The 57,671-nt window shown below is 61.0% G+C and carries 38 protein-coding genes and 2 riboswitches; of the genes, 20 read left to right on the top strand and 18 right to left on the bottom strand.

Features of this window, described 5'->3' with window-relative positions; genetic code table 11:
• The first annotated feature begins 36 nt into the window (after positions 1-36).
• From KGA88_RS15345 to KGA88_RS15325, 5 genes are all read left to right on the top strand, one after another.
• The gene (locus KGA88_RS15345) at positions 37-1,428 is read left to right on the top strand and encodes a GntP family permease (RefSeq protein WP_110662402.1); all 1,392 of its coding nucleotides are present in this window, start codon (positions 37-39) and stop codon (positions 1,426-1,428) included.
• A gap of 7 nt (positions 1,429-1,435) precedes the next feature.
• Positions 1,436-2,209, top strand: a complete 774-nt coding sequence (locus tag KGA88_RS15340; protein ID WP_110662403.1) for a 3-hydroxybutyrate dehydrogenase — start codon at positions 1,436-1,438, stop codon at positions 2,207-2,209.
• Between the two features lie 55 nt (positions 2,210-2,264).
• The gene (locus tag KGA88_RS15335) at positions 2,265-4,220 is read left to right on the top strand and encodes an acetoacetate--CoA ligase (RefSeq protein WP_223592276.1); all 1,956 of its coding nucleotides are present in this window, start codon (positions 2,265-2,267) and stop codon (positions 4,218-4,220) included.
• A gap of 189 nt (positions 4,221-4,409) precedes the next feature.
• On the top strand, positions 4,410-6,947 hold the full coding sequence (locus KGA88_RS15330) for a PAS domain-containing sensor histidine kinase (protein ID WP_223592275.1): 2,538 nt from the start codon (positions 4,410-4,412) through the stop codon (positions 6,945-6,947).
• A gap of 54 nt (positions 6,948-7,001) precedes the next feature.
• A complete protein-coding gene (locus KGA88_RS15325) occupies positions 7,002-7,277 on the top strand; it encodes a peptidylprolyl isomerase (RefSeq protein ID WP_007898282.1) in 276 nt (91 codons plus the stop codon).
• 159 nt (positions 7,278-7,436) lie between these two features.
• On the opposite strand, the gene KGA88_RS15320 is transcribed toward KGA88_RS15325, so the two are convergent.
• The 8 genes from KGA88_RS15320 to KGA88_RS15285 all read right to left on the bottom strand — a co-directional run bounded on the left by KGA88_RS15320 (position 7,437) and on the right by KGA88_RS15285 (position 14,127).
• Positions 7,437-8,372 carry a sugar kinase gene (locus KGA88_RS15320; protein WP_223592274.1) on the bottom strand — a complete coding sequence of 312 codons (936 nt, stop codon included), beginning with the start codon at positions 8,370-8,372 and terminating at the stop codon, positions 7,437-7,439.
• Between the two features lie 129 nt (positions 8,373-8,501).
• Entirely contained in the window at positions 8,502-9,719 is a 1,218-nt protein-coding gene (locus KGA88_RS15315; RefSeq protein ID WP_223592272.1) for an amino acid deaminase, read from the bottom strand.
• A 39-nt stretch (positions 9,720-9,758) separates the two neighbouring features.
• Entirely contained in the window at positions 9,759-10,523 is a 765-nt protein-coding gene (locus tag KGA88_RS15310) for an IclR family transcriptional regulator (RefSeq protein ID WP_110657589.1), read from the bottom strand.
• A 159-nt stretch (positions 10,524-10,682) separates the two neighbouring features.
• A complete protein-coding gene (locus tag KGA88_RS15305) occupies positions 10,683-11,072 on the bottom strand; it encodes a RidA family protein (RefSeq protein ID WP_034147161.1) in 390 nt (129 codons plus the stop codon).
• Between the two features lie 30 nt (positions 11,073-11,102).
• Positions 11,103-11,897 carry an amino acid ABC transporter ATP-binding protein gene (locus KGA88_RS15300; protein WP_110657568.1) on the bottom strand — a complete coding sequence of 265 codons (795 nt, stop codon included), beginning with the start codon at positions 11,895-11,897 and terminating at the stop codon, positions 11,103-11,105.
• Complete coding sequence (locus KGA88_RS15295; protein WP_110657570.1) at positions 11,894-12,556, bottom strand: amino acid ABC transporter permease; 663 nt, start codon at positions 12,554-12,556, stop codon at positions 11,894-11,896. Before KGA88_RS15295 ends, KGA88_RS15300 begins: the two co-directional genes overlap by 4 nt.
• Before the next feature lie 8 nt (positions 12,557-12,564).
• Positions 12,565-13,227, bottom strand: coding sequence for an amino acid ABC transporter permease (locus tag KGA88_RS15290; protein ID WP_033063194.1), 663 nt, complete (start codon positions 13,225-13,227; stop codon positions 12,565-12,567).
• Positions 13,228-13,278: 51 nt separating this feature from the next.
• Positions 13,279-14,127 (bottom strand): transporter substrate-binding domain-containing protein, encoded by an 849-nt coding sequence (locus tag KGA88_RS15285; protein WP_223592270.1) that lies wholly within the window; start codon positions 14,125-14,127, stop codon positions 13,279-13,281.
• Positions 14,128-14,497: 370 nt separating this feature from the next.
• On the opposite strand from KGA88_RS15285, the gene wecB reads away from it, so the two are divergent.
• From wecB to KGA88_RS15260, 5 genes are read left to right on the top strand one after another with little or no spacing between them, the layout of a single operon-like run.
• A complete protein-coding gene (wecB, locus tag KGA88_RS15280) occupies positions 14,498-15,652 on the top strand; it encodes a non-hydrolyzing UDP-N-acetylglucosamine 2-epimerase (RefSeq protein WP_110657574.1) in 1,155 nt (384 codons plus the stop codon).
• Positions 15,649-17,823: a cyclic di-3',5'-guanylate-activated glycosyltransferase NrfB gene (gene nrfB, locus KGA88_RS15275; RefSeq protein ID WP_110657576.1), complete on the top strand. Its 2,175-nt coding sequence runs from the start codon at positions 15,649-15,651 to the stop codon at positions 17,821-17,823. Before wecB ends, nrfB begins: the two co-directional genes overlap by 4 nt.
• Complete coding sequence (locus KGA88_RS15270) at positions 17,820-20,984, top strand: NfrA family protein (RefSeq protein WP_223592268.1); 3,165 nt, start codon at positions 17,820-17,822, stop codon at positions 20,982-20,984. Before nrfB ends, KGA88_RS15270 begins: the two co-directional genes overlap by 4 nt.
• Entirely contained in the window at positions 20,984-21,862 is an 879-nt protein-coding gene (locus tag KGA88_RS15265) for a DUF4434 family protein (RefSeq protein WP_223592266.1), read from the top strand. The genes KGA88_RS15270 and KGA88_RS15265 overlap by 1 nt, the downstream gene beginning before the upstream one ends.
• Positions 21,846-22,928: a GGDEF domain-containing protein gene (locus tag KGA88_RS15260; protein ID WP_223592264.1), complete on the top strand. Its 1,083-nt coding sequence runs from the start codon at positions 21,846-21,848 to the stop codon at positions 22,926-22,928. The genes KGA88_RS15265 and KGA88_RS15260 overlap by 17 nt, the downstream gene beginning before the upstream one ends.
• Positions 22,929-23,000: 72 nt before the next feature.
• Here KGA88_RS15260 and KGA88_RS15255 read toward each other — a convergent pair whose 3' ends face one another.
• On the bottom strand, positions 23,001-23,405 hold the full coding sequence (locus tag KGA88_RS15255) for a MerR family transcriptional regulator (protein WP_110657583.1): 405 nt from the start codon (positions 23,403-23,405) through the stop codon (positions 23,001-23,003).
• Positions 23,406-23,481: 76 nt separating this feature from the next.
• Between KGA88_RS15255 and KGA88_RS15250 the strand changes: the two genes are divergently transcribed.
• Positions 23,482-24,705: an NADH:flavin oxidoreductase/NADH oxidase family protein gene (locus KGA88_RS15250; protein WP_223592262.1), complete on the top strand. Its 1,224-nt coding sequence runs from the start codon at positions 23,482-23,484 to the stop codon at positions 24,703-24,705.
• A 120-nt stretch (positions 24,706-24,825) separates the two neighbouring features.
• On the opposite strand, the gene KGA88_RS15245 is transcribed toward KGA88_RS15250, so the two are convergent.
• The 4 genes from KGA88_RS15245 to cobW form a co-directional block, all read right to left on the bottom strand.
• On the bottom strand, positions 24,826-25,371 hold the full coding sequence (locus tag KGA88_RS15245) for a vWA domain-containing protein (protein WP_317851670.1): 546 nt from the start codon (positions 25,369-25,371) through the stop codon (positions 24,826-24,828).
• A gap of 119 nt (positions 25,372-25,490) precedes the next feature.
• A complete protein-coding gene (locus tag KGA88_RS15240) occupies positions 25,491-26,546 on the bottom strand; it encodes an AAA family ATPase (protein WP_263296140.1) in 1,056 nt (351 codons plus the stop codon).
• 14 nt (positions 26,547-26,560) lie between these two features.
• Positions 26,561-30,445, bottom strand: a complete 3,885-nt coding sequence (gene cobN, locus KGA88_RS15235) for a cobaltochelatase subunit CobN (protein WP_223592260.1) — start codon at positions 30,443-30,445, stop codon at positions 26,561-26,563.
• A 3-nt stretch (positions 30,446-30,448) separates the two neighbouring features.
• Positions 30,449-31,516, bottom strand: a complete 1,068-nt coding sequence (cobW, locus tag KGA88_RS15230; protein ID WP_317851669.1) for a cobalamin biosynthesis protein CobW — start codon at positions 31,514-31,516, stop codon at positions 30,449-30,451.
• Positions 31,517-31,617: 101 nt separating this feature from the next.
• Positions 31,618-31,831: riboswitch (cobalamin riboswitch) on the bottom strand.
• A gap of 222 nt (positions 31,832-32,053) precedes the next feature.
• Positions 32,054-32,280, top strand: a riboswitch (cobalamin riboswitch).
• A 120-nt stretch (positions 32,281-32,400) separates the two neighbouring features.
• On the opposite strand from cobW, the gene KGA88_RS15225 reads away from it, so the two are divergent.
• From KGA88_RS15225 to cobM, 4 genes are all read left to right on the top strand, one after another.
• A complete protein-coding gene (locus KGA88_RS15225; RefSeq protein ID WP_110663347.1) occupies positions 32,401-32,592 on the top strand; it encodes a CbtB domain-containing protein in 192 nt (63 codons plus the stop codon).
• A gap of 11 nt (positions 32,593-32,603) precedes the next feature.
• On the top strand, positions 32,604-33,311 hold the full coding sequence (locus tag KGA88_RS15220; protein WP_110663348.1) for a CbtA family protein: 708 nt from the start codon (positions 32,604-32,606) through the stop codon (positions 33,309-33,311).
• Positions 33,308-33,721 (top strand): cobalamin biosynthesis protein, encoded by a 414-nt coding sequence (locus tag KGA88_RS15215; RefSeq protein WP_223592248.1) that lies wholly within the window; start codon positions 33,308-33,310, stop codon positions 33,719-33,721. Before KGA88_RS15220 ends, KGA88_RS15215 begins: the two co-directional genes overlap by 4 nt.
• A gap of 83 nt (positions 33,722-33,804) precedes the next feature.
• The gene (gene cobM, locus KGA88_RS15210; RefSeq protein WP_110663179.1) at positions 33,805-34,551 is read left to right on the top strand and encodes a precorrin-4 C(11)-methyltransferase; all 747 of its coding nucleotides are present in this window, start codon (positions 33,805-33,807) and stop codon (positions 34,549-34,551) included.
• Between the two features lie 193 nt (positions 34,552-34,744).
• Here the strand turns inward: cobM and nfuA are convergent, their stop codons facing one another.
• Entirely contained in the window at positions 34,745-35,329 is a 585-nt protein-coding gene (gene nfuA / locus KGA88_RS15205) for a Fe-S biogenesis protein NfuA (protein WP_007912592.1), read from the bottom strand.
• Positions 35,330-35,562: 233 nt separating this feature from the next.
• The gene (locus KGA88_RS15200) at positions 35,563-37,872 is read right to left on the bottom strand and encodes a fatty acid cis/trans isomerase (protein ID WP_110659099.1); all 2,310 of its coding nucleotides are present in this window, start codon (positions 37,870-37,872) and stop codon (positions 35,563-35,565) included.
• A 156-nt stretch (positions 37,873-38,028) separates the two neighbouring features.
• Between KGA88_RS15200 and metH the strand changes: the two genes are divergently transcribed.
• Complete coding sequence (gene metH / locus KGA88_RS15195; protein WP_223592246.1) at positions 38,029-41,739, top strand: methionine synthase; 3,711 nt, start codon at positions 38,029-38,031, stop codon at positions 41,737-41,739.
• Positions 41,740-41,859: 120 nt separating this feature from the next.
• Here metH and KGA88_RS15190 read toward each other — a convergent pair whose 3' ends face one another.
• The gene (locus tag KGA88_RS15190; protein ID WP_223592244.1) at positions 41,860-48,462 is read right to left on the bottom strand and encodes an NEL-type E3 ubiquitin ligase domain-containing protein; all 6,603 of its coding nucleotides are present in this window, start codon (positions 48,460-48,462) and stop codon (positions 41,860-41,862) included.
• Between the two features lie 166 nt (positions 48,463-48,628).
• Between KGA88_RS15190 and KGA88_RS15185 the strand changes: the two genes are divergently transcribed.
• Positions 48,629-48,847 carry a DUF2970 domain-containing protein gene (locus KGA88_RS15185; protein WP_103393137.1) on the top strand — a complete coding sequence of 73 codons (219 nt, stop codon included), beginning with the start codon at positions 48,629-48,631 and terminating at the stop codon, positions 48,845-48,847.
• A gap of 6 nt (positions 48,848-48,853) precedes the next feature.
• Here the strand turns inward: KGA88_RS15185 and KGA88_RS15180 are convergent, their stop codons facing one another.
• Positions 48,854-49,939, bottom strand: coding sequence for an ABC transporter substrate-binding protein (locus tag KGA88_RS15180; protein ID WP_110659106.1), 1,086 nt, complete (start codon positions 49,937-49,939; stop codon positions 48,854-48,856).
• 524 nt (positions 49,940-50,463) lie between these two features.
• Here KGA88_RS15180 and KGA88_RS15175 point away from each other — a divergent pair.
• Positions 50,464-52,122, top strand: a complete 1,659-nt coding sequence (locus KGA88_RS15175) for a nitrite/sulfite reductase (protein ID WP_223592242.1) — start codon at positions 50,464-50,466, stop codon at positions 52,120-52,122.
• On the top strand, positions 52,106-52,600 hold the full coding sequence (locus tag KGA88_RS15170) for a DUF934 domain-containing protein (RefSeq protein WP_110659110.1): 495 nt from the start codon (positions 52,106-52,108) through the stop codon (positions 52,598-52,600). The genes KGA88_RS15175 and KGA88_RS15170 overlap by 17 nt, the downstream gene beginning before the upstream one ends.
• Before the next feature lie 52 nt (positions 52,601-52,652).
• Here KGA88_RS15170 and KGA88_RS15165 read toward each other — a convergent pair whose 3' ends face one another.
• Complete coding sequence (locus KGA88_RS15165; protein WP_223592240.1) at positions 52,653-56,540, bottom strand: dermonecrotic toxin domain-containing protein; 3,888 nt, start codon at positions 56,538-56,540, stop codon at positions 52,653-52,655.
• Between the two features lie 288 nt (positions 56,541-56,828).
• On the opposite strand from KGA88_RS15165, the gene KGA88_RS15160 reads away from it, so the two are divergent.
• Complete coding sequence (locus tag KGA88_RS15160; RefSeq protein WP_223592238.1) at positions 56,829-57,416, top strand: hypothetical protein; 588 nt, start codon at positions 56,829-56,831, stop codon at positions 57,414-57,416.
• The last annotated feature ends 255 nt before the right edge of the window (positions 57,417-57,671 follow it).

The raw sequence follows: 57,671 nt of genomic DNA, 5'->3' as shown, positions 1-57,671 counted from the left end.
TTCACCCAACAAAAATAACAACCCAGGAGACACACCATGAGTGTGATCATTGCCTTGGCAGCCCTCGCGCTGCTGATGCTGGCTGCCTACCGTGGCTACAGCGTTATCCTTTTTGCCCCGATTGCCGCCCTCGGCGCGGTCCTGCTCACCGACCCCTCTGCCGTCGCCCCCGCTTTCACCGGGGTGTTCATGGAAAAAATGGTCGGCTTCATCAAGCTGTATTTCCCGGTATTCCTGCTTGGCGCGGTGTTCGGCAAGTTGATCGAACTGTCCGGTTTCTCCCGTTCCATCGTCGCGGCGGCGATTGGCCTGCTCGGCACCCGCCAGGCAATGCTGGTGATCGTGCTGGTCTGTGCCCTGCTAACCTACGGCGGCGTGTCGCTATTCGTGGTGGTGTTCGCGGTCTATCCGTTTGCCGCCGAAATGTTCCGCCAGAGCAACATCCCCAAGCGCCTGATCCCGGCGACCATTGCCCTGGGCGCGTTCTCGTTCACCATGGACGCCCTGCCCGGCACGCCGCAAATCCAGAACATCATCCCCAGCACCTTCTTCAACACCACCGCCTGGGCGGCGCCGTGGCTGGGGGTGATCGGCACGATCTTCGTGTTCTGTGCCGGCATGCTGTTTCTCCAGCGCCAGCGCAACAAGGCACAGCGCGCCGGTGAAGGTTATGGCACTGACCTGCGCAACGAACCGGAAACCGCCGCCGATCTCAAGCTGCCCAACCCGTGGCTGGCGCTGTCGCCACTGTTGGCGGTGGGCATCATGAACCTGCTGTTCACCCATTGGATTCCGCAGGTGTATGGCAAGACCCACAGCCTCGCGCTGCCGGGCATGGCCACGCCGGTGACCACCGAAATCGCCAAGCTCACGGCGATCTGGGCAGTACAGGCAGCCTTGCTGGTCGGCATCCTCATGGTGCTGGTGTTTGGCTTCCAGGCGATTCGCAGCAAACTCGCCGAAGGCAGCAAAAGCGCGGTCAGCGGTGCGTTGCTGGCGGCGATGAACACCGCCTCGGAATACGGTTTCGGCGCGGTGATCGCGTCCTTGCCGGGCTTTCTGGTGTTGGCCGACTGGCTCAAGAGCATTCCCAATCCACTGGTCAACGAAGCGATTACCGTGACCCTGCTGGCCGGCATCACCGGTTCTGCTTCGGGCGGCATGAGCATCGCGCTGGCGGCGATGTCCGAACAGTTCATCAGCGCTGCGCACGCAGCGAACATTCCGCTGGAAGTGCTGCACCGGGTCGCCGCGATGGCCAGCGGCGGCATGGACACCCTGCCGCACAACGGCGCGGTGATTACCCTGCTGGCGGTGACCGGGCTGACCCACCGCGAAGCCTATAAAGACATTTTCTGTATTACGCTGATCAAGACCCTGGCGGTTTTCGTGGTGATCGGCACTTTCTACGCCACTGGCATTGTGTGAGGTATTCATGACGACTCTTTCGGGCAAGACCGCACTGGTCACCGGTTCCACCAGCGGCATCGGCCTGGGGATCGCCCTCAGCCTGGCCAAGGCGGGAGCCAACCTGATCCTCAATGGCTTTGGCGATGCGTCCAAAGTCATCGCCGACGTGGAGCAGTTCGGCGGCAAGGTCGGCCATCACCCGGCCGATGTCAGCGATCCGGCGCAGATTGCCGACATGATCGCCTACGCCGAGCGCGAGTTCGGCGGCGTCGACATCCTGGTCAACAACGCCGGCATTCAACACGTGGCAGCGGTGGATGAGTTCCCGGTGGAGCGCTGGGATTCGATCATCGCGATCAACCTGTCGTCGGTGTTCCACAGCACCCGCTTGAGCCTGCCGGGCATGCGCGCCAAGGGTTGGGGCCGGGTGATCAACATTGCCTCGGTGCACGGCCTGGTGGGCTCGGTGGGCAAGTCAGCCTATGTCGCCGCCAAGCACGGGGTGATCGGCTTGACCAAAGTGGTCGCGCTGGAAACCGCGACCACCCAGGTCACCTGCAACGCGATCTGCCCGGGCTGGGTATTGACGCCACTGGTGCAAAAACAGATCGATGATCGTGCCGCCAGCGGGGTTGATCCGCAGCAGGCGCAGCATGATTTACTCGCTGAAAAGCAGCCGTCCCTGGAGTTCGTGACACCGCCGCAACTGGGTGAACTGGTGCTGTTTTTGTGCAGCGAAGCTGGCAGCCAGGTGCGTGGCGCGGCGTGGAATGTTGATGGTGGTTGGCTGGCGCAGTAATTGCCATTTGCTCCACATCAGCCTGTGTGAAGGTATAAAAAAGAAGAGGCAAACCATGTCCGACATCCTCTGGCAACCCGACGCCAAGCGTATTGGCAAGACCCGCATGGAGGCCTTCCGGCGCTTCATCAATCAGCGTCACCACCTCAAGATCGACGACTACCCGGCCCTGCACCAGTGGTCCATCGATCAGCGCACGGATTTCTGGCAGGCCATTGTCGATTTTTTCGACATCCGCTTCCATGAACAACCCGACGCCGTGCTGCTCGAAGGCCCGCAGATGCCCAGCGCCCAGTGGTTCCCCGGCGCAACGCTGAACTTTGCCGAACACCTGCTGCAGCGCCGCGATGATGCCATCGCCGTGGTCGCCGTTGGCGAAAACGGTCAGCGTGAACATTTGACCTGGGGCGAACTCGCCGAACATGTCGCCGGCTTTCAAAACGGTCTGGTAGCGGCCGGTGTCGGGGTTGGCGACCGGGTCGCCGCGTGCATGCCCAACACCTGGCAAACCCTGGTGGCCATGCTCGCCACCACCAGCCTTGGCGCCATCTGGTCCTGTTCTTCGCCGGACTTCGGCACCCAGGGGGTGGTTGACCGTTTCGGCCAGATCGAACCGAAAGTGCTGGTGACCTGCGCCGGTTACCGCTATGCCGGCAAAGAGATCGACCAGACCACCAAGGTCAACGAGATCCTCCAGCGCCTGCCTTCGCTGCAACAGCTGATCGTCGTGCCTTACGCACGCCCACAGGCGCACATCGAACACTTCCACACCCAGGCCAACGTGACGCTTTGGGACGATTTCTACGAACCGGGCGGCGAACCGGATTTCGTCCCGGTGCCCTTCGCCCATCCGCTGTACATCCTCTATTCCAGCGGCACCACCGGCGTGCCCAAATGCATCATCCACAGCACTGGCGGCGTGTTGCTGCAACACGTCAAGGAACACGGCCTGCATGGCGATCTCGGCCCCGGTGAGCGGTTGTTCTACTACACCACCTGCGGCTGGATGATGTGGAACTGGCTGGTGTCGGCGCTGGCGACAGGCAGCTCCGTGGTGCTGTACGACGGCTCGCCGTTCCACCCCGACCCGCAACGCTTGATCGACCTGATCGACGACGAAGGCATCAACGTCTTCGGTACCAGCCCGAAATACCTCGCGACCCTGGAAAGCAGCGGCATCAAGCCGCGTGACAGCCATGACCTGGGCAGCCTCAAGACCTTGCTGTGCACCGGCTCGGCGCTGTCGCCGCAGAGTTACGACTTTGTCTATCGCGACTTCAAGGCTGACGTGTGCCTGGCCTCGATGTCCGGCGGCACCGACATCGTCTCGTGCTTCGTCAACGGCAACCCGATGTCGCAGGTCAGGCGTGGCGAAATCATGGGCAAGAGCCTGGGCATGGCCGTCGAAGTGTGGAACGACGAAGGCCAACCGGTGATCGGCGAAAAAGGTGAGCTGGTCTGCACCCGCCATTTCCCGGCGATGCCCGTGGGTCTGTGGAACGATGCCGATGGTGAAAAGCTGCGCCAATCCTATTTCAGCCTGTTCCCCGGTGTCTGGGCTCAGGGCGACTACGCGGAACAATTGCGCCATGGCGCGATGATGATCCACGGCCGCTCGGATGCCGTGCTCAACCCCGGCGGCGTGCGCATCGGCACGGCGGAAATCTATCGCCAGGTGGAAAAAATTCCACAGGTGCTCGACAGCGTGGCCATCGGTCAGCAGTGGCAGGACGACGTGCGAGTGGTGCTGTTCGTCCGCCTGCGCGACGGGCTCGAACTGGACGAGGCGCTGCAACAGCAGATCCGCCAGACCATTCGCGCCAACACCACGCCGCGTCATGTTCCGGCGAAAATTGTTGCAGTGACCGACATTCCCCGGACCATCAGCGGCAAGGTCGTCGAGCTGGCGGTACGCAATGTGGTGCATGGGCAGCCGGTGAAGAACACCGATGCGCTGGCCAATCCCGAGGCGCTGGAGCAGTACCAAAACAGGCCCGAACTGCAGTCCTGAAGCAGCGCAAAAACCTGTGGGGCTTGCTCGCGAAGAGGGCGTCTCTGTGGACATCTTCGTTGACTGACCTGACGCTTTCGCGAGCAAGCCCGCTCCCACAGTAACCGCTCAAGCCTTCGAATCAACCTGTGCCTTTCACCTGTGCAAGAATAGATGCCAGCCAAATCGACTCAGGCCCAGGACTCCTTGATGAACGCGACACCCACCGCCAGCGAAGCCCAGGCCTTGATCGCCCGAATCGACTGGGCAAGCAGCCCGCTGGGCGCGGCCAGCACTTGGCCACAGAGCCTGCGAACCGCCGTGGACATCGTGATTCACTCACCGATGCCGATGTTGCTGCTGTGGGGTCCGCAACTGACGCAGATCTACAACGATGGCTTCGCCCTGCTCGCCGGAAGCAAACATCCGCACGCTTTCGGACAACCGACACACCTGATCTGGCCGGAGTTGAAAGACTTTACCGACCCGATCTACAGCGCCGTCTTGCAAGGCCAGGTGCGGACCTACAGCGAGCAGCGCTTTACCCTGCAACGTGAAGGCCGCGATTCCGACTTCTGGCTCGACTTGACCTACAGCCCGATCCGCGACGAAAGTGCCGAAGTGGCCGGGATCCTGGTTACCGCCATCGAAACCAACGAGCGCCGGCGCATCGCCCTCGAACTCGAACAGCGCTCGGCGGCCAGCCTCAAGGCCCAGCGTGAAACCGAGGAGCGCCTGCAACTGGCCCTCGCCGCCACCGATGCGGTCGGCACCTGGGACTGGGACATCAGCGAGGACCGTTTCATCGCCGATGCGCATTTTGCCCAACTGCACGGCATCGACCCGGCCATGGCCAGCCAGTTGCCGATCAGCGAGTACCTGCACGGCGTACACCCCGAAGACCGCGCCCTGATCGCCCGCAGCATCAAACACTGCATCACCCATGGCAGCGAATACGCCGAGGAATATCGCCTGCTGCAAACTGATGGCCAGATGCGCTGGGTGTTTGCCCGCGGCCGCTGCTACAAGGACCACCACGGCCGGCCGATGCGTTTCCTCGGTGCCGCCCTGGACCTCACCGAGCGCAAACACACCGAACAGGCCCTGCGCCAGAGCCAGACCGAACTGCAACTGGTCATCAACGCCATGCCGATCCTGATCAGCTACGTCGACCGCGAAGAACGTTTTCGCCTGAACAATGCGGCGTACCTCGACTGGTACGGGCTGACACCGCAAGAGCTTTACGGGCGAACCATTCTTGAAGTGCTTGGCGAAGAAGCCTATGCGTTGCGCGCGCCGTACATCACCGAGGCGCTGTCCGGCCGGCCCTGCTGTTTCAGCATCAGCACGCCCCATCGCGACGGCAGCATCCGTCAGGCCCTTATGAACTACCTGCCACGCCACGGTCCAGACGGTGCGGTGAACGGTTTCTACATCTTCGTGATCGACGAAACCGAACGCAAAAAGACCGAAGAAGCCCTGCGCAACCTCAACGAAACCCTTGAGGAACGGGTTGCCGCGCGCACCCGCCAATTGGCCGAGGCCAACGAGCGTTTGCAAAACGAGATGTTCGAGCGTGAGCGTGCCGAGGACGCCTTGCGCCATGCGCAGAAAATGGAGGCAGTCGGCCAACTTACCGGCGGCATCGCCCATGACTTCAACAACATGCTCACCGGCATCATTGGCAGCCTCGACCTGATGCAACGCTACATCGCCGACGGTCGCGCCAACGAGATCAGCCGATTCACCGAGGCAGCAGTGTCCTCGGCCAACCGCGCCGCCGCCCTCACCCATCGCTTGCTGGCGTTCTCCCGGCGCCAATCGCTCAACCGCAAGCCGCTGAACCCCAACGACTTGATTCACTCGCTCGAAGACCTGTTCAGTCGCACCAAGGGCGACCACATCGCACTCAAACTGCAACTGGCCGAGAACATCTGGCGGGTCAGCACCGACCTCAGTCAGCTGGAAAACGCCTTGCTCAACCTGGTGATCAACGCCCGGGACGCCATGCCCGATGGCGGCGAGCTGCAGATCGAAACGGCCAACGTCTACCTCGACGGCAACGACATCACGACCCTGGAACCGGTCAAGGCCGGCGACTACGTGATGATTTCGGTGAGTGACAACGGCACCGGCATGACCCCTTCTGTGCTGGCTAAGGCATTCGATCCGTTCTTCACCACCAAGCCCATCGGCCAGGGCACCGGTCTGGGCTTGTCGATGATTTACGGATTTGCCCAGCAATCGGGGGGCCACGTCAGCTTGTTCAGCTTGCCTGGACGGGGCACCAGCGTGCGTTTGTACCTGCCGCGCCTGCATTCGACCGAGCCGGACAACGTCCTGTCACCCATCGTCGGTGAGGCACCGGCGGCGATTGCCGGTGAAACCGTGATGCTGGTCGAGGACGATGCCGCGGTGCGCATGCTGGTAATGGACCTGCTCAAGGAACTGGGTTACCGCGCCCATGAAGCCGAAGACGCCAAGGGCGCCCTGCCGGTGCTGGAGTCGGACCTGAGGGTGGACCTGCTGGTGACCGACGTGGGGCTGCCGGGCATGAACGGTCGACAACTGGCGGAAATCGCCCGCCAGCATCGTCCGGAACTGAAAGTACTGTTCATGACCGGTTATGCGCAAATCGCCGCCGAGCGCCAGGGTTTCCTTGAAGAAGGCATGGACATGGTGGCTAAACCGTTTTCCATCGACCTGCTGGCCAACAAGATTCGCACGATGATCAGTCAACCGAACTGAGTTGAGGCATAATCGCGCGCCTCGTTGTCACTACCGTTGCAAGGTAACTGCCCCATGAAAGCTCAAGCCCGCCATATTCTGGTGAAAACCTCGGAAGAAGCCGAGCAGCTCAAACAACGCATCGCCAAGGGCGAAGCGTTCGATGTGCTGGCCAAGAAGTACTCGACCTGCCCCTCGGGCAAGCGCGGCGGCGACCTCGGCGAAGTACGTCCGGGGCAGATGGTTGGCGTGATCGATGCGGTGATCTTCAAGAAACCACTGCGGGTGGTGCATGGGCCGATCAAGAGCAAATTCGGTTATCACCTGGTGCAGGTGTTTTACCGGGATTGAGGGTTTGATCAGACCCCTGTGGCGAGGGGGCTTGCCCCCGTTGGGCTGCGCAGCAGTCGTAAAATCGCTGCACTCGGTATGTCAGACAAACCTGGTCGGCAGGTTTTGGGGCTGCTTCGCAGCCCAACGGGGGCAAGCCCCCTCGCCACAGGATTCGCGTTAATCCCTGGGGATCAGCGCCCCCGGCACCTGAATCACCCGGCTCGCCAACCGATGCCCGGCCTCGGCAGCTTCTTCGGGGCTGCCACCCTTGAGCCGCGAAGCCAGGTACGCCGCACTGAACGAATCCCCCGCCGCCGTGGTGTCCACCACCCGCTCAACCTTCTGCGCCGGCACTTCGAACGACTCGCCAGCACATCGAATCAGGCACGCTTGTGCGCCGCGCTTGAGCACCACTTCCGGCGTACCGATCTGCTCATACGCGGCAAACACTGCCTCACAGTCGGCAAAACCAAACAACGCCTGTTCGTCATCCACCGTCAGCAACGCCATGTCGACATGCGGCAGTACGCTGCGATACGCCGCCCGGGCGTCCTCGACCGATGCCCACAGCCGTGGCCGGTAGTTGTTGTCGAACACAATCCGCGCATCGCGCTGGCGGGCTTCGATCAGGGTCTCCAGCAGTTTTTCCCGGCCTTGCACGCCGAGTACCGCCAGGGTGATGCCGCTGAAGTACAGCACATCGTAATCCGGCAGCGCCGCGAGGATCGGCGCCGCGGCTGGCGTAGTGAAGCAATCGCGTACCGCCGCTTCATTACGCCAGTACAGAAAGCGCCGCTCGCCGGCCGCGTCCGTCTGGATGCAATACAAACCCGGCAGGCGTCCGGGCAGGCGCTGGACCATGCCGAGCCCGATGTTTTCCGCGGCCCAACCCTGGCACATGGCGTCGCTGAAACTGTCATCGCCCAGGGCGGTGACGTAGTCCACGGCGCCGTCCTCGCCCAGTTCCCGGGACAGGTACACCGCCGTGTTCAAGGTGTCGCCACCGAAGCTCTGTTGCAGGCTGCCGTCGGCGCGATGCTGCAACTCGATCATGCATTCGCCGATCAGGGCGATGCGCGGGGTGTCGGGGCCGAGGGTGTTGATGGTGTTCATACGCGGGTTTCTCTTTTTGTCTGGTAGGGCCTCTTCGCGAGCAAGCCCGCTCCCACATTGGATCTTCGGTGTACACAAAACCCTGTGGGAGCGGGCTTGCTCGCGAAGGGAGCGCCTCGGTCTGAAGTCTTAAAAACAGGTTTCCATGGTCTCGATGACGTTCAGTTGCTCATCCACCAGACAGCCGACACGCCACTTGTCGAACGTCAGGCACGGGTGCGACGTGCCGAACGAAATGATGTCGCCCACCCGCAGGTCAACCCCCGGCGCCACGGTCATGAACGCATGCTGGTCCATGACCGCGGTCACCTTGCACGCACTTACATCTTCGCCGCTGGCCGGTACCACGCCCGCCTTGTAGCGCAGCAACGGCACCGGCAGACCGGCGTCGTAGGCCACGTCGCGCTTGCCCAGGGCAATCACCGCAAACCCCGGCTCCGGCAACGACTGCACGTGCGCCCACACTTCCAGCGCCGGACGCAGGCCTTCGTGCAGGTCGCTGCGACGGTCGAGTACGCAGCACTGCGCTTCCTTGTAGATACCATGGTCGTGGGCCACGTAGCTGCCGGGACGCAGCACGCTGAGGAAACGTCCAGCAGCGTTCTGGGCTTCGAAGGACTCGGCAATCAGGTCATACCAGGCCGAACCCGACGCAGTGATGATCGGCTTGGCAATGGCGAACGCGCCGCTGTCCTGCAATTGCACCGCCAGGCGCACCAGCGACGCGGCGAAATCGCGGATACCGGTCACGGCGTGATCGCCATGGATCACGCCTTCGTAGCCTTCGATGCCGGTCAGGGCCAGCGCCGGTTGTGCGGCGATGGCCTTGGCCAGGTCGAGCACTTCCTGCTCGCTGCGGCAACCGCAACGCCCACCGACCACGCCGTATTCGATCATCACGTTCAGGCGCACGCCACGGGAAGCGAAATAGGCGCCGAGGTCGGCGACGTTGTCCGGGTGATCGACCATGCAATAGAAGTCGAACGTCGGGTCGGCCAACAGGTCGGCAATCAGCGCCATGTTCGGTGTGCCGACCAACTGGTTGGCCATCAGCACCCGGCGCACGCCATGGGCGTAGGCCGCACGGGTTTGCGTGGCGCTGGCCAGGGTGATGCCCCAGGCACCGGCGTCCAGTTGGCGACGGAACAACGCCGGGGTCATGCTGGTCTTGCCATGGGGCGCCAATTCGGCGCCGCTGTCACTGACAAAGGCCTGCATCCAACGGATGTTGTGCTCCAGCGCTTCACGGTGCAGCACCAGCGCCGGCAGGCTGACGTCACGCACCAGGCTGGCGCCGGTCGGGGCTGCGCCTTTATCCACGTTGGCAGTGTTGGAAACAGAAGACATGGTCGAACTCCTCGTTCACGCGGCCGCAGGCAGCCGCTGTTATTCGTTGATGCGACGGGCCAGGCTGTTGGCGCTTTCGATCAGCACCCGTCGGTAGTCGTTGTAGTTTTTCTTCGCATCGGCGCGCGGGGCGACGATGCACAGGGTCGCGATGGCCACGCCACCGGGGTCTTTGACCGGCGCGGCGAAGCAATGGGTAAAGGTGTCGGCGACGCTATCGAAAGAAAAGAAACCATCGATTCCGGCCTGACGGATTTCCTTGAGGAACTGCTCCAGAGGCAAGCGTTCGCCATCGGGCAGGATGAAGTCGTCGTGGTCGATCAGGTCGACGATTTCCTGGTCGCTCAGGTGCGCCAGCAACAGGCGGCCGGAGGCGGTCCAGGGGATGGGCGCGTTTTCGCCGATGTCCGAGGAAATGCGGAAATGCCGCTCACCCTCCTTCATCAGGGCGACGGTGTATTTGCGCCCGTTGAGCAGGCACATCTGCGCGGTTTCATGGGTCTGGCTGACGATTTCCTGCAGGGCATGATCGGCCTCGCGGGTCAGGTCGAAATGGCGCAAGTGGGCCTGGCCGAGAAAGTACAACTGACGACCGAGGTAGACGTGACCGTCCGTGCCCACCGGCTCCAGGATCCGCCGTTCCAGCAGCGAGGCCACCAGTTCGTAGACCGTGGATTTGGGGCTGCCGATGCCGTTGGCGATGTCGTTCGGGCGCAGGGGCTGGCCGATCTCCTTGAGGAAATCGAGGATATCGAACGCCCGGTCCAGGCCGCGTGCCCGGCGCTTGATGGTGTCTTCGGTCATTTCAGTGGTTCCCATTCATGGTTCCCATTCATAATGCCGGGAGTTTACCGAGAGAGCGGTGGCGACTGTCAGGCCGCCTTCGCGAGCAAGCCCGCTCCCACAGAGAAACGCATTCCAAATGTGGGAGCGGGCTTGCTCGCGAAGAATTCACCGCGGATCTCAAGCCTTTTTCTTGTACGCAATGCAGTCGATCTCGACCTTGCAGTCGACCATCATGTTCGCCTGCACACAGGCCCGCGCCGGGGCGTGTTCAGGTTTGAAGTACTCGGAGAAGACCTTGTTGAAACTGGTGAAATCCCGCGGGTCCTCCAGCCACACGCCGGCACGCACCACATCTTCCAGGCCGTAACCGGCCTCTTGCAGAATCGCGATCAGGTTCTTCATGGTCTGGTGGGTCTGTTCGACAATGCCGCCAGTAATGATCTCGCCATCCACCGCCGGCACCTGCCCGGAAACGTGCAGCCAGCCATCGGCTTCAACGGCGCGAGCGAAAGGGCGAGGCGTGCCGCCTGCAGCGGCGCTGCCGGTGCCGTAACGAGTAATGCTCATGAGTGTTTCTCCTGATTGAAAATTGAAGGATCAAAAACGCGTGTTCTTGAGAAATTCCGCCAGTCGCGGCGATTGCGGGCGCTCGAACAGTTCCTTGGGAGGCCCCTGCTCTTCGATGCGCCCCTGATTCATGAAGACGATCTTGTCCGAAACCTCGAAGGCAAAGCGCATTTCGTGGGTCACCAGCAGCATCGTCATGCCGTCTTCGGCCAGGCCCTTGATCACGTTCAACACTTCACCCACCAGTTCCGGGTCCAGCGCCGAAGTCACTTCATCGAACAGCATCAGGCTCGGGTTCATCGCAATCGCCCGGGCAATCGCCACGCGCTGCTGCTGGCCGCCGGACAACTGACCGGGAAAGTGATCGCGCCGTTCCAGCAGGCCGACGCGCTCCAGCCATTTTTCGGCCAGGGCCACCGCCTCGTCCTTGTGCAGCTTCTTGACCTTGAGCAGGCCCAGGGTGACGTTCTGCAACGCGGTCAGGTGCGGGAACAGGTTGAACTGCTGGAACGCCATGCCGGTCATGGCGCGATGGCGGGCGATGACCTTTTCCGGGTGGCGAATGCGCTTGCCGTTGACCTCGTCGTAACCGATGGATTCGCCGTCGAGCAGGATCTGCCCGCCCTGGAACTCTTCGAGCATGTTCACGCAGCGCAGCAATGTGGTCTTGCCCGAGCCGCTGGAGCCGATCAACGTCACCACGTTGCCCCGTTGCATGGTCAGGTCGACACCCTTGAGCACTTCGAGCTGGTCGTAACGCTTGTGCAGGCCGCGAATGTCCAGCAACGGTTGGCCGTCTTGTGCATTGGTTTGAGTCTGAGTCATGGCAAAGCCACCCGCTTTTCAATGTGCCGGCCGAGTAACTCGATGCCGTAGTTGATGACGAAGAACAGGAAACCGGCGAACAGGTAAAACTCCAGGGTCATGAAGGTCCGGGCGATGATCTGCTGGGTACTGAGCAGCAATTCCGCCACGCCGATCACCGACAACAGGGTCGAGGCCTTGACGATCTCGGTGGACGAGTTGACCCAGGTCGGCAGGATCTGCCGCAACGCCTGGGGCAACAGCACATAACCCAGGGCCTGGTAGAACGTCAGGCCGATGGCCTTGCTCGCTTCCATCTGCCCGTGCGGCAATGCCTGCAGGGCACCGCGCACGATCTCGGCGACGTGGGAGCCGCAGAACAGCGTCAAACCCAGCGCGCCGGCCTGGAACGCACTGATCTGCCAGCCAAGCGCCGGGGCCATGTAGAAGCACGCCAGCACCAGCACGAATACCGGCGTGCCGCGAATCACATCGACATAAAAACGAAACGGCGCACGCATCCAGAACTTGCCATAAGTCAACACCAGTCCGGTGACCACGCCAAGCAGCGTACCGAGCAAAATCGCCAACACCGACACCTGGACGCTGGTCAGAAAGCCTTGCCACAGCACTTCCCGCGCCACCCACAACTCATGCAACCAACTGGGAGATTCGTACATGGGGCCTCCTATCGGCGAATCGCCAGACGCTGTTCGAGGTAACGCAGCATCATGGCAATGAGGTAACAGGCCGCGACATACAACGCAGTGGTCACCAGCCAGGTTTCAATCACCCGGTAACTCTCGACATTGATCTTGCGCGCGTAGTAGGTCAGCTCCGGCACCGCAATCGCGGCCGCCAGCGAGGTGTCCTTGAACAGCGAAATGAAGTTGTTCGACAGCGCCGGCAAGACATTGCGCAGCATCACCGGCACGGTGACGTAGGCCTTGACCTGCCACTCGCCCAGACCAATGGCCAGGCCGGCTTCACGCTGGCCCTTGGGAATGCTCAGCAAACCGCCGCGGAACACTTCGGTCAGGTAAGCCCCGGCGTACAGCGACAGGGTGATGATGAACGAAGGAATCTTGTCCAGACGGATCCCCAGGCTCGGCAACGCAAAGTAGATCAACAGGATCAACACCAGGATCGGCGTGTTACGAATCACCGTGACATACACCGACGCCAGCACCCGCAATGCGCGATGCCTGGACAGCAAGGCAAACGCCATCATCAGGCCGATCACGCAGCCGATGGCGATCGACACCAGGGCCAGTTCAAGGCCCAGGCCGAGCCCCGCCAGCAAGGTGTCGAAATCGCGCCACACGGCGGCAAAGTTCAACTGATAGTTCATGGTCAGCAGTACCTTGAGCGGGGCGCTTAGGGGCGCCCCACTCTCACGGGATCATTTGAATTCGACGGGGAAACCGATGGCCGGGCTTGGCAGGTCTACGCCGAACCACTGCTTGAACGACGCCGCGTAAGTCGGGAACTCCACGCCGGTCATGGCTTCATGCAGGGTGGTGTTGACGAAGTTCAGCCAGTCCTGATCGCCGCGCTTGACCGCGCAGGCATAGGTCTGTGGGCTCCAGGCGTAGGCCGGGCTGCGATAACGGCCAGGGTTCTGCACCATCAGGTATTTCACCGAAGACTGGTCGGTGGCTGCCGCGTCGGCGCGGCCGGAGTTCACGGCCTGGTACATCAGGTCCACGCTGTCGTACTGGTCGACCTTGGCCTTGGGCAGCGCCTGGTGCACCAGCTCTTCGGCATAGACGTTTTGCAGCACCGCCACGGTGAGACTGTCACCGGCGGCTTTCATGTCATCAATTTCCTTGTACTTGCTGTTCGCTGGCAACAACAGGCCAACACCTTCGCGGTAGTACGGCAGGGTAAACGCCACTTGCTGCGCGCGGCTGGCGGTCACGGTGATGAACTGGCAACTGATGTCGACCTTGTCGGTCAGCAGGTTCGGAATCCGCGCATCGGACGACTGCACCACGTACTCAACCTTGGTCGGGTCGTTGAACAACCCCTTGGCGATCATGTGCCCGATATCGATATCAAAGCCCTGCAACTTGCCGTCCGCGCCCTGGAAGTGCCACGGCGCGTTGGTGCTGCCGGTGCCCACAATCAGTTTGCCGCGGGCCAGAACGCTGTCGAGCTTGCTGTCCGCCGCCTGGGCCACGCCCATGGCAGCGGCTGAAGCTGCGAAAAGAAAAACACACGCTTTGAACAAGGATGGTCGGCGATGCATGGCAAGCACTCCAGGGTGATGTTTATTCCGCTATACCGGAACCAGGTATGTAACAACGGAATAGACAGCAGAAAGTGTGCCACAGGATGTGAGGGGAATGTGAGGAGGATTGAAATTTGTTTTGAATCAGAGGGATGCGTGCAGACAGAAAAAAGCGTTACCAAACGCACGGGCAGGCAGACGCTACCGTTGGCTACAAGAGGCGGGTATGTGGTTCACAACCGGGCGCCCATTGCCCCATTCCAGGCAGAACCTGCGAGCCAGTGCAGTTCATTGGACAACCCCCCATCCGACTGCTTTATTCAATGTTCAAGTGATAACCGGTCTTAACAGCCGCGTCGCTTCGGCGTGCGCAGTCCCAGGAGGGTTCATGTCATTCAAAGTCATGATGGTTTTCGGCACACGTCCGGAGGCCATCAAGATGGCGCCGCTGGCTCGGGTCCTGCGTAACTGGCCCGGTATTGATCTGAACATCTGCTCCACCGGCCAGCACCGGGAAATGCTCAAGCAAGTGCTCGACTCTTTCGAATTGGTGGTCGACGAAGACTTGCAGGTGATGACCCAGGGCCAGACGCTCAATGGCCTCTCCGAACAATTGCTGGCGCATCTCGACAAAGCCTACGAGCGAGTGCAGCCGGACATCGTGCTGGTGCACGGCGACACCACCACCAGTTTCATTGCCGCCCTCGCCGCCTTCAATCGCCAGATACCCATCGGCCATGTCGAGGCCGGCTTGCGTACCGGCAATTTGCGCGCACCCTGGCCGGAGGAAGCCAACCGGCACCTGACCGGCGTTATCGCCGACCTGCATTTCGCTCCGACCACCAAGAGCGAAGACAACCTGCTGCGCGAAGGTGTGCCCAAGGCCAATATCGAAGTGACCGGCAATACCGTGATCGACGCCCTGGTATGGATGCGCGACCACCAACAGGCGAGCCAGTGGCACCCGGCCAGTGACTCGCCACTTGCCGTGCTCGACGACAGCCGGCGCATGGTGCTGATCACCGGGCACCGGCGGGAAAATTTCGGCGGTGGCTTCCGCAATATCTGCCTGGCGTTGGCCACCCTCGCCCAGCGCTATCCCGACGTGCAGTTCGTCTACCCGGTGCACCTCAACCCACAGGTGCAAAACGCGGTGTACAGCGTGCTGTCGGACAAGCCCAACATCTATCTGGTGGCACCGCAGGACTACCAGCATTTCGTCTGGCTGATGGGGCGTGCGTACTTCATCCTCAGCGATTCCGGCGGCATCCAGGAGGAAGCCCCGGCCATCGGCAAACCGCTGCTGGTGCTGCGCGATGTCACGGAGCGGCCATCGGTGCTCGAAGGCGGAACGGTGCTGCTGGTGGGCACCGACACCGACCGGATCGTCAAGGAGTCCTGCCTGTTGCTCGATGACCAGGCCACGTTCCAGCGCATGAGCCGTATCCATAGCCCGTACGGCGACGGCCACGCCAGCGAACGGATCGCCAATCGTCTCGGCGTCTGGCTCAAACATCGCGCGGCCTCGGGAAAAGCCGTATGAGCCTGGAGCTGGTCGATTTTTTTGCCTACGTGCTGTTCGGACTCAAATACCTCGCGATTATCCTCGCCCTGCTGATGTTCATTCTCGGGCTCGATGACCTGTTCATCGACCTGGTGTACTGGACCCGCAAACTGATCCGGCGCTGGCGGATCTATGAAAAATTCGAGCGCGCCGATGAAGAGCGGCTGTACACCATCGGCGAAAAACCCCTGGCGATCATGGTGCCGGCGTGGAACGAAGTCGGCGTGGTCGGTGAAATGGCGCGCCTGGCCGCCTCGACCATCGATTACGAGAACTACCAGATTTTCGTCGGCACCTACCCCAACGACGCCGAGACCCAGGCCGACGTCGATGCCGTTTGCCTGCACTATCCCAACGTGCACAAGGTGGTATGCGCCCGCCCCGGCCCGACCAGCAAGGCCGACTGCCTGAACAACGTGATCGACGCCATCCTGCGTTTTGAAAGCGATGCAAAGATCCAGTTCGCCGGCTTCATCCTGCACGATGCCGAGGACGTGATTTCGCCCATGGAGTTGCGCCTGTTCAACTACCTGCTGCCGGCCAAGGACCTGATCCAGATTCCGGTCTACCCCTACGCGCCGGAATGGAAAGGCTTCACCGCCGGGCACTACGTCGACGAATTCGCCGAGAACCACGGCAAGGACGTCATCGTGCGCGAAGCGCTGACCGGGCAAGTGCCCAGCGCCGGCGTCGGCACCTGCTTCAGCCGCAAGGCGATCAGTGCCCTGCTCGAGGACGGTGACGGTATCGCCTTCGACGTGCAGAGCCTGACCGAAGACTACGACATCGGTTTTCGCCTCAAGCAAAAAGGCATGAAGTGCATCTTCGCCCGCTATTCGGTGACCGATCCGAAATTGGCGCTGGAGCAGCCCTGGGTGTTCGGCATGAACCGCGCTTTCTCCCAGGTGATCTGCGTGCGCGAGCACTTTCCCCGGGACTTGCAGCACGCGATCCGGCAGAAGTCGCGCTGGATCGTCGGCATCGTGTTCCAGGGCACCAAGAACCTCGGCTGGAGCCCCAAGGGCCTGCTCAATTATTTCCTGTGGCGCGACCGTCGCGGCTTGATTGCGTACCTGTTGAGTTTCCTCGTCAATCTACTGTTCGTGGTGCTGTTGGCCATGTGGCTGGTGACGGTGATTTCACCGAACGCCTGGCGTTATCCGTCGATCCTTGCCGGCAGTTCGCTGCTGACGACCTTGCTCTGGCTCAATGGCCTGATGCTGCTCAATCGGTTGTTCCAGCGCGGCTGGTTCGTCACCCGCTATTACGGTCTGGTCGAAGGGCTGCTGTCCGCCCCGCGAATGATGTGGAGCAACTTCGTCAACTTCTTCGCCAACCTGCGCGCGCTGCGTCAGGTCATGGAGATGGGCGACTCACGCCGCGTGGCCTGGGACAAGACCACCCACGAATTCCCCGCCTTGACCCAGGCCCAGCGCACCCCGCTCGGGCATCGACTGGTGGAAAAAGGTTTGCTGAGCGAAGAGCAGCTGGAAGCGGCGGTGACCAACCCTGTGCGTCGGCGCCTGGGTCGTGAACTGCTGCTGCGCGGGCACATCGACACCACGCAGCTTGTGCAAGAGCTGGCAGAACAACTGGACCTGGAGTGGGCACCGCTGAATCCGTTCAAACTCGACCAGCACCTGATCGCTGCAGTACCCCGCAAGATTGCCACGCACTACGGTGTGCTGCCGGTTGCCGAGGAAGGCGACACCCTGGTGCTGGCGTCCGAAGGCCCGGTGAGCCAGGTGTCCCTCGGCGCCATCAGCCGTCAACTGAAGCGCCCGGTGCGTTGCCGCCTTGCGCCACAAGGCCGGGTGACGCTGGGGATCCGTTACTGGTACGCCAGCCCTCGTCAAAGCGAAGAAGTCCATCGGATGCTCGAGGTGCTTGAGCAACATCAGGACGACGAAGACCTGATCGAGCGCGTCAGCCACCACCAGGTGCTGCTGGGCAATCTGTTGCAAGTACGCGGCATGGTGCCGCCAACCCTGTTCAATCAGGCGTTGATCGATTTCGATGCGGAAAAAATGTCACTGGGCGAACACTTGATAGAACGCGGCATGATCACTCGGGAAGTCCTCGAACAAGCCCTGGCCGATCAGGCCAGCGAACAACAGGCGGCTTACCGCATTGCCCGGGAGGTCGCATGACAGCCGGCCACCGCTACACCCTTTTACTGGGCAGCCTGCTGCTGAGCCTGAGTTCGGCCACTGCTGTGCACGCCGAACCGCTGACCGAGTTCGAGCAGTTTCGCAGTTATCCCTACATGGACCGCAGCTACCGTGAGGCGAAAAAAGGCAACTGGGGCGAAGTCGAAAAGTTGATGCGTCATCTGCTGAGCAAGGTGCCGAACAACGATGAAGCGCGGGCGCTGCTGGTGCAATCACTGGCCAGGCAACGACGCTACAAGGAAGCCGTGCAGGCGTTGCCCGACAATTCGGCCAACAGCGACGCGCTGCTCAACCTGCGCCTGACCTGGATCGAACAGGACCCGCCCGGCAGCGACCAGGTGGAACAGTGGATCGCCACCAGTAACCTCAATCAGCGCATCCGTTTGTGGCAGGCCTACAGCCTGAGCCTGGCCAAATTCGGCGGCGCGGCGCGTGCCCATGACTGGCTGGCGCACCTGGCGCCCAAGGGCGATGAACGCATCCTGCACCTGGCCCGGGCCAACTGGTCCGAGCAGTTGCACGACTGGAACGGCACCATCGAGCAATTGGCTCCGCTTGCCGCGAAGAACCAGCTCGACGCGCAAGGCTGGGAACGATTGGCCAACGCCTACGTGCAACGCCTCGACGAGCAACCCTTGCAGCAATTGCTACTAACAGCGCCCAGTCCGCAGGCCGCGCGCAAGGCTCGCCTGGCTATGATCGACCGGGCGATCGCCATGGGTAACACCCAGCAGGCGCAACGCTGGATGCAATCGCTGCCGCCCGCCGACCTTGCCGATCCGACGCAACGCCAGCGTCTGTGGGAACTGGCGCGGCAAACCGGTGACAGCGCCACGGTGCAACGCTTGAGCGCCGAGTTGCAGCGGCCGTGCCTGGAGACCGCCGACTGGCTGTCGCGCCGTGATCCGCAAGCGGCGCTGACCCAGTTGAAAGGTTGTCAGCCCGAAGAAAATCCGCAAACGTGGCTGGTCCTCGCCCAGCGCCTGCAAGCCACCGACCTGCTACAAGAGACCCGTCTGCCAGAGCCTTGGGACACGCGACGTCGCGAACAGTTGCTCGACGTCTGGCAGGGTGAAGGCCGCAGCGACAAAATCATGGCCTACCTCGCCAGCCAGCCGCAGACCGCCGACGTGGTCAAGCGTCGCGCTGAACTGCTCCAGGCATCGGATCACGATACCGAAGCGGCGGCATTCTGGGAGCGGCATTACCAGCAGACCGGCAACCTCAACTCGCTTAATCAGGCGACCTACCTGGCGCTGAAAGCCGGCCAGCGGGAACATGCGCAACAGTTGCTCGAGAACGCCTACGACCGCCACGGCGGCAAGCTGCCGACGCCCCTGCTGCAAAGGTTGGCGGGGTTGTATGCCGCATCGACACCGACCGCGGCACAACAGCAACGCATCGCTTCACTGCTCAACCGCGTCGATCCCGCCACCCGCGGACAATTGCTGGCGCAATTGGCGGAAAACGGCCAGTGCGGCGCGGTTCAACAGGCGATTGGCGATCATCCGCAAGCAGCGGGTGATTACCGCGCCCTCGGTCGCTGTGCAATGCCCGAGCGTCCCGGCGAAGCGGTGGTGTACTACCAGACCGCCGAAAAAATGGGTGACCAGAACACTCGCCTGCCACTCGCCTACGCCCTGGAAGCGTCCGGAGACTCGGCCGGTGCCCTGGCCATCTGGCGCAGCATTCCGGACGCCGAACTCAGCGACAATGCCCGCCTCACTGCCAGCCGCGGCGCCCTGAACATCGGCGACACGCAAACGGCCGAACGCTACTGGCAACTGAGCCGCACCCGTGGTGCCAATGAGTGGACGTTGGGCGCGGCGATTGCCGATGCCCGGGGCGATCACGCGCTCGCACTGCAACGCCAGCGTTCCGCCCTGCAGCTGGTACCGGATGCCGAGCATTACTATGCGGCTTCGGTCACGGCGCAAAAGGCCGGCGAGCTGCAACAAAGTACCGAATGGCTGGCCGAGGCCGTGCGTCGCGATCCGGCCAACCCCCGTTATCGCGCCGACTACGGCGTGCGCTTGGCCGGTGCCGAGACCAAGGCTGAACGTGCCCGCGCCATCCCGTACCTGCAACGCGCCATCCAGGACTTCCCGGAAGACTATCGCCTCGGCGAAACCCTGGCCTGGCGGTATGACGAGGTCGAGGACAGCGCCTCGGCGCGCAAGGAACTGGAACGCGTGATCGACCTGGAACAAAACCCGGTCGCGGCCGACGACGAGGACGGCAGCATGGAAGCCCGGCGCTATCGCCAGCGGCGCGCCCATGAATCCCTGTCCCGGCGCGATACCCTGACCTTCGCCAGTACCTGGTCGCCGGCAGGGGTTTCGACCAACGACTTCGTGCGGCCCGACGAAAGCACCGGTACTCGACGGCGCACGACCTCGCAGAACGTGCAACTGGCCATGTGGGACCATGCGCTCGGCGAAGAACCGAGCCGCGCTGGCAGTTCGCTGTCGGCCTACGGACGGGTGCTGCTCGGCGGCCAGAGTCGCTCCAGTTATGCAGAGTCCGTCGCCACCGGCGTAGGCCTGCGCTACAAGCCCTGGGGTACGGCCAACATCAACTTCTACGGCGAGGTCTACAAGCAAAGCCAGTTCAATGATCAGGACAACCACGGCTTGAGCCTGGGCCAGATGCTGATCCCCGACAAGGTCAACGATCAGGCCGAGGATCACCGAGAGGATGGGCACACCACCACGGACTACCTTCTGCGCGCTACGGCGTCGTTCCTCGATCAGGACCGCTATCGCAACGACTGGCGCGTCGACGAAAGCGATTGGGAAGAACGTTTTCTCTATCTCGACGCGGCATGGTGGACCAAGGCCGGCGACCATCAATGGTTGTCGCGTTTCCAGCAAGGGCACACCTGGAAACTGCCGTTCAACAGCGCACAAACGCTCATGCCGTACGGCTTTCTCGAGTATGCCAGCCAGGACCCGAGCAACGACTGGCGCCAGGACCTGCGCACCGGCCTGGGCCTGCGCTGGCAATGGTGGTTCAACGACAATGTCTACAACGCCTATCGCGCGCACCTGACGGTCCGCACCGAGTATCAGCAATCATTGGGCGGCAATCTGTATGAAGGCGCCAATGGCGTGCTGCTGGGCGTGGAGTTGAATTTCTGATGAGCCGACTATTACTGGCCTTGTGCGTGCTGCTGGGCGGCGTGACGGCCCATGCCGACGAGCGGATTTTCTATCAGCCACTCAATGCCGATGCCAACCTGAGCCAGGCGCAATGGCTGCGCATCTGGCAGGACACCGCCCGCCAGGGCGCGCACACGGTGATCGTGCAATGGACGGCCTACGGCGACTCCGACTTCGGCGGCGCCAATGGCTGGCTCGCCGGCAGCCTCAAACTCGCCAGGGCCCAAGGCCTGAATCTGGTACTGGGGCTGCGCATGGACCCGGCCTATTACCAGCGCATCAATGAACTGGACAGCGCCGGGCTGGCAACCTACTGGCAGACGCAACTGGGGCAGTCGCTGGCCCGCCAGCAGACACTGCGCAAAGAGTGGAAACTCCCGGTCAGCGGCTGGTACCTGCCCATGGAGCTGGATGACCTGCACTTTCTGCCGCTGGATCGCCGGCAAACGCTGCAACGCCAGCTCAAGGACTTTTCCGCCAGGCTCGACGCGCCGCTGCACATCAGCGTGTTCAACGTCGGCAAACTTGCGCCACAGGTCAATGGCCAGTGGCTGGGCGAATTGGCCAACGCCGGGATCCAGGTGTGGTGGCAGGACGGCGCCGGCACCGGGCGCTTGCCACTGCTGGTTCGCAACGGCTATGCCGATGCACTGCCCTGCCCCATCGGTATCGTCAGGGAAGCGTTCCGGCAAACCAGCACGGCCGGGCAACCCTTCCGTGCCGAACCGATGCCCCCGCAAACCGCATCGCCGGGTTGCCACCCGACGTCGGTTTTCTCCCTGCGCTACCGACCCTGGGGTAAGGTGATTCTCGACAACCAGCACAGCAGCAAGGTCGGCGATGTACAAAACCATTGAAGATGAAGTGCTGAAGAAATCGGCGCCGGCCAAGCTCAAGGCCGAATTTCTCCAGCATGAATTTGATCGGCTACGCACCTTTTGCGTACTGATCTACATCGCCAGCATTGCCGTCTGGATTGCCTACGACCTGATCCTCAGTTTCATCGGCGGACAGCCATTCACCTGGCGTTCGCTGGTGTTTGTCGGTGTTTTTTCGATTCTCGTCATCATCCTGCACTTGATCCGCGATGCCCGGCATTTCCAGAAGCTGAACCTGCTGTTTGTATTCGCCATGGCTCTCGGCACGCGACTGCTGACCAACGGCCTGTCCGGCGATCACCAACCCGCCTGGCTGTTGCTGGCGGCGTCGACCACCCTGTTCACCGCCTCGGTACTGCCGCTGAGTCGCTGGTCATTCTTTGCCGCGCAGATCATCACCTGGTCGTTCCTCAACCCCTTCTACAACACGGGTATCGAAAACATGGAGCTGAGGGGGGTGATGGCCATCAGTTACTCGGCGTTCATCTGCGGCCTGACCCTCTACAGCTTCCTGACGTTGCGCAAGGCCAAGCTCTACAACTTCATCATGTCCAAGCTGTTGCTGGACCAGGCCTACATCGACACCCTCACGGAAATCCCCAATCGCCGCTCGTTCATGACCCGCGCCAACCAGCAGTTGAACACTGTGCCGCGGGAAAACGACCACTACCTGGCGATGGTCGATATCGACAACTTCAAGAAGGTCAACGACGTTTATGGCCATGACATTGGCGACGAGGTGCTCAAGCGCATCGCCCAGGACATCAAGTCGGTGATGTCTGACTACGAATATGCGCGGCTGGGTGGCGAGGAGTTCGCGATTTACCTGGCCGGCGTGCGCCATAAAGACGTCGAGGCGCTGGCAGGCGAGTTGTGTCGAGTGGTGCGCGAGCACCCCGGCAGCCACCCGGTGACCATCAGCATCGGCCTGGCCCGTGTGCTCGACGGCGACACGCTGAACCAGGCACTGGTCAAGGCCGATGAATCTTTGTATGAGTCAAAACATACCGGGAAGAATCGGTATACCTTTCATCGTCAGGCTTGAGTTATCGGGCGTGCATTAGGCCGCCATCGCGAGCAGGTTCGCTCCCACCCAAGTGTCGCGTCCCTGCCCGGCCTAGTGCTTGAATGACGTCATCAGCCTTTCGGCATTTTCATCGCAGCTCATGCCCTCGGGCTTGGCCTGGATGGTGTCGATCCACCCCAGCAACTGCGCCTTGCTATGGGCCAGGTGCCGTTGCATCTCTTCGATCTGCTCCACCTTGCGGTGCAAGCCGGCCATCAGTTCATCGTGCTTGAAGGCGCCCGTCACATTGTCCGGCAGTAATTGCTTGAGTTCATCCAGGCTGAAACCGGCTTGTTGTGCGCACTGGATGAGCTGCAGGGTTTGCAGCGCCTGTTGCGAGTAACGCCGATATCCGTTGGAAGAACGCTCGACCTGCCGGATCAAGCCCTGAGACTCGTAAAAACGGATGCGCGATGCGGTCAACCCGCTCAACTGTGACAACTCACCAATCTTCATTGCGGCCTCATTTGCCTGCTTGACATTAAAGTTAACTTTAAGCTTAGGCTCTGCTCATCACTACGAGGAGTCAAGCATGTCGCCCTTTCAAGCGTTGAATTTGCCTAACGGTCAGACTATCGGCAATCGCATTGCCAAAGCGGCGATGGAAGAGAACCTCGCCAACACCGATCAGGTGCCCGACCAGGCACTGTTGCGCCTGTATCAGGCCTGGGCCGAGGGTGAAGCCGGCTTGTTGCTGACGGGTAATGTGATGATCGACCGCCGTGCCATGACCGGGCCCGGTGGCGTCGCGCTGGAGGACGAGCGCCATCTGGAACGCTTCCGCCAGTGGGCTCTTGCCGGCCGGGCCGGTGGTGCGCAGTTCTGGGTGCAGCTCAACCACCCTGGCCGCCAGACCATGGCCAACCTCGGCCAGCAAGCCTTGGCGCCGTCAGCGGTTGCACTGGATCTGGGCCAGTTCTCGAAAATGTTCGCCGAGCCCAAACCCATGAGCGAGGACGACATCCAGGAAGTGATCCGACGCTTCGCCGCCAGCGCCGCACTGGCGGAGAAAGCCGGTTTCACCGGCGTGCAGATCCACGCCGCCCACGGCTACCTGATCAGTCAGTTCCTGTCGCCGCTGACCAATCGGCGCACCGATCAATGGGGCGGTTCCCTGGAAAATCGTGCACGTCTGCTGTTGTCCGTCGTCGAGGCGGTTCGCCAGGTGGTGTCGCCGCAATTTTGTGTGTCGGTAAAGCTCAACTCGGCGGATTTCCAGCGCGGGGGGTTCGATGCCGATGATGCACGGCAGGTGATCCAGTGGCTCAACGAACAAGCGATCGACCTGCTGGAGCTCTCCGGTGGCAGTTACGAAGCACCGGCCATGCAAGGCGAAGCGCGCGATGGCCGGACCCTGGCGCGCGAAGCGTACTTTCTGGACATGGCCGGTGAACTGGCCAGCGTGGCACGGATGCCGGTAATGGTGACTGGCGGGATCAGGCGTCTGGCAATCGTCCAGCAGGTCCTCGACAGCGGCATCGCCATGGCCGGCATCGGCACGGCACTGGCCGTGGAACCGCACCTGGTCAAGCATTGGCGTGAAGGCCGGGACAGTCACCCGCAGCTGCCGCCAATCCGCTGGAAACGCAAGCCCCTGGCGGCGCTGGCGAGCATGGCGGTGGTGAAGTTCCAGCTGCAGCGCTTGAGCCGTGGGCGCAAGACCCGACCTGAAGTCTCGGCGCTATGGGCGTTGATTCTCGACCGGTTATACATTGGCAAGCGCACCCGGCAGTATCGGCAGGCGATGGGCAAGTGATCCGAATTGGGTGGTGACTGAGCCACCGCTTTCGCGAGCAAGCCCGCTCCCACATTTGGAAGGCGTTCCCCTGTGGGAGCGGGCTTGCTCGCGAAGAGGCCGGTCCGGACGAAGGAGCATTCAGCCCGGAAGCAGCTGGTCGATATGCCGGTATTCAGCCTGCAACTGCGCCGCCAACACCTGGCTGCGCCCAAGCCGGATCGGCCCGCGTTCGATGTCGATCAACAACCCCGGACACGCAAGCGTCGGCAGCAACGGCCAGTCCTTCAACCGCCCATCGGTCACCAGCAACAACCGCTGCTGCTCTGCCGGAAATCGCTTTTGCCGCACCGCAAGCCATTGGCCTGCCTCACCTAGCGCCGCCAACAAAGGTGTGCCACCCCCGGCGCCAAGACCATCGAGCCACTGGCGCAATCCCGTGGAAGCCTTCAACCCCTGCACCTGCCACCTGGGTGCAGCACCGCTGGCCGTGAGCAAGGCCAGTCGCGCACGCTGGCGATAGGCATCGTCGAACAACTGCGCCAGCAAGCCCTTGGCATCGCTCAATGCCTGATGACGGCGGGTTGAAGCGGAGGCGTCAACGATCACCAGCCACAGTTCATGGGGCGAACGAGTACGCAGCTCAAACAACAGGTCGTCGCGCTGACGCGGCCGGCCACTGAGCAATGTGCCAGGCCAGTTGATCGAGCCGCTGCGCGCCGCATGGCGCTTGCCCTGTTTGCCGTGGTTCAGGCCCCCGGCACGGGGTCTGGCATTCGCCCCCGCGTCAGAGCGAGGGCGAATGCCTAGGGCTTTTTTGGCCAGCTCGGCACTTCACGTCGTGCGCCGACCGCCAGCGCCTGGGCAGGCAACTCACCCCACTGGCCCTGCCCTTCGCTCGGGTTGGCGTGCTGTGGGGCGGTGGATTGCGGTGCGTGGGATGGCTGCGGCGCCGGTGCCGGATGCTCGCGACGACGATGGCGCAAGGCGAACTCGGCGACTGCATCGATATCCTCCTCGGCGATGGCGTTCGCCCCGCGCCAGGCAGCGTGAGCCCGGGCGGCCCGCAGCCAGACCAGATCGGCGCGCAAACCATCGACGCCAGCGGCAAAGCAGCGTTCGGTGATGTGCTCCAGCGCCTGATCGTCGAGGGGAATGCCTGCCAGTGCGTTGCGCGCATTCTGACAACGTTCGCGCAGAGACGCCTGCGCAGACTCCCATTCGACGCAGAAACCTTGCGGATCGCTGTCGAAATCCAGGCGACGGCGGATGATCTGCCCGCGCTCGGCCGGCGCGGTGTGGCCACCGAGGGCGACGTTCAAGCCGAAACGGTCGAGCAATTGCGGACGCAGCTCACCCTCTTCCGGGTTCATGGTGCCAATCAGCACGAACTTCGCCGAGTGCCGATGGGAAATGCCATCGCGCTCCACCAGATTAGTGCCGCTGGCGGCCACATCGAGTAGCAGGTCAACGAGGTGATCAGGCAACAGATTGACCTCGTCGACGTAGAGCACGCCACCGTCAGCCTTGGCCAGTACGCCGGGGGAAAACTGTGCGCGACCTTCACCCAGTGCGGCGTCGAGGTCGAGGGTGCCGACCAGGCGCTCTTCGGTAGCGCCCAGCGGCAAGGTGACGAACTGACCGCTGGCCAGCAGGTCCGCCAGACCACGGGCCAGGGTCGACTTGGCCATGCCCCGCGGGCCTTCGATCAATACACCGCCGATTTTCGGGTCGATGGCGGTCAGGTACAGGGCCAGCTTCAGATCGTCGGCGCCGACCACGGCGGAGAGCGGGAAATGCGGGGTGTCGGTCACTATTTTATCTCGGTCATGGTCGGTGATCTTCACAGGCACCTCAATCATTGTGGGAGCGGTGATTAGCCGTCTTCTTCTATATCCAGCAACAGATTCTCCAGTGCCTCGCGGTACTCGCCCGGCTCCTTCCACATCCCCCGCTGTTGCGCTTCGAGCATGCGTTCAGTCATGTCGCGCAGGGCATTGGGATTGTGTTCGCGAACAAAATCCCGAGTGTCCGGGTCGAGCAAATAGGCGTCTGCGAGCAAAGCGTACTGGTGATCATCGATCAATTGCGTGGTGGCGTCGAAAGCAAACAGGTTATCGACCGTCGCGGCCATTTCGAACGCACCTTTGTATCCGTGACGCTTAACGCCTTCGAGCCACTTCGGATTGGCCGCCCGGGAGCGGATCACCCGGTTGAGTTCTTCCTTCAAGGTGCGAATCTTCGGCAGGTCCGGCTGGCTGTGGTCGCCGTGATAGCTGGCCGCCGCCTCGCCCTTCAGGCTTTCCACTGCCGCGAGCATTCCGCCCTGGAACTGGTAGTAATCGTTGGAGTCGAGCAAATCATGCTCGCGGTTATCCTGGTTTTGCAGCACCGCCTGTACCTGGCTCAGTCGCTGGCTGAACTGTTCGCGGGCGGCGGTGCCTTCGTCGGAACCGCCGTAAGCGTAGCCGCCCCAGTTGAGGTAAACCTCGGCCAGGTCCTCGCGGCTTTGCCACAGGCGACCGTCGATGGCGCCCTGCACGCCCGCGCCGTAGGCACCGGGCTTGGCCCCGAAAATCCGCCAGCCGGCCTGACGTCGTGCTGCCTCTTCATCGAGCCCCGTCTGCCGCAAGGCCTCACGCTCGGCACGTACCTTGGCCGCCAGTGGATTGAGGTCGTCCGGCTCATCGAGGTCGGCCACCGCTTGCACCGCTGCGTCGAACAAACGAATCAGATTGGCAAAGGCATCGCGGAAGAAACCGGACACCCGCAAGGTCACGTCCACCCGCGGACGGTCGAGCAAACTCAGCGGCAGAATCTCGAAATCATCGACTCGCTGGCTGCCGGTGGCCCAGACCGGGCGCACGCCCATCAGCGCCATGGCCTGGGCGATGTCATCGCCGCCGGTACGCATGGTCGCGGTGCCCCACACCGACAGTCCGAGCTGGCGCAAGTGATCGCCGTGGTCTTGCAGGTGCCGCTCAAGAATCAGGTTGGCCGACTGGAAGCCGATGCGCCACGCCGTGGTGGTCGGCAGGTTACGCACGTCCACCGAGTAAAAGTTGCGCCCGGTGGGCAGTACGTCCAGACGACCACGACTCGGCGCGCCGCTGGGACCGGCCGGGACGAAGCGCCCGCCGAGGGCATCGAGCAAGCCGCGCATTTCCGCCGGACCGCAGGCGTCCAGGCGTGGAGCGACCACCTCGCGCAGGTTGTCGATGATGGCTTGCACCTCAATCCACTCCGCCTCCTGTAGGAGCGAGCCGCTGTGGCGAGGGGGCTTGCCCCCGTTGGACTGCGCAGCAGTCCCTTTTTTCGGGGTCGCTTCGCAACCCAACGGGGGCAAGCCCCCTCGCCACATAAGCCCGCTCCCACAAGGGCTGTTCAACGCATCCGAAATCAGCTGCGCGGCGAACAATTCCAGGCGCTCGCGGGTATCACCCGCCGTACGCCAGGTGTCATCGCTGATCAGCAAAAGTGGCTCGGGACGCGGCCCGGTCCAGGGCTCGGCCAGCGCGCAATCGAGCGGGTCGAACCCCAGCCCGAAAGCCTTGGCCAGCGCCCGCAGCAGGCTCGATTGCGCACCACGGCCATCGCCCCTGGGGATGCGCAGCAGTGCCAGCAAGGTGTCGATACGTAAACGCCCGGTGGGCGATTCGCCGAACACATGCAGGCCATCGCGGATCTGCGACTCTTTCAGGTCGCAAAGGTAAGTGTCGAGTCGTGGCAACCAGATCGCCGCGTCGGCATCGCTGTCGAGCTGTTCTTCCAGTTGCAGTTCACGGTCGATGTGCGTGTCGCGCACCAGTTGCAGGATGTCGCGTTGCAACTCGCGGGCGCGGCGCGGATCAAGCAGCTGCGCTTCGTAGTATTCGTCGGCCAACAGTTCGAGGTTGCGCAGCGGGCCGTAGGTTTCGGCACGGGTCAGCGGCGGCATCAGGTGATCGATGATCACGGCCTGGGTGCGTCGCTTGGCCTGGGCGCCCTCGCCCGGATCGTTGACGATGAACGGATAGATGTTTGGCAGGGGCCCGAGCAATGCATCCGGCCAGCAGTTTTCCGACAGCCCCACGCCTTTGCCCGGCAGCCATTCGAGGTTGCCGTGTTTGCCCACGTGAATCACGCCGTGGGCGCCATAGGTGTTGCGCAGCCAGAAATAGAACGCCAGGTAGCCGTGGGGCGGCACCAGGTCCGGGTCGTGATACACCGCGCTCTGGTCGACCTGATAACCCCGCGCCGGCTGAATGCCGACGAAGGTCAGGCCAAAACGCAGGCCGGCGATCATCATCCTTGCGCTGCGACACATCGGATCGTTTTCCGGTGCGCCCCAACGCTCAAGCACCGCCGCACGATTGGCTTCGGGCAGTGCGTTGAACATCGCCAGATAATCATCCATCGCCAGACTTTGCTGGCACGGACGCAGGTCGAGCGTGTCGAGATCGTTGCTGACGCCGCCCAGCAACTGCTGGATCAGCGCGGTGCCGTTGTCCGGCAACCCACCCGGCAACGGATAACCTTCGGCATGCAGCGCCCGCAGGATATTCAGCGCCGCGGCCGGGGTATCGAGGCCGACACCGTTGCCGATGCGACCGTCGCGGGTCGGGTAATTGGCGAGAATCAAGGCAATGCGTTTGTCAGCATTAGGCACCCGCGCCAGATCGACCCAACGCCGCGCCAGTTCGGCAACGAAATCCATGCGCGCAGGTGCAGGCCGGTAGCAGACCACATCCGACTGACTGCGCTCACTGCGCCACGCCAGGTCCTTGAAACTGATCGGGCGGCTGATGATGCGCCCGTCCAGTTCCGGCAAGGCAATGTGCATCGCCAGGTCACGCGGGCCAAGCCCCTGCTCACTGGCGCGCCAACCGGGTTCGTTGTCCTGGGCGCAAATCGCCTGTATCACCGGGATATTGCGGCGAAACGGGCGCAGATGCGGTGCTTCAGGGCTCGATTGAGCGAAGCCGGTGGTGTTCAAAATCACTGAAGCTTCGACTTCATCCAACCAGTCCTCGACCACCGAAAGGCAGCCGGGCTCTTTCAAGCTGGCCAGCGCAATCGGCAATGGATTCAACCCCGCCGCCTGCAAACGCTGGCAAAAAACATCGATGAACGCGGTGTTCGCCGCCTGCAAATGCGAGCGGTAAAACAGCACCGCCGCCACCGGTTGACCCACTTGCCAGTCGGCCTGCCAGTCACTCAGTGCGGCAGAGTGTTTGTGCGGATGGTAAATCGCCGTGCGTGGCAGGGTTTGCGGTTCGCCCCAGGTGTAATCACGGGCCAGCCAACGGTTGGCCAGGCAGCGGAAGAAATCCAGGGCATTGCCCATCCCGCCCTGGCGCAGAAACTGCCAGAGGCGGTCGCGATCCTCGGCGCCGACGGTGCTCAGGTCACTGAGTTCCGGGTCCGGGCGATCATCACCCGGCACCAGGATCACCTGCACGCCGCGTTGCGACAGCTCGACCAGGCGCTCAATGCCGTAACGCCAATAGGCGATGCCGCCGTGCAACGAAATCAGGATCACCTTCGCATGACGCAGCACTTCATCGACGTACAAGTCGACCGAGGCATGGTTTTGCACCTGCATCGGGTTGGCCAGACGCACGCTCGGGTAATCGTCGGGCAACTGCTGCGCCGCTTCGGCGAGCAGCGCCAGGCTGGAATCGCCGCTGCACAGGACCACCAGCTCGGCGGGGGTTTGTCCAAGGTCGGCAATGTTGTCATCCGACACGAAACCGCCGGGCTGGGTCCTGAGCAGGTGCATGGCTTACACGCTGAGCGCGGCGCGCAGTTGCGCTTCGAGCGCAGCGGCGTCGAGTTCCTGGCCGATCAGCACCAGCCGGGTAATGCGCGCTTCTTCGGCGCGCCACTGGCGGTCGAAGTGCTTGTCGAAACGCGTGCCCACGCCCTGGATCAGCAGGCGCATCGGTTTGTTCGGGATCGCTGCGAAGCCCTTGACGCGCAGGATGCCGTGCTGGACCACCAGTTGGGTCAGCGCGTCCATCAGCAGGCTTTCGTCGGCTTGCGGCAGTTCGATGGAGATCGAATCGAAGGCGTCGTGATCGTGGTCGTCATGGTCATCACCGTCGTGGTGGTGATCGTGATGGCTATGACGGCTGTCGATGTGCTCCTCGGAGCCGGCACCCAGGCCGATCAGCACGTCCAGTGGCAGGCGACCGCTGCTGGCTTCGATGATTTTCACCGCTGGCGGCAATTCTTCGGCAACTTCCAGGCGCACGCGGGCCAGATCGGCCGGGCTGATCAGGTCGGATTTGTTGAGAATCACCAGGTCAGCGCTGGCCAGTTGGTCGGCGAACAATTCGTGCAGCGGCGACTCGTGGTCCAGGTTCGGGTCGAGTTTGCGCTGGGCATCGACCTGGTCCGGGAAGGCTGCGAAGGTGCCGGCGGCCACGGCCGGGCTGTCGACCACGGTGATTACCGCGTCGACCGTGCAGGCGCTGCGGATTTCCGGCCACTGGAAGGCTTGCACCAGCGGCTTGGGCAGGGCCAGGCCCGAGGTTTCGATGAGGATATGGTCGAGATCGCCGCGACGGGCCACCAGTTCGCGCATCACCGGGAAGAACTCTTCCTGAACGGTGCAGCACAGGCAGCCGTTGGCCAGCTCATAGACGCGGCCGTTGGCTTCTTCTTCGGTGCAACCGATGGAGCATTGCTTGAGGATTTCGCCGTCGATGCCCAGTTCGCCAAATTCGTTGACGATCACCGCGATTCGGCGACCCTGGGCGTTATCGAGCATGTGCCGCAGCAGCGTGGTTTTACCCGAGCCGAGAAAGCCTGTGACGATGGTGACGGGGAGTTTGGCCAGTGTTTTCATCGGATGCCCTATGGCTAGGTGGCGGGCATACGGAACGACAACCGGCACCGCGGGCGCGTGTGCCTGAAGAGTTCGCCACCGGATCACCCCGCCCGGTTGAAAGTGAGAATCTGTGTCGAGGCAGGTCTCCTGGCTGACGGTGTGCCGGCCTTGAGCCTGGCATTCGCTGCGCCTTCCCGCCGGCCTCATGGATTGAGCCTGCAGTGGCGTGGCAACGAACATCACCGTTCACAGTTGCGGGGGCAGCCGCGGCATCGACCGCGTTCCCTTCTTAGCTTCGACAAACGCCGAAGAACCTCGAAAGCGCAAGGCTACGCATGGTCTTGGGGCGGGTCAATGTTCATGCTCAGAATGCGGTCACTTGTGGCGAGGGGGCTTGCCCCCGTTGGGTTGCGAAGCGACCCCCGACAATCTTTCTGACAAATCCTGCACTCAGGCCTTGCGACGGCTGCGCCGCCGAACGGGGGCAAGCCCCCTCGCCACAGGTCTCGAGTTGAGAATACTTGCCAATTGACGCCAAACCCCCGCCCATGCTCTCCTACGCATCTTGTTACGGGTGCCCTTCACAGGGTGAAACGGGAAACCGGTGAATCATGTGCTTTACTCTTAAGCCATGTCAGTCCGGTGCTGCCCCCGCAACGGTAAGCGAGCGAAGCGTCAGATCCACTGTGCCATTACGGTATGGGAAGGTGATGCTTTCAGGATCAGGCATCTGCCTGCGCCCCTCGTGAGCCCGGAGACCGGCCCGCAACACAAAGTGACCAGTACGATCACTGAAACAACAAACCCGCGGTGGGCGGGCGCTGTTTGAAACGCTGCGCGCCTGGTCGTGCAGGTTTTTGCATGCGCTCTTATTCCCCGCTGACAGACCAGAGGGAAACGCCATGTCGATCATCAGCAGCACCGGCCACACCACAACCAGCACCACCTCTACCCTGGCCCAACGCCTGACCGCCGCCGCCTGCGCGTCGATCCTTGGCGCCTGCCTTGTGTATTTCGCCGGTTTCTCGCACATCGAAGCGGTGCACAATGCCGCCCACGATACCCGTCACAGCTCTGCGTTCCCGTGCCATTGAGACCTGACGACATGATCAAGCGTATTGCACAAACCGCAGGTTTCACCGGGCTGCTGGCCGCCCTGCTGCTGACCCTGCTGCAAAGTTTCTGGGTCTCGCCCCTGATCCTGCAGGCCGAAACCTACGAAAAAGCCGAACCGGCGGTTGTTGAAATGCATGAGCACGCCGACGGTGCGATGGCGGCCCACACCCACGATGCGCAAGCCTGGGAGCCGGAAGACGGCTGGCAGCGCGTGCTGTCGACCACCGGCGGCAACCTGGTGGTGGCCGTTGGTTTCGCCCTGATGCTGGCCGGCCTGTACACCTTGCGTGCGCCGACCAAAACCTCTCAGGGCCTGCTCTGGGGCCTGGCCGGTTATGCGACCTTCGTGCTCGCGCCGACCCTTGGCCTGCCACCTGAATTGCCGGGCACTGCCGCAGCCGATCTGGCGCAACGGCAACTGTGGTGGATCGGTACTGCTGCCTCCACCGCCGTCGGTATCGCCCTGATCGTATTCAGCCGTCACTGGCTGATGAAAGTCCTCGGTGTGGCAATCCTTGCCGTTCCCCATGTGATTGGCGCACCGCAACCGGAAGTGCATTCGATGCTCGCTCCGGAAGCACTGGAAGCCCAGTTCAAAATCGCTTCGCAGTTGACCAACGTGGCATTCTGGCTGGCCCTGGGCCTGATCAGCGCCTGGTTGTTCCGCCGCAAAAGCGATGGCCAATACCACGCATGACTGACGTCAGCACAGCGCCGACCCTGGTGGTCGGCCTGGGCTGCCAGCGAGGCTGCCCCGTCAGCACGTTGCTGGCGCTGCTCGACCAGGCGCTGGAGGCACACCAGATTGCCCGTCATGAAATCAAGGCGCTGGCCAGCATCGACTTGAAGCGCGACGAACCCGCGCTGATCGAACTGGCACAACAGCTAGGTCTTGAACTGATGTATTTCAGCAGTGAACAACTGGCCGTCTATGAGCCGCAACTCAGTCATCAATCGCAAATAGCGTTTGAACGCACCGGTTGCTACGGCGTGGCGGAAAGCGCCGCACTGGCCCTGGCCGAACAACTGACCCAGTCCCCGGCAAAACTGCTGATTCCCCGACAAAAATATGCCCAGGCAACCCTGGCATTGGCCGGCGCGGCATAAAATCCCCGATAATCCCCGCCTCGATCATGAACATTCTTCATCTGAAGGCCTGTTCAGCCCCTTTTTTCCCACAGGAACCGACGATGACCGTCTACTTCATTGGCGCAGGTCCCGGCGACCCCGAACTGATTACCGTCAAGGGCCAGCGGCTGATTCGCAGCTGCCCGGTGATCATTTATGCCGGCTCCCTGGTGCCTGCCGCCGTACTGGAAGGTCATTGCGCCGAACAGGTAGTCAACAGCGCCGAACTGCACCTGGAACAGATCATTGACCTGATCAAAAGCGCCCACGCCAAAGGTCAGGATGTTGCCCGGGTGCACTCCGGCGACCCGAGCCTGTATGGCGCCATTGGCGAGCAGATTCGCTACCTGCGCGAGCTGGACATTACGTTCGAAATCGTACCCGGCGTGACGGCCACAGCCGCTTGCGCGGCGCTTTTGGGCGCGGAGCTGACGTTGCCGGACATTTCACAGAGCGTGATCCTGACGCGCTACGCCGACAAGACCGTCATGCCACCTGGAGAGGCGTTCTCCAGCCTGGCGCAGCACGGCGCGACCATGGCGATTCATCTGGGGGTCAATCATCTGGCGAAGATCGTTGAGGAGCTGCTGCCGCATTACGGTGCCGATTGCCCGATTGCGGTGGTTCACCGCGCGAGCTGGCCGGATCAGGATTGGGTGGTGGGAACGCTTGAGGACATTGCCGGGAAGGTTGCAGCCAAGGGCTTTCGCCGTACGGCGTTGATTCTGGTCGGTCGGGTGCTGGGCAATGACCACTTCAGCGAGTCATCGCTGTATCGCGCGGGGCATGCGCATCTTTACAGGCCCTGATTCACCACCAACCCTGTGGCGAGGGGGCTTGCCCCCGTTCGGCGGCGTAGCCGTCGCAAAATCTGTGTACCCGTATAAAAGCCGGGGCCGCTTCGCAGCCCAACGGGGGCAAGCCCCCTCGCCACAGGTTTCCAATCACCCATAAAAAAACGGCGCTCACGGGGCGCCGTTTTTTCGTTTCGCAGCGAACACCTTAGTAGTAGGCGTTTTCTTTCTGCGTATGGTCGGTCACGTCGCGAACGCCTTTCAACTCAGGGATGCGCTCGAGCAAGGTGCGCTCAATGCCTTCCTTCAGCGTCACGTCGGCCTGGCCGCAGCCCTGGCAACCGCCACCGAACTGCAGGACGGCGATGCCGTCTTCGACCACGTCGATCAGGCTGACCTGACCGCCGTGGCTGGCCAGCCCAGGGTTGATCTCGGTTTGCAGGTAGTAGTTGATGCGCTCGTTGACCGGGCTGTCGGCGTTGACCATCGGTACTTTGGCGTTTGGCGCCTTGATGGTCAGTTGGCCGCCCATGCGGTCGGTGGCGTAGTCGACAACGGCATCGTCCAGGAAGGCTTCGCTGAAGTGGTCGATGTAGGCGGTGAAGCTTTTCAGCCCCAGCGCGGTGTCTTCGGGTTTTTCTTCGCCCGGCTTGCAGTAGGCAATGCAGGTTTCGGCGTACTGGGTGCCAGGCTGGGTGATGAAGACGCGGATGCCGATGCCCGGGGTGTTCTGCTTGGAGAGCAGATCAGCCAGATAATCGTGGGCGGCGTCAGTGATGGTAATAGCGGTCATGGAAACTCCTCGCAGGCTTGGGCGCAGTTTACGCCAATCGACGCGCCGGACAAAGTCCTAGTATTTTTGTCGGGAAAAGAAACACCGATCACCCTGTGTCGGCGGGCTTTGTGGCGAGGGGGCTTGCCCCCGTTGGGTCGCGAAGCGGCCCCAAAAAACGGGCCTGCTGCGCAGTCCAACGGGGGCAAGCCCCCTCGCCACAAAAGCCCTCTCCACAGGGGATCTGCGTCCGATCAGAGGTTCTCGTAGCGGTTCATGTCCAGCACGCCCTCTTCCACTGGATCGGTTTCGTGGATGTAGCGGCTCAGGTCATGGAAATACACCCAGAATTGCGGATGACTGCGCCGTATCCCCCAACGTTCGACGATTTTCTCGAAGCTGTCGCTATCCTTGGCATTTTCCATTGCATCGACAAACGCCGGCACCTGCCCGGCGGGGATGTTGAACATGAAGTTCGGGTAGCTGCTGAGTACGCCGGGGAAAATCGTCAAGGTGTCGAGCCCCGGCTGATAGCGCAGCGATTCGCCGAGCAGGAACGCCACGTTGCTGTGGGCACGGTTGCGCAGCAGGCTGTAGACCTCTCGTTTGCCGCTGGCGGTTTCGATACGCAGCATGGTCGCTTCCGGCAGCTGATCAATCACTTTCAATCCGGCCGCCGGACGCGAGGTCAGGCGGCTCAGCGCCTGCTCGGCACTTTGCAGGTCCGGATCGATGTTCGGCCGCGAGCAGTAGGCGCCGTCGCAGCGGTTGATCGGATCGGGCCTGGCATTGAGATCGCCATAACGGGCCAGCAATTGCCGGGCGAAATCTCGCTTGGGATCCTGCGGATCAAGCTTCAGCGCAGTCGGTTTGTCGTCGTCGATGGACTCGTAGTCCAGCCACATCTTGAATTTGCCACTGTTCTGATACCAGTCATCGAGGTAGCCATCCCGGGAATCGGCCGGCATCAGGCGCAGGAAGTTCTGCTCGGCACCGTTGCGGATCAGGTCGAAATACAGGCGCGTCTGGGCTTGGTGGGACACGTTACCGAACACATCGAAGTTCACCGCCAGTTGATAGTAGGTGCGCTCCAGCAGCGGATAGTCGAACAGCCACATCGTCTGCGGCACGTCGCCGATCAGGCCCTTGGTCACCGAAGCACTATCGAAATGGCGGAAGATACTCAGCAGTGCGTTGTCGTTGCCGGCCCACAGGGTCGACCAGCTCGGCGCCGGCTGGTCGGCATAGCTGTCGCGGCGCAGGGCCTCGTACTCGTTGCGTTTGTCGCGGTAGTCGTGCCACAGGCTCAGGACGCTGCCGACATCGTCATTCTGCCCCGGCATCGCCAGCAACGGCGTGGCCTGCCCGCGATAGTTCGGGTCGGTGATGTAGAGGTCGTGTTCAGGCGCCTGGAACAGTGCCCAGAAGTTGTCGCGAATGACATCCGTGGCGATCTGCCCGCGGCACACCGGGCCGCGGATAAACGTGCGCACAAAGTACTCGGCGTTATCGAGCATGAACTGATAACGCGCCTGGGCCGGAATCGCTTCGAAGGTGGCAAACGGGTTGGCCCGGCTTTGCGGCCCGTAGCCCGGTAATGCGTCGACCTGCCAGTTGCCGCTATAGAACAGCGATTTGACCCGCGCCAGCTTCGCCGCACTCAGCGCATAGGTAATGTGGGTCTTGTGCACGATCACACCCTGCACCGGCCACAAACGATAGTAGAACTGCGTGCCCGGATCATCGTTGGGGCGACGGCTGTTGATCAGGTCAATCGGCTGGCCGGTCGGCGTGCGCGAACGCACCCACTGGAAGAAATGCCCTGGCTCGCCATCCTTGAAGTAGAGATGGGCGAGGAACCAATGCTCATACAGCCAGCGCCCCACCAGGCTTTCCCGGGCGCCCGGCGCATTGAGCAGGTTTTCCCACTGGATCACCTCCTGCGTCTCTGTTGCACTCGGGGCCAAGGCCTGCTGGTCGATGGGTGCCCCGGCCGCCAGCCAGCGTTGCAGCGTCTGGTACTGCTGGTCGGTCAGGCCGGTCACCGCCAGCGGCATGCCCTCCTTCGGGTGCGCGGCGGCATAGGCGCCGAACTCCGCGGGCATGGCACACATGTTTTCCCGGTTCAGGCCCAGGACGATGTCTTGCGGCAATTTGGCATTGGGTTGCAACGGGGTGTTGTGGCCCAGTTCCAACATCCGCGCCATCAATGCAGCCTGGCTGCCCTGGGCATCGAGCACCGAATAGAAGCCTTTTTGCTGCCAGGCGGTTTTTCCGGAAGCGTCCAGAAACAGCCGCGTCGGTGCCACCGCTTTCGTGCGGTCACCATCATAGACCGGGATTTTCGTCGCGCCCCGCGCCGCGCCTTCGCCACTGCCCAGGTTGAGCTGACAGGCGGCGTCGTTGCAGGCGTGGCAAGCCACGCACTTTTCAGTGAAGATCGGCTGGATGTCGCGGCTGTAGGAAATAGAAGGTGAAATGGCAGTGGAAATCGCCGGGCTTTGCGCCACGGCGCCCCAGCTTAAAAACAACAGCAATGTGCTGATGACGAAGCGATACGACATGTCCCTGGTCCTGAATCCTGAAAAAACGCCGCGATTCTACCGGTCTGTCACCCCTGCCAACATGAACGATATTCATGCAAATTCGAGTCATGCTCTAAAAGCGCACAGGTTTGCTATCATCCCGGCCCTTCGTCATGGTCTTACCGAGTAGTCCAAATGTCCGATCGCAGCGTTCGCCTTCAAGCTCTCAAGCACGCCCTCAAAGAGCGCATCCTGATTCTCGATGGCGGTATGGGCACGATGATCCAGAGCTACAAGCTCGAAGAGCAGGATTACCGTGGCAAACGCTTCGCTGACTGGCCGAGCGATGTCAAAGGCAACAACGACCTGTTGGTACTGACTCGCCCGGACGTGATTGGCGGCATTGAAAAAGCCTACCTGGACGCCGGCGCCGACATTCTGGAAACCAACACCTTCAACGCCACCCAGATCTCCCTGGCCGACTATGGCATGCAGGGCCTGGCGTATGAGTTAAACGTAGAAGGCGCGCGCCTGGCGCGCAAGGTCGCCGACGCCAAGACCCTGGAAACCCCGGACAAGCCGCGCTTCGTTGCCGGCGTGCTCGGTCCTACCAGTCGCACCTGCTCGCTGTCCCCGGACGTGAACAACCCCGGCTACCGCAACGTGACCTTCGATGAGCTGGTGGAAAACTACACCGAATCCACCAAAGGCCTGATCGAAGGCGGCGCCGACCTGATCCTGATCGAAACCATTTTCGACACCCTCAACGCCAAGGCCGCGATCTTCGCCGTGCAAGGCGTGTTCGAGGAACTGGGCATCGAGTTGCCGATCATGATTTCCGGCACCATCACCGACGCCTCCGGCCGTACCCTGTCCGGCCAGACCACCGAAGCGTTCTGGAACTCCGTGGCCCACGCCAAGCCGATTTCCGTCGGCCTCAACTGCGCCCTCGGCGCCAGCGAGTTGCGCCCGTATCTCGAAGAGCTGTCGAACAAGGCTGGCACCCACGTTTCCGCGCACCCGAACGCCGGCCTGCCGAACGAATTCGGCGAGTACGACGAACTGCCGTCGGAAACTGCCAAGGTCATCGAAGAGTTCGCCCAAAGCGGCTTCCTCAACATCGTCGGCGGCTGCTGCGGCACCACGCCGGGCCACATCGAAGCCATCGCCAAGGCCGTGGCCGGCTATGCGCCGCGCGAGATTCCGGACATTCCCAAGGCTTGCCGCCTCTCGGGCCTGGAACCGTTCACCATCGATCGCAGCTCGCTGTTCGTCAACGTCGGCGAGCGGACCAACATCACCGGCTCGGCCAAGTTCGCCCGCCTGATCCGCGAAGACAACTACACCGAAGCCCTCGAAGTCGCCCTGCAGCAGGTCGAGGCCGGCGCCCAGGTGATCGACATCAACATGGACGAAGGGATGCTCGATTCGAAGAAGGCCATGGTGACCTTCCTCAATCTGATCGCCGGTGAACCGGACATCTCCCGCGTACCGATCATGATCGACTCCTCCAAATGGGAAGTGATCGAAGCCGGCCTCAAGTGCATCCAGGGCAAGGGCATCGTCAACTCGATCAGCATGAAGGAAGGCGTCGAGCAGTTCATCCATCACGCCAAGCTGTGCAAGCGCTACGGCGCCGCGGTGGTGGTGATGGCCTTCGACGAAGCCGGCCAGGCCGACACCGAAGCGCGCAAGAAAGAAATCTGCAAACGCTCCTACGACATTCTGGTCAACGAAGTGGACTTCCCGCCGGAAGACATCATTTTCGACCCGAACATCTTCGCCGTGGCTACCGGTATCGAAGAACACAACAACTACGCTGTGGACTTCATCAACGCCTGTGCCTACATCCGCGACGAACTGCCGTACGCGCTGACCTCGGGCGGTGTGTCCAACGTATCGTTCTCGTTCCGTGGCAACAACCCGGTGCGCGAGGCGATCCACTCGGTGTTCCTGCTGTATGCGATCCGCAGTGGCCTGACCATGGGTATCGTCAACGCCGGCCAACTGGAGATCTACGACCAGATCCCGATGGAGCTGCGCGACGCCGTGGAGGACGTGATCCTCAACCGCACCCCGGAAGGCACCGACGCCCTCCTCGCCATCGCCGACAAGTACAAGGGCGACGGCAGCGTCAAGGAAGCCGAGACTGAAGAGTGGCGCAACTGGGACGTCAACAAGCGTCTGGAACATGCGCTGGTCAAAGGCATCACTACCCACATCGTCGAGGACACCGAAGAATCACGCCAGTCGTTCGCCCGTCCGATCGAAGTGATCGAAGGCCCGCTGATGTCTGGCATGAACATCGTCGGCGACCTGTTCGGCGCCGGCAAAATGTTCCTGCCGCAGGTGGTGAAATCCGCCCGAGTGATGAAACAGGCCGTGGCGCACCTGATCCCGTTCATCGAACTGGAGAAAGGCGACAAGCCGGAAGCCAAGGGCAAGATCCTCATGGCCACGGTGAAAGGCGACGTGCACGACATCGGCAAGAACATCGTCGGCGTGGTGCTCGGTTGCAACGGCTACGACATCGTCGACCTCGGCGTGATGGTCCCGGCGGAAAAAATCCTCCAGGTGGCCAAGGAACAGAAGTGCGACATCATCGGCCTGTCCGGCCTGATCACCCCGTCGCTGGATGAGATGGTCCACGTCGCCCGCGAAATGCAGCGCCAGGACTTCCACCTGCCGTTGATGATCGGTGGCGCGACCACCTCCAAGGCGCACACGGCGGTGAAGATCGAGCCCAAGTACAGCAACGACGCGGTGATCTACGTCACCGACGCTTCCCGCGCCGTGGGCGTGGCGACCCAGTTGCTGTCCAAGGAACTCAAGGCCGGTTTCGTCGAGAAAACCCGCCAGGACTACATCGAAGTTCGCGAGCGCACCGCCAACCGCAGCGCCCGCACCGAACGCCTGAGCTACGGCGCGGCCATCGCCAAGAAGCCGCAATTCGACTGGGCGAGCTACACGCCGGTCAAGCCAACGTTCACCGGCACGCGGGTGCTGGACAATATCGACCTCGACGTTCTGGCCGAATACATCGACTGGACGCCGTTTTTCATCTCCTGGGACCTGGCGGGCAAATTCCCGCGCATCCTCCAGGACGAAGTGGTCGGTGAAGCCGCTACCTCGCTGTACAACGACGCAAGGGAAATGCTGCGCAAATTGATCGACGAAAAGCTGATCAGCGCTCGCGCGGTGTTCGGCTTCTGGCCGGCCAACCAGGTGCATGACGACGACATCGAACTCTATGGCGATGACGGCAAGCCAATGGCCAAGCTGCATCACCTGCGCCAGCAGATCATCAAGACCGATGGCAAGCCGAACTTCTCCCTGGCCGACTTTGTCGCGCCGAAAGACAGTGAAGTGACTGACTACGTGGGTGGTTTCATCACCACCGCCGGTATCGGCGCCGAAGAAGTGGCCAAGGCCTACCAGGACGCGGGCGACGATTACAACTCGATCATGGTCAAGGCATTGGCCGATCGCCTGGCCGAGGCCTGCGCCGAATGGCTGCACCAGCAGGTGCGTAAAGAGCACTGGGGTTACGCCAAGGATGAAGTGCTGGATAACGAGGCGCTGATCAAGGAGCAATACACCGGCATCCGTCCGGCACCGGGTTATCCGGCCTGCCCGGACCACACCGAGAAGGCCCAGTTGTTTGCCCTGCTCGATCCAGAGGCCGAGGAAATGCGCGCAGGCCGCAGCGGTGTGTTCCTCACCGAGCACTACGCCATGTTCCCGGCGGCAGCGGTCAGCGGCTGGTACTTCGCCCACCCGCAGGCGCAATACTTTGCCGTTGGCAAGGTCGACAAGGACCAGGTGCAGAGCTACACCTCGCGTAAAGGTCAGGAGTTGAGTGTGACCGAACGCTGGCTGGCCCCGAACCTGGGCTACGACAACTGAGTGACCCCTTGTAGGAGCGAGCTCGCTCGCGATGGACTCAAGAGCGCTGTGTTTATCCAGTAAACACGCGTTATCGTTAACGACCATCGCGAGCGAGCTCGCTCCTACGGGGAGAATGAATCAGCCGTTTGAGGCGAGTTCCGCGACCTCTTTTCGAGACAACTCGATCATCTTCGCATTGCGTGCCGCCGCCTGATCAAAAAGCACACTCAGGAACGCAGGGTCGTCAGCGTTGCCAGCCTCGTCCGTATCCATTTCCTGGACATCCATCTCGTCGAGTGCCCTGAAGTCTTCAGGGTATTTCTCCTTGAGATAACTCACCCAGTAGTCACGCTGAATCAGGTCTTCAAAAAACCCGTCGGAGCGCTCTGCATTGACGATCTCGATGCGCGCCTGCGCCAGTTGCCCGGGCGTCACGCCCGAGGCGTAGGTCATGTGTTTGGGTTGTCCTGGCAGGGTCAGGCCGTCGTCCCAGCCCTCGGTCAGACCGATTCGATAGCCCAGGCGTACCTCTGCTTCATCATGACCGGTACGCGCACCGGCTTTTTTCGCCAGTTCATCGACTTTGTCCAGGCGGAACAACTGTCTGGACAACTTCAAAAGTGCCTGGCCTTTCACACTCAGGCGCCCGGGCGGAATATCGAGCAGGGCATTGTGGGTGAAGACTGTGCTTTCCAGCCCGCTGAACGTCAGGATCCGGCCGTCGACACAGGTGCCATGGGTAGCGGAACTGGCGAACAGGACCTCACGAAGTTCACTGTTGTCGGCGGCGGCTTGCATGACGGTCCACACTCGCCGGGTCAGATCGGCATTCGCCACCCTGAACTCCTGCGTGTCCTGCAATCGCGCAATCAAATGGAAGAACGCTGCATTGTCCGGTTCCTCCACCAATTGATTCCAGATCTGTTTTTTGCCGGCCAACTCCTCGGGGGGAGCATTGGCCAGCCAGGGTTCCCTTTGAGCGGAATCAGGCTCGGCCTCAGGCAATTCTTCATCAGACTCGACGCTTTCGCTGCCGCCTTCGTCATAGCCATGAGCATCATCAATCAATTCATCAAGATCACTGCGCGTGAATCCCAGCACGGTGTCGTGCAAACCCTCTTCGCGATAGGCCCTCAATTGCTCCAGGCTTTCCAGCGACAGGCTGTAGTTGTCGCTCAGGTCCGTACCTGCGAGCAGAACCTCGTGGTTGCCATCCAGAACTTCCTCGGGAATCGACGTGATGTCGTTGCCACTGAGGTTCAACGTTCTCAGACGACTGGCATTGAGCGCGCCGTCCGGCCAATCGGTTAGATTGTTGTTGCGCAGATTAAGCGTCTCCAGATCCCTGACAACACCGACATCAAAGGTATCCAGTTCGTTGTAGCTCAGGTCCAGCCATTGCAGCCGTTCCAGGCGGCTCAACGTGGTGTACAAGCGCTCGGTATCGCTGATACGGTTCGAGGAGAGTTCCAGGCGCTCGAGCTTTTCCATGTATTGAACCGGGTCGGGTACAACCTCCAGCCCATTGCCATTAAGTTCAAGTGTCGTCAGTTGAGTGAACGCCTGGAGGAACCCGTCAGAACCTTGAGCGCTAAGTTTTACGCTCGTCAGGTTCAAGCTACCCACATGATCGAACGCTGCCGACAGATCGGGCAGCTCGGGCAGATCGCCCAGTTGCAGCCCATTGAGATTCAACTCAACGTCTGCAACACCCTGCGTGCCGATCAGGCCTTCGCGCCAGCATTCAAGGATTCGCAAGGCAGCGAGCCTGCGAGTGCTCGACGACGTCATCCAGCCAGGGCCCTGTTTACCGCGCGTATACAGCCAACCATTCAAACGACGGGTGAGCACTTCAAAAGCTTGCTCCCATTCGGCTAATCGCTCACTGATTTGCACCAGCGCTGCCCCGCTCTCGCGCATCTGTTCGATCACTTGCAAGGCGTCATCATCGGCCAGATTCGGTTTGAGTCGTTGCAGGCGTTTTCCCAACACCGCCAGCCCTTCTCCCACCGGGACTGCTGTCAGCGGCAGCAAATGGCCTGCGATCGACTCCCCGCTCTCGGACGGTGGGAAAGTCGTTGGCACCTCCTCCAGGTCAAACCGCTCCAGGGTTCCGGCTGGCAAGCCTTTGGCAACTTCCACTCGCTGCCGGGCCAAATCGAGTTCTACGATGGATTGCGGGGTCAAGGGTGTGCCGGTCAGGTTGGCTTTGAGCAGCATGTCATCGGCAAGCGGCGTGGGCAGCTCGGAGACTTTGCTGTCACGTAAATCGAGCCAGCTCAGCTCTGGCAAGTCCTGCAACCCTGCGGGCCATTCCTGCAGGTCCGTGCCGCGCAGGTTCAAGGCCTTGAGACGAGTCAATGTACTGACGTCCAACGCGTGCAGCGGGTTGTTGCTCAGGTCCAGGTATTCGAGACTCTGCAGCCCTGCGAAACTTTGTGGTTCGACCGAGCCGGCACCGATGCGATTGCCGGATAGATCCAGATAAGTCAATTTGCCTAGTTCGCCAGGCGCAATCGGCACCTCAGTCAAATCGACATTGAGCAAGCCGAGCCTTTGCAGTTCGGTAAAACTGCCGACAAAGCGGCGGATCTGTTCCGCAGGCGCTTTAGTACCCCGCAGATTCAACGTCTGCACATGCGAGAATTCACCGGCCGGTAGCACTGGAAATTCACTCAGTTGCAGATTCGGCACCTCGAGCACCGAGGCATCGGCAGTAGAGCCGTAACGTTTGAAGGCACCATGACGCCAGCTGACTCTCAGGGACTGATCCAACCAAGCGCGCGCCATCGACTCCTCGATTGCTATGGGTGTCGCTGTCGAGTGGTACCAGTCATAGAGTTGCTGGCCGAGTGCCCTGTACCCTTCGCTCAATGCCTCCAGGGCCTCGAACCTTGCTTCGGCGCCTGGCCATTGCTCGGTAAACTGATTGAATATCACCTCGACCGAGTCGTACAGACCTTCGCCAAGACGCCGCAACTCCCCCTTGCTGTAAGCCCTGACCATTTCATCCAGATCAACCAGGTGTTCAGGGTGGTTCTTGACGTATTCATACGCTGGCTTGAAGTTTTCACGCAGGAAGTTTGCCCAGTCCAGCGACAGTCCGGACCAGAGTTTTTTATGCCCGCCGAAAACACCGTCGGGTAATGTCCTGATACCAGTCCCCCTCAGATCCAAGCGCTCAAGGCGTGGCAGTTCGAGAACCCCGGCAGGCCATTCGAACATCGAAGGAGCAAGGACTTCCAGGCGGCGCAGTTTGCGTAATCCGGATACATCCAGAGCTAGCGATGCGTAACTGGAGGAAGAGACAGCGAGATCCTCAAGCGTCGCCAACGCGTTTAATCTCGAGGGCATGTCCACGGCGTATGGAGTGGCTGAATAGAGGCACAGGTCGGTGAGTTCGCGCATTCCGTTCAATGCTGCGGGTACGTTGCTGAACTCATCCCCGGTGGCATTTATTCGCAGTCTTTTCAGCTTGGGGAAATTCGCCAAAAGGACATCGGCATTGGCGTCAGTGATACACCGGCCACGGACATACAAATCACGCACATGGGAGAAATCCGCCGACAATGCAGGTATCGGGTCGTCACAGACCAAATCAAGCAACCTGTACGAGGGGCGACTCTCAGCCAAGGGTGAGTTGCGCCAGCTTTGCTTGAGGTTCTGCGCAACCGAGGCCCTGCCTCCGGGCATCGATTGCAAGACGGTTTCCGGCACAGGCTCGCCAACCCATTGATCGAGCGTTGATTCCAGTAGCTCCCACTGGCGCATGCGCTCCTGCATGAGGCTGTAGATCTGTGCTTCGGTTTTACCCGCCCGCAACTGCGCCAGGATAAATCCATTGGCTTGCTGATCGGTAAGCCCTGGATGCACATCCTGCACGCGGGCCACCAGCGAAGGATTGAACCCTTGCCCGCGACCGCTGGCGTAGTAACCCACCTTGCGCTCGGAGACACGGACAGGTGGCTTGAACGACTGGCGGCTACCCGCTCGTTTCGCCAGCCGCTGTGACAATTCCTGTCGATGCTCGATGGCCGAGTCGATGACAGCCTGGCGCAGGCCGGCACTCTGACTGACGTGTGGGACGCCCAGTGCCTGGCGGGACTCGTCAGGCAAGGCGTGCATGATCGAGGCGAAAAAATTGTCGCCACTGGCGGGCACGCTATTGAGCGTTTCTCCCCGTTCATCAAAGGCTTGAAAAACAGGCCCCTGTTTCACCACGTACTTGCGACTGCCTGCCGATTCACTGCCGATACCATCAATGAGCGGGCCATCGATGTGTCCGTCGCGCACCTCCAGGCGTACCTCGCCGGACCAACCAGGGATTTTTTCCAGTGCATGCAGCGCGAGCCATCGGCTGTCAGCCGAGGCCATGCTCTGCGTGTACAGGCCGGAAAAGGCCTTGGCCTGATGCCCCTGCTGCGTATACCAACGCGCCTCCTCCAGCATCTTCAACGGTATTCGTCGAGACGTTTTCAGGCGGGTGAGCTCTTCAGCATTGGCGTCGAGCAGAACCCTGCGGGCGGCGGACACACTCAGTCCCGGGCTGGCACGCTGCAATTTTTCGATCAGTGGCCCGCCGCTGCCAGGATCGGCCTCGAACAACCGCAAGGCGTCCGCCAGTTCCGGTGGCGGCGGCAAATGATCCATGTGCATCTTGCGCAAGGCATTGTCGCCGACACCACTGGCATCCGCGATATTGAGCAGTTGCTCATCAGAAAAAGCTTCGGTGATATGCCCCATACGCCGCAGTAGCGTCAGGCGATCCCACGCCAGCGGCCGCTCCAGCGAATGACGCCAGGCACCGTGTCCGTTGTGTTCGAGTATGGGTTGCCAGGCGTGCGTATCGGTCGGATGCTGGATGCGCCACTTTTTCAGCGAAGGGTCAAAGGTTGTTTCATAGACCTTGCCGCTCTGCCGGATGTAGGTTTTTCCGTTTACCCGGTGTTGTCCCAACGCATCCGGGACGTAATTGCGGTCGAGAATGACATTACGCTCATAGGCGCTCAGCTCAGGTTTCCACAATCGGGTGTCGCCGTCGGCACGCGTGACCGGTGCCAGGCGCTCGACCATCGGCTCGGGTGTCACTGGAGCCAATTTGCTCACCCCTTTGCCAGCCCCCGCCATCACGGCGATCAGCGCCAGGTTCTCGGCCACATCGATCAGATGCGCCTTGGCTGCGTTGCGATCGCCCTCACTCCACTCGATCGCACCCTCGAAGGACTCATACAGGAGTTGACCGGCCATGACCGTGAGCATGATCTCCCCCAGCACCGGCACGAACATCGACACCATGTTCAATCCGAGCATGCCGATTTCCAGCAGATGGTTGAGCTTTTCCGCGCGCACTTTCGCATCGACGTCAGCCGTGGGGACCGCATGGCTGCGTGCATCGGCGATCACCTTGGCACGGTTCTGTTCGTAGAGGTAGGTCCACAGATCCGTGTTGGCGGACCAGATGCCGTCCACGCCTTCGCGAATGATCCCGAAAGGATTGAGGTAGGGATCCTCGACCGGTTCGCGCTTGCCAGCTCGCTCTGGCGGCAATTCCTTGATGTGCACAACGTTAGACAATAGCGGAATGTATTGCGCGACTTTCACCCAGACGGAATGCAAGGGATCGACTGGAGCATCCGCGGCTTTTCGGGTGAACTGACTGAAGTAGTAAGGACGATCGGCGTAGGCAACGAACTGGCTGAAAAAACGCTGGTGAGCCGTCGGCCCATCACCGCCGGGCTGTGTTGTGCCCCGGTGCGTGAACTGCCGCTTGAATTCTTCACTCAACTGCCCGGAGGTATAGCGTTTGAGCGGATGCTCGGGATCATGGGGGATGTAAACGATGAAGTCGCTGCTATAGCGATACTGCTCACTGATACTGAACACGACGCAGCCTGTCATCCGGCGCTTCATCAAACTCAAGTCACGAAACCAGACGGGCGTGTTACCGACTCGGGGATGGACCTCGCCGTTAACGACCGAGAGGATCATTGTGTAGTCTTCGGGCTCGATGTCCTTCTTCAAGAGGGCCAGCTCGGCAGCTGCGCTCATGGCCGCTTTCTGACTGGCAATGAATTGCTGGCGCAGTGTCGTTTCTTTCTGAGCCCCCACTGGCTGGAAAAACGCCATCACATGGGTTTGATACTGCGCGCCGATATCCAGCTCGCGACACAGTGACAGAAACTGTTTGACCGTGATGTCGAGGCTTGCGACCTCAAACGTGCCGGGGGTGGACGTCTCGATCAAAAAGCCGGATTTACGATGGAAGGCACCCTCCTCGCACTCGGATGCTTCAAAGTTATGCAGCGCAGCCTGTAACAACGAAAGCTTCAATACCTCGAACGATGCAAGTTCGATGTCAAGATCACCAATCTCCAGCGGTCGCCTGAGGCACAGCAGGGTTTTGTTGACGTCCAGTTCAATGGCGAACCGTTCCTTGAGGGCCTTGGTGAGAATCGGCCCGGCGAAAGTGTCGATATCCGCAAGCGAGGACATCGTCTTGTCCAGACTGGCCTGCGAGGTAAAACTGGCATTGAATCTGTTCTTCAGTATCTGCTGTTGCGTGACCGATGCGCGCTGATACCAATCCGCTGAAAGCGTGCCTGTCTCCTTTAACGCGGCCCGCCTTGCTGACGTGGCATCGACCAGCCAGGCCGGTGTCATCTGCTCGAGCAGATCGCTATGAATGCTGCTTTGTCCCGCAACCCTATGTTGACGGGGTAAAGATGGAGGAAGGGTAGACATACTGTTGCTCCTGAAAGTGGAACGACAGAACATCACTCCAGGGAGCCGCAACTGCGGTAGATAGTTACTACATCGACCCATACCCATTTCGAAATGCGTCAGCCAGCTAAAATGCCAGCCGCCGTTTTGGCTATGCTTTGAAGACCTACTCAAAGGCGAGGGATTTATGGACGATCCAGTCGACAACAAGCCGCCGACCTTCTGGCAAATGCTGCACAGCGTCATGGCAGCGGCGTTCGGAGTGCAGAGCGGGAAAAACCGCGCGCGTGACTTCACTCACGGCAAGCCGAGTCATTTCGTGATTCTGGGGATTGTGTTCACGGTGGTGTTTGCATTGGCGCTGTTCGGCATCGTCAAGCTGGTGCTGCTTCTGGCCGGGGTTTGATGCGACTCAGTGCATCAGGGTTTGCAGGGTGAACGGGTAGCGCCAGGACGCAGGACGCCCCTTGGCCGAGAGCTTGTGGAAGTCCACACCGAAGTCCTGCGCGGCCCCCATCGCCAGCAGCCGCTTGGCCTGTGTCCGATCGATCAGTTGCAGCAACGGAATCTGCCGATCACGGCCGCCGTACTGGCTGATGTCCACGCCTTCATCGTAGTCATGCAATTGCACCAGTGCCCAGCCACCGAGACTGAAGTGCCCGCCCAGCAACACACTCAGGCGACGGTCGAGCAGTGCCTGCAGCGCGGCGGGTGAATTGTTGATCGCGCCGAACAACACGCCTTGGCCTGGCACACCGCCGGCCTCGACATACGCCTGCATCACACCAAACACCATCTCGTCATTCGCGGCCCAGACCAGCGACGTCTGCGGGTAGCGCTTGAACAACAGCCTGGCTTGCTCGTAGGCGCGCTGCCGGGTCCAGCCGCCGTACACCAACTGGCGCAAATGCACTTCGGGGTGCTCGGCCAGGGCGCGCCGCATGCCTTTCTCGCGATACTGCGCGGAGGGGGTGATCTTCAAACCGGAAAAAGCCAGCAACTCGATGGTCTGGCCGGGATCTACCGGGCCGTGCTGCCGGATCAGTTCCTTGAGCATCAGGTAGCCGCCCTCTTCGTCATTGGGCACCAGGCTGCCAAGCAAATCGGGATATTTGTCGGGTCGTGCGCCAACGAGCTTCATCTGATCCGGGGTCAGGGCATTGTTGACCATGAACAGCTTCACCCCGCTGCCTTTGGCCAGGCGCAGGATTTCGGGGGCGATGTATTGCTCGTTGACGAACACCAGGTAGTCGGGGCGATGGTAACCCTTGAGGGCTTCACGAGCCTGGTGGATGGTGTTTTCCGGGACGCGATCCGAATACTGGATGCGCAAGTCCATCCCCAGGTCGGTCGCCGCGGCCTGCATGAACTGCGAGTAACTCGCCCAGAAAGCTTCCGTAGGGGTTCCAGGATTCAGGAACAGCACTGACTCCGCCTGGGCACAAGGTCCCACGACCATGCCCAGCGTCAGCAATACGCCATACAGAAACTTCAACATTGGTCGTCCGAGCCCCCCGGAAATTCGCCGCGCATTATAGCCAGCGAACTTCCGTAAAACGGCGATTTTTCCGGTTTTTGTCGGACAATCGTCGGAACCGGGCCCGGACCGGGTCGTTTATTGGTGGCTGACCCAGAAAACCGCCGTCCCCACGACCAGAATGATCAGGAACAAAATTGCCCAGGCATCAACGCTGCTATCGCTTTTCCTTGCTTTGGTTGGGTTGCTCATTGCATCGCCTCTTGTCGGTTTTATCGGTGATTGCATAAAGACACGAGCAGAGTAAAGACGACGATTGCCCGCATCACAAACAGGGTCTTTGCAACAACGATTCTCATTAGGCGATTTGGTTCTTTACATATGCTCAAACATCACTTTTACGCATAAACGCAAACTGGTATCGTGCCCCGGCTCCATAGGGAGTGCGCGGCCGTGCGCGCAGAATTGCCGAGGTTTTATCGGACGCCAGCAAGCCAAAAAACGCCGCTGTTTCCGACCGGCCCAAGCCTGAGAACAGGACTTATATGTACGTATACGACGATTACGATCAGCGGATCATCGAGGACCGCGTCAAGCAGTTCCGTGATCAGACCCGACGCTATCTGGCAGGCGAGCTGAGCGAAGAAGAATTCCGCCCCCTGCGCCTGCAAAATGGCCTTTATATCCAGCGTTTCGCGCCGATGTTGCGAGTCGCCGTGCCTTACGGCCAACTGACTTCGCGGCAAATGCGAATGATGGCCAGGATTGCCCGCGACTACGACAAGGGCTATGCCCACATCAGTACCCGGCAGAACGTGCAGTTCAACTGGCCGGCCGTGGAAGACATTCCGGACATCCTGGCTGAACTGGCCACCGTGCAGATGCACGCGATCCAGACCAGCGGCAACTGCCTGCGCAACGTCACCACCGACCAGTTTGCCGGCGTCGCCGCCGACGAGCTGATCGACCCGCGCCCATGGTGCGAGATCGTTCGCCAGTGGACCACGTTCCACCCGGAATTCGCCTACCTGCCGCGCAAATTCAAGATCGCCGTCAACGGTTCGACTTCCGACCGTGCCGCCATCGAAGTCCATGACATCGGCCTTGAGCCGGTGCACAACGCCGCTGGCGAACTGGGCTTCCGTGTGTTGGTAGGTGGCGGCCTGGGCCGTACGCCGGTGGTGGGTGCATTCATCAATGAATTCCTGCCATGGCAAGACCTGTTGAGCTACCTCGACGCCATCCTGCGGGTCTACAACCGCTACGGCCGTCGCGACAACAAGTACAAGGCGCGGATCAAGATCCTGGTCAAGGCGCTGACGCCTGAAGTCTTCGCACAGAAAGTCGATGCGGAAATGGAGCACCTGCGCGGTGGCCAGACCACTTTGACCGAAGCCGAAGTGCATCGCGTCGCCAAGCACTTCGTCGATCCCGACTACAAGGCCCTGGAAAACCAGGCCGCCGCACTGGCCGAGCTCGACCAGCAGCACCCGGGCTTTGCCCGCTGGCGCGTGCGCAACACCCTGGCCCACAAGAAGCCGGGCTACGTGGCCGTGACCTTGTCCCTCAAGCCTACTGGCGTTGCCCCGGGCGACATCACCGACAAGCAGCTCGACGCCGTGGCCGATTTGGCCGAGCGTTACAGCTTCGCGCAACTGCGCACCTCCCACGAGCAGAACATCATTCTGGCCGATGTCGAGCAGGACAAGCTGTTCGTCCTGTGGGGCGAGCTGCGCGAGCAAGGCTTCGCCACGCCGAACATCGGCTTGCTGACTGACATCATCTGCTGCCCGGGTGGCGACTTCTGCTCCCTGGCCAACGCCAAGTCGATCCCGATCGCCGAATCGATCCAGCGCCGCTTCGACGACCTGGACTACCTGTTCGACATCGGCGAACTGGACCTGAACATCTCCGGTTGCATGAACGCCTGTGGTCACCACCACGTCGGCCACATCGGCATCCTCGGGGTGGACAAGAAAGGCGAAGAGTTCTATCAGGTTTCCCTCGGCGGCAGCGCCAGCCGTGACGCCAGCCTGGGCAAGATCCTCGGCCCGTCGTTTGCCCAGGAAGCCATGCCTGACGTGATCGAAAAGCTGATCGACGTGTACATCGAACAACGTACCGAAGACGAACGCTTCATCGACACCTATCAGCGTATTGGTATCGACCTCTTCAAGGAGCGTGTCTATGCAGCGAATCATTAAGAACAACGAGGTCGTCGACGAAACCTGGCACCTGCTGCCCAAGGACTTCAACATCGACGAAATCAGCAACTGCGACGACCTCATCGTGCCGTTGCAGCTGTGGCGCGAACACAGCCGCATGCTCCTGGCCCGCGACGGCGGCCTGGGTATCTGGCTTGATGCCGATGAAGAAGCCGAGGAAATCGGCGAAGACGTGGCGCGGTTCCAGGTCATTGCCCTGAACTTCCCGGCCTTCACCGATGGCCGCAACTACTCCAACGCCCGCCTGCTGCGTGACCGTTACGGTTTCAAGGGCGAATTGCGGGCCATTGGCGACGTGCTGCGTGACCAGTTGTTCTACATGCATCGCTGTGGTTTCGACGCGTTCGCCATTCGCGCCGACAAAGATCCGCACGAAGCCCTTGAAGGCCTAAAGGACTTCTCGGTGACCTATCAGGCCGCTACCGACGAACCGCTGCCGCTGTTCCGTCGCCGCTGACTGTCACCCCTTGGACCCCGGCCCCGGGGTTCAAGGGGTTTTATCCTTCGCGCTAGAACACCGGATGATCCACCAGCGGTATCGGCCGCCCCATGGCGACCCAGTCGCGGTAGAGCCGGACTCGATCCTCCAGCACCACGAACAACCTGAACGGGTTTTGCCCATCGGCCATCCGCGTTTCGACGCACTGGCGCAGCCAACCCCACAACTCTTCTGATGTATCCGCCTCGTCGAGCAAGCGCCACACGCGTGCCTGCAGCGACCGATAACCCACCTGGAAATCCGCCGTAAGGCTCAATCCATCCATGACCCGGAGCAACGCACTGCCCGATGGCTTGCCGGCCAATCGTTGCCAGATCTGTTGCCGCGCCTCGCGCACGCTTTCATCGCCCTCCCCCAGCCAGGGCGTCGCACTGCCATAATCGGCACCCGGTTCACTCAACCACAGATTGATTCCAGTGCGCTCACGATGATCGACCAGGCGCAACAACGTCTCTTCATCCGTCAATGGATTACCCCACAGCTTCACCCGATCCCGGGAGACCGCCTGATTCAGGATCGCGTGGGGAACCCGGCTGATCCGGTTGCCTCGCAAGTCAAGCGAGGTGAGGTACGGCTGATCGGCAATGCCAATCGGGCAATGGCGTATGCCGGTGTTTCTCAAGTTCAGCACACGCAACTCCTTGAGCCCCAGAACAACAGGCGGGACGGTCAAAGGGTTGTCACTCAGATCCAGCGTTTGCAAGCTCAGCAGATCAGCAAACTGTGCGGCCGTGTTCTCCTCAAGCTGCAGTAGAGTGGAACGCAGGTTGAGCGTTGTGAGCTGGTTCATTTGCCGAATCGATCGAGGCAGCACACCTTCCAGCACGCCGTCTGCGTTTAACCGCCGCAGGTCGACACGCTCCAGGTTCAGGGAACGCAGATTCGGAAAACTTTCGAGAAAGTTGCCCAAGCTCTCGCGCTCGACCAGGCTCAGGCCCTGCATCGATAGCTCGACGACCTCATTGAAGCGCACGTTCATCGTCGGCAACCGATGGTAATCTTCGAACCCCAGATCCAGCCTGTAGCCGGAAAACACCTCGCCCGACACCACTCTATTGATCTGGGGCGGGCATTTTTGCCAAATGCTCATCAGTTCATCGCCCAGCTCGATTCGCGTTTCACGCTCGCAATCGATCACGGTTTGCAGCAGTTCGACATTGTGCGCTGCGATCTGCTGGGGACTCATGCCCGCGGCCTCGTCATCGTTCACAGTCAGAAAATCCACGTCCATTTCATCGACATCCAGCACGGACTGGTCGACCCATAGGCGCAGATCGGCATGCAACTGCTGCATCTCGAAAATCAGGCGACCCACCAGCGTTTGCGCCCCGGAACCTGCGTTAATCAGCAGCTCATCCGCCTGGGCATCGGTGAAATCCGGGTAAACATCCTTGATCTGCAGACGCATGACTCCGTGGGTCAGCGCCGCGGCCTGTGGCGTATTCGGGAAGCTGCCACCGCGCAACCCTCGTGCTTCGAAGGGCAGACGCGAATCCATTCGATCGAGGCCGACCCTCAACTCGGAGCGGGACAAGGCATGCGCGCCAATACGCAACCGCAACTGCCTGGCCGCAGCTGGCGAGTCCAGCGATAGCGCAGCACGTTCCTCCCCGGACAACAGATCGACCAGCGCGGTAAACACATCCGCACCTTCGCCGTCGGTAGCCGCCACTGCGCAGTAGCGATAACCATCATCGACCTTGATCAAACGCCGGCAATCCTCGGAATCCAGCGGACCGCAGCGGTCCAGGACCCGACCACTGATGGAGCCGTCGAGCACTTCGACTCGCAGGCCTTTGGGCCAACCGGGCAGGCGCTCCAGGGAATGCAACGCCAGCACATCGGTTTCGGCAGGCGAGACCGAACGCAAGTAGAGGCCTTCATAGGCCCGGTTGAGCCGAACATGTTGTTGGTATTCGCGCGCTTTGTTGTCCAGACGCTTGAACAGTTGCAGCGCCTCGTCAGCATCGACGGACCGCTCGATGTCGATCCCCGAACGGTCGAGAATCTGCTCCACCACACTTTTCGGTAATCCGGGGTATTCGCGCTGAAACAGACGAACCCATTGCTGGTCCGTGTGCTGCAATGCCTGATAGCGGGCGTTGAACAATCCAGTCCGTATTTGCGGGTCGGCGACGGTCTCGAGCGCCTGATCGAGCTTGAAGCGGGTGATGGTGTCAGCCAACATCGGTGTTGGCGGGTGGCCTGACTGCATCAAGCGCAGCATATCGTCGTCGACCGTGCTGACCCGGGCGATCTGCGCCACCACCTCATCGCTGAAGTCAGCCAGCGGCGCGCAAACACCACGTATCAGCTCCACGCGTGTCGACACGGACACCGGAATCGATCCGGGTGCGGGCTCGGGTGGTGTTTCGAGATGCAGCCCGCTCCCGGGCTCCCGAGGCGCGTGCAGCGATCCGGCGATTTTCTCTTCGCCCTTGAGTGCCATCGCCGCCCCGGCCAGCGGGAGCGCATTGAGCAAGCCGAACACCGTGCGCGTCACCCCCTCGGAGCGCTGTTCCGGTGTCTTGCCGTTGACGGCCTGATCAAGGCCGTAACCGGCGTCGATCAGGCCGGCCAGCACCAGGATGCCCTCGCCTCCCGGAATGAACAACGCCAATGGCCCCAACCGGTTGATCCATTGCACCAGAGGCTCCACCACCGCGCTCAGGTTGTCGCGATTGACCTGGGCATCGTCACGGATGGTTTTGACGCCGGCCATGGACGACTGCTTCATACTCAGTACCAACTGGGCGAACGGATCGGTGCTTGAGGACGCACGCTCAAGATCGATGTAATCCTGTGGGTCCCAGAAGCCGTCGTCATTGAACAGCCCTGCGCTCCTTGTCAGCCAGTGTTCCTTCGGGTAGAGCGCCATGCCCTCCAATGCTGTCAATACGCCTGCGTGGAAGGTGCCATCTTCACGATCGTCCTCGGCAAAATGCGCGACCAGTGCTTGCCTTGTGGCGGCCTCTTTGCCTTGGGCCACGATCCATTGGCGCAGGTGCGGCAAATCGGCGAACTCATGCAAGGGTGAGGAGTTACCGGGAATGTTCAGCAAGACCCGGCCGCTGTGACGGTGGCGATAACACCAGATATCGTTCGATGTGTAGCGATAGATCGTCAGCCGACCGACCTCGATCGGCGCGCCGACACGGGTGGGTGCCTGTACCTGATCGAGGGTCAACGCACTCCACGCCTGCTCTGCTGGCAACCCGGCGGCCTGCATGGCCAGGGCCAGGCCCTCCCGTGTCAAACTGCCCTCCTGATGCTGCAGGCAGGCGCTCATGATAAAGGCAGCCTTGGTCGAGGTTCTCAGGTCGTAAGGCGCCGCCTGGGCGATTCGCTTGTCTGAGGGCCAGGCACGATCAAGGTACGCCTGATAGCGGGTTTGCAAATCCAGTTCCCACACCCACTGCTTGAACGCGGCCGGCCTGAGGGCAATTTGTGTTGCCGGTCCATACGCCTGAGGCGTGGTCTGGCGATAGATGCCTTCGTAGGTATGGTGGTTGCCATTGCCGTGGTCGGCGAATTCATCGACATGCTCCACAATACGAATGGACGGGCCGACATCGGGCGGTGTGTACAAGCCAAATGCGCTTTCGGCGAAACGCCCGTCGCCAACGGTCTGGTAGTTCGCCAGCAGCGCCTGCACCAACGCTTGCGTGTTTGCCACCTGACCTTGCTCGATACCGTCTTGCGCAGGGTGCCCGTGGTAGCGGTAATCCAGGGTGACCAGCATGGCGGTTTGCGGGTCGATGTCTTGCCCCCATTTCTCCTTGATCAACTGTGCACCGAATTGCTCGGGAGACTGCGGCAGAGCCGTGCTCACCACAGACTTCAGTGTTTCGCGCAGCGACGCAGGCTCAGGATGAAGCGGTGTCGGATGGTCATTCATGTGCATTCCATGGCAACTATTTTTGGAACACCAACATAGCCAGCCACCGCGTTGCCGAAAGCAGGAACGGTCGCCTGCTGCCTACAGAGATTTCGCCGTGCGGTGGAGGACATCGGGCAAGTAGTTGCAGGCAAAAAAGCGGAGCACAACTCAAACTAATGACCAGCCAGAAAACCAACATCACAATATAAACTTGAAAACTCCAGCAATACATTCCGCGTCATGCATTTTTTGTTTTCCGCGATATAGTTTGAAACACCCAAACCAACCGCAAAAGAATTTTGCACAATGTATACACCAGATGAAGCCCGCAACTCCGCATTCAAAATACTGTGGGAAGAAGAAGATTTTAGTTATCTCGCCATTTTATACTGCGATGCCAATGGCGATATTGGCTACACCCCCATCAAGACTGACAATACTCTAATCCATATTGAACACGAAGCATGGCCAAACATTGACCAAGTTCGCTTCAACAGCCTTGAGAGCCTGCTTGATGCCTTGGAGTTAAATGGCTTTAAACAGGTTCCAGGTGAAATGGACAGCATAGAGCTGCCATGGTCTTCTTACCCTGATCTCCCGACTACATTACAAGAGCAACTCAATGAACCCGGGATGTTTATGCTCGACCGCCGTTATAAATTCCAGTTTAAGTTTGATGCTTTCGCGCCAGGACCATCGGCGCTTCCAATATCGGTTGATGGCGATAGTGTTTATTTGCAAAAAGGACTGATCAGCGCCATGGATGAAATTCGCTTTGCCAACATTGACTCACTGATCAAGGCGCTGGGTACTTATGGCGATAATGGAAGGGTCCTGGATTGGAATATCAGCAACCGTCTTGTTCGAACTCCAAAAATAACATGGCAGCACTGAGCAACGGATAAACGCTTGCCTCTTAAGGTATTAGTCTCCATAAAAAAGGTTCTTCACGCACTCCCGGGGAACTGTAGGAGCCGGCTTGCTGGCGATGGACTCAAGTTCGCCGCGTTTATCCGGTTCACACGCGTTATCGTTAACGACCATCGCTGGCAAGCCAGCTCCTATGTATGGACTCGCCCCCACTGTCTACCCGCTTTTGAAAAACCGCTGCCCCGTTGCATCTATGTATTAGGCCTATTCGTGGAAGCC

Source organism: Pseudomonas sp. A-R-19 (assembly GCF_019956575.1).
GTDB lineage: Bacteria > Pseudomonadota > Gammaproteobacteria > Pseudomonadales > Pseudomonadaceae > Aquipseudomonas.
The sequence above is the reverse complement of the archived record's forward strand: the minus strand, read 5'-3'. Positions and strand labels throughout refer to the sequence as shown.

Bases quoted from the DNA above. Each gene is read 5' to 3' on its own strand.
- KGA88_RS15345 (WP_110662402.1), top strand. From the start codon at position 37: ATGAGTGTGATCATTGCCTTGGCAGCCCTCGCGCTGCTGATGCTGGCT.
- KGA88_RS15340 (WP_110662403.1), top strand. From the start codon at position 1,436: ATGACGACTCTTTCGGGCAAGACCGCACTGGTCACCGGTTCCACCAGC.
- KGA88_RS15335 (WP_223592276.1), top strand. From the start codon at position 2,265: ATGTCCGACATCCTCTGGCAACCCGACGCCAAGCGTATTGGCAAGACC.
- KGA88_RS15330 (WP_223592275.1), top strand. From the start codon at position 4,410: ATGAACGCGACACCCACCGCCAGCGAAGCCCAGGCCTTGATCGCCCGA.
- KGA88_RS15325 (WP_007898282.1), top strand. From the start codon at position 7,002: ATGAAAGCTCAAGCCCGCCATATTCTGGTGAAAACCTCGGAAGAAGCC.
- KGA88_RS15320 (WP_223592274.1), bottom strand. From the start codon at position 8,372: ATGAACACCATCAACACCCTCGGCCCCGACACCCCGCGCATCGCCCTG.
- KGA88_RS15315 (WP_223592272.1), bottom strand. From the start codon at position 9,719: ATGTCTTCTGTTTCCAACACTGCCAACGTGGATAAAGGCGCAGCCCCG.
- KGA88_RS15310 (WP_110657589.1), bottom strand. From the start codon at position 10,523: ATGACCGAAGACACCATCAAGCGCCGGGCACGCGGCCTGGACCGGGCG.
- KGA88_RS15305 (WP_034147161.1), bottom strand. From the start codon at position 11,072: ATGAGCATTACTCGTTACGGCACCGGCAGCGCCGCTGCAGGCGGCACG.
- KGA88_RS15300 (WP_110657568.1), bottom strand. From the start codon at position 11,897: ATGACTCAGACTCAAACCAATGCACAAGACGGCCAACCGTTGCTGGAC.
- KGA88_RS15295 (WP_110657570.1), bottom strand. From the start codon at position 12,556: ATGTACGAATCTCCCAGTTGGTTGCATGAGTTGTGGGTGGCGCGGGAA.
- KGA88_RS15290 (WP_033063194.1), bottom strand. From the start codon at position 13,227: ATGAACTATCAGTTGAACTTTGCCGCCGTGTGGCGCGATTTCGACACC.
- KGA88_RS15285 (WP_223592270.1), bottom strand. From the start codon at position 14,127: ATGCATCGCCGACCATCCTTGTTCAAAGCGTGTGTTTTTCTTTTCGCA.
- wecB (WP_110657574.1), top strand. From the start codon at position 14,498: ATGTCATTCAAAGTCATGATGGTTTTCGGCACACGTCCGGAGGCCATC.
- nrfB (WP_110657576.1), top strand. From the start codon at position 15,649: ATGAGCCTGGAGCTGGTCGATTTTTTTGCCTACGTGCTGTTCGGACTC.
- KGA88_RS15270 (WP_223592268.1), top strand. From the start codon at position 17,820: ATGACAGCCGGCCACCGCTACACCCTTTTACTGGGCAGCCTGCTGCTG.
- KGA88_RS15265 (WP_223592266.1), top strand. From the start codon at position 20,984: ATGAGCCGACTATTACTGGCCTTGTGCGTGCTGCTGGGCGGCGTGACG.
- KGA88_RS15260 (WP_223592264.1), top strand. From the start codon at position 21,846: ATGTACAAAACCATTGAAGATGAAGTGCTGAAGAAATCGGCGCCGGCC.
- KGA88_RS15255 (WP_110657583.1), bottom strand. From the start codon at position 23,405: ATGAAGATTGGTGAGTTGTCACAGTTGAGCGGGTTGACCGCATCGCGC.
- KGA88_RS15250 (WP_223592262.1), top strand. From the start codon at position 23,482: ATGTCGCCCTTTCAAGCGTTGAATTTGCCTAACGGTCAGACTATCGGC.
- KGA88_RS15240 (WP_263296140.1), bottom strand. From the start codon at position 26,546: ATGATTGAGGTGCCTGTGAAGATCACCGACCATGACCGAGATAAAATA.
- cobN (WP_223592260.1), bottom strand. From the start codon at position 30,445: ATGCACCTGCTCAGGACCCAGCCCGGCGGTTTCGTGTCGGATGACAAC.
- cobW (WP_317851669.1), bottom strand. From the start codon at position 31,516: ATGAAAACACTGGCCAAACTCCCCGTCACCATCGTCACAGGCTTTCTC.
- KGA88_RS15225 (WP_110663347.1), top strand. From the start codon at position 32,401: ATGTCGATCATCAGCAGCACCGGCCACACCACAACCAGCACCACCTCT.
- KGA88_RS15220 (WP_110663348.1), top strand. From the start codon at position 32,604: ATGATCAAGCGTATTGCACAAACCGCAGGTTTCACCGGGCTGCTGGCC.
- KGA88_RS15215 (WP_223592248.1), top strand. From the start codon at position 33,308: ATGACTGACGTCAGCACAGCGCCGACCCTGGTGGTCGGCCTGGGCTGC.
- cobM (WP_110663179.1), top strand. From the start codon at position 33,805: ATGACCGTCTACTTCATTGGCGCAGGTCCCGGCGACCCCGAACTGATT.
- nfuA (WP_007912592.1), bottom strand. From the start codon at position 35,329: ATGACCGCTATTACCATCACTGACGCCGCCCACGATTATCTGGCTGAT.
- KGA88_RS15200 (WP_110659099.1), bottom strand. From the start codon at position 37,872: ATGTCGTATCGCTTCGTCATCAGCACATTGCTGTTGTTTTTAAGCTGG.
- metH (WP_223592246.1), top strand. From the start codon at position 38,029: ATGTCCGATCGCAGCGTTCGCCTTCAAGCTCTCAAGCACGCCCTCAAA.
- KGA88_RS15190 (WP_223592244.1), bottom strand. From the start codon at position 48,462: ATGTCTACCCTTCCTCCATCTTTACCCCGTCAACATAGGGTTGCGGGA.
- KGA88_RS15185 (WP_103393137.1), top strand. From the start codon at position 48,629: ATGGACGATCCAGTCGACAACAAGCCGCCGACCTTCTGGCAAATGCTG.
- KGA88_RS15180 (WP_110659106.1), bottom strand. From the start codon at position 49,939: ATGTTGAAGTTTCTGTATGGCGTATTGCTGACGCTGGGCATGGTCGTG.
- KGA88_RS15175 (WP_223592242.1), top strand. From the start codon at position 50,464: ATGTACGTATACGACGATTACGATCAGCGGATCATCGAGGACCGCGTC.
- KGA88_RS15170 (WP_110659110.1), top strand. From the start codon at position 52,106: ATGCAGCGAATCATTAAGAACAACGAGGTCGTCGACGAAACCTGGCAC.
- KGA88_RS15165 (WP_223592240.1), bottom strand. From the start codon at position 56,540: ATGAATGACCATCCGACACCGCTTCATCCTGAGCCTGCGTCGCTGCGC.
- KGA88_RS15160 (WP_223592238.1), top strand. From the start codon at position 56,829: ATGTATACACCAGATGAAGCCCGCAACTCCGCATTCAAAATACTGTGG.